Raw genomic sequence first — 44,489 nt, forward strand, 5'->3', positions numbered from 1 at the left:
TCCTCACAACAATTGTCTCTTTTTCGCTTGGCTTTTGTTCAGTTTTCAAAGAGCTTTTTTCACATCGCTCTCAAGCGACTTTTAATAATATACCATGTTCATTTATACACGTCAAATCTTTTTTTAAAAAATTATAATCTATTTTCTTTCAACAAAGGCAAATAAAACCACATTGCTTCAACTCATTTAAATAGCCAATTGAAGAGTTTAACCTTATTTGATTATTTCAGAGCACCAAATACTTCACTTTTTCCCCTTTAACATCCAATCAATTATTATCAATTAATTCAGCAATAAACAGAGAATGATTCTGTACTAGATTAATAATTTCACCTGATGGTAGTTTAACTAATGGTCTAGTAGGATGCTGTTCATCGAAGAAAATAATTTGCGCCTCTTCTCCATTAGAAAGTCTAACGCGGTTTCCATAAGAAATATAATTAATACTTTGCATCAACGCTTGAGTGACGTTATAGTCAAATTTACCAAACTGCCCCATAGAAATTTCTTCTAGCACTTGGAAAGGAGAACGTTTCCTTCGATAGTGACGTTCAGATGTCATAGCATGATACACATCAGCAACCGCTACAATTTGACCGAAACGGTGAATTTTATCTTCTTTTATTCCTAATGGATAACCACTACCATCATTACGCTCATGATGCTGTAGCACAGCCAATGTTATTAAATCTGTTATTCCAGTCTGTCCTTTAATCATATTATAACTATAGACAGGGTGCTTTTTTATTTCTTCATATTCTTGACTATTTAAGGATTCATCTTTGTGCAATAATCTCGGTGTCATCTTCGCCATTCCAATATCAGCTAAAGTACCAGCTAAACCAATTTGCACACATTCCGCATGAGGATAATTTAACTTATACGCTAAATAATAGGAAAGTATCCCAACATAAATACCATGATGATATAAATAATGGTCCTTCGTGCTATAGTGATGCAAATAAACTAATTTATAATGTTCCTTTTTTACTTGGTCCAATAAAGGAAGCAGAACAGCTCTCACTTTGTATAACTCTACTTTTTGTCCTGCTTGCCATGTTTGAAACAAAGATTCATAGTTCTTTACAGCATTTAAATACATAGATACAAAATCAACTGACTCTTCATGCTTATGATCTTCTATTTTGTCGGGTAAAAATCGTTCACCGTTTGATTTTATTGATTTCACATGGATGGTCTCCACCATAAAGGCTTCTAGAACTGTAAGTAATTCAACGGTCAGGGTTGTATTTTCTTTCACCAATGGTAGCTTAGTTAACCCTTTCACATCTTTACTTGTAATACAACCTGGCTCTACTTGGCTTAATTTCACTTCCATAACCCACACCCTCCCCATACAAACAGTATTCTAATGAAGAACTCCATCTCATTTAGTTACCAATAAATAGTGTGAAAAAAGCTTACTAACTGATGAGGGCATTGAAAAAGGTGAAAAGGAACCTTTTCCATTGCCCTTTTGATTGGCACAACCTTTATTGTCTGCCAATGAATACAAACGAATTATGATTCGTCGTTTTCAATTTCATTTGAATCAATTTCATCTTCAATCGAATCGTCAGCATCCTCATCATCAATATTCACACGCGCAACAGTCGCTACCTCTTCCCCTTCATTCACACGGATTAAAGTAACCCCTTGTGTGTTACGTCCTGTCACTGAGATGCCTTCTACATTCGTTCTAATAACAACACCACTTACCGTAATAATCATAACATCGTGATGATTAGAAACCACCTTTAGAGCAACAACGGAACCATTTTTCTCAGTAATATTACATGTTTTAATTCCTTTTCCTCCACGATTTTGGATACGGTATTCTTCAATCGGTGTTCTTTTTCCGTAGCCCTTTTCTGTTACGATAAGAACATCATGATCCTCTTCAACAATATCCATCCCTACAACACAATCATCGTCCCCAAGTGTAATCCCTTTTACACCTGCAGCAGTACGTCCCATTAAACGGACATCATTCTCTGGGAAACGAATCGACATTCCTTGTTTCGTCCCGATCATGATCTCACGACTACCGTTCGTCAATCGAACACCATGTAATTCATCGTGCTCTCGAAGAGTTATAGCAAAAAGTCCACCTTTACGGATGTTAGCAAAATGCGAAAGCTCTGTACGCTTAGTTACACCATGCTTTGTTGCAAAGAACAAGTATGCATCTTCAGTAAACTCCTCAATCGGTATAACTGTACTAATCGACTCGCCTTGTTCAATTTGTAGCAAGTTAATAATTGGAATCCCTTTTGCTGTTCTTCCTAATTCAGGAATCTCATATCCCTTTAAACGATAGACCTTCCCTTTATTCGTGAAGAATAGAATGGTATGGTGGGAATTTGTCGTAAATAGATGCTGAACAAAATCATTATCATTCGTCCCCATCCCTTGAATTCCTTTTCCTCCACGTTTTTGGTTCCGATAAGTTGAAATAGGCATACGCTTAATATAGCCGTGATGCGAAATCGTAATGACGACATTTTGACGTGGGATTAAATCTTCATCTTCGAGGTGATCCTCACTCATCGAAATAATCGTTCGACGACTATCGTTGTATTTTTCTTTAACTTCTAATAGCTCTTCACGAATGATTTCAAGTACTTTCTCCTCATCCGCTAAAATAGCCTTAAGCTCAGCAATTCTGGCAATTAACTCTTTATATTCATTTTCAATCTTGTCACGTTCTAAACCAGTAAGTCGTTGCAATCTCATATCTAGAATCGCTTGCGCTTGCTCATAGCTTAATTCAAAGCGTTCCATTAAACCATTTCGTGCTAATTCTGTTGTTTGAGAAGCACGAATTAATTCAATAACCTCATCAAGATGGTCTAACGCTATACGAAGACCTTCTAAAATGTGGGCGCGCGCTTCGGCTTTTTTCAATTCAAAAGCAGTTCTTCTTCTAATAACAACAATTTGGTGATCGAGGTAATGCTCTAAACACTCCTTCAAATTAAGGACCTTTGGTTGTCCTTGAACAAGTGCTAACAAATTAATTCCAAAGCTTGTTTGTAAAGCTGTTTGCTTAAATAGGTTGTTCAACAATACATTGGCATTCACATCTCGTCGCATTTCAATGACAATACGCATACCAGTACGATCGGATTCGTCACGCAGATCCGTAATACCATCAATTTTTTTATCACGAACAAGCTCAGCAATCTTCTCAATTAATCGTGCTTTATTCACTTGATAAGGAATCTCTGTCACAATAATTCGTTGCTTCCCGTTGTGCTCTTCAATAGACGTTTGCGCACGTAATGTGATAGAACCCTTCCCTGTTTGGTAAGCTTTTCTAATTCCCGATCGCCCTAATATCTCTGCGCCTGTTGGAAAATCGGGACCAGGAATATGCTCCATTAAGTCCTCGATCGTTAACTCTCGATCACGTGAAAGAGCAAGTACACCATCGATCACTTCTCCTAATTGGTGAGGGGGGATATTCGTCGCCATCCCAACTGCAATTCCAGAAGCACCGTTCACAAGTAAATTCGGAAAACGAGCAGGTAGAACGATAGGTTCTCGCTCTGAGCCATCATAGTTATCTTGATAATCAATCGTATCCTTATTAATATCTCGAACAAGTTCCATTGAAATCTTGGACATTTTTGCTTCCGTATAACGCATGGCAGCTGCTGAATCACCATCAACTGAACCAAAGTTCCCATGTCCATCAACCAACATATAACGATAACTAAAATCTTGTGCCATCCGAACCATTGTTTCATATACAGCTGAATCACCATGAGGATGGTACTTACCAATAACTTCTCCAACGATACGTGCTGATTTTTTGTATGCTTTGTCTGGAGTCATTCCAAGCTCATTCATCGCATATAGAATACGGCGATGAACCGGTTTTAACCCATCTCTTGCATCAGGTAAGGCCCGACTCACAATAACACTCATCGCGTAATCCATAAACGACGATTTCATTTCCTGACTTATGTTACGTTCTTTAACTCTAGATTGATCTTGCTCAGCCATTAATTATAAACCTCCATCTTAAGCCTAAATATCAAGATTTTCTACATATTGAGCATTTTCTTGAATGAAGTCCCGACGAGGCTCAACTCGATCTCCCATAAGCACTTCAAAAATTTCATCGGCTTTCATCGCATCTTCTAATGTTACTTGTAATACCGTTCGGTGTTCAGGGTCCATTGTTGTTTCCCATAATTGAGTAGGATTCATCTCTCCTAGACCTTTGTAGCGCTGAATTCCAACTTTGCTCTTATCTGTCAAATCCTTCAGTGCTTCGTCCAACTCTTTATCACTGTATACGTAAGACACTTCACGCCCTTTTGCTAACTTATACAATGGCGGTTGGGCAATATATACATAGCCTTTCTCAATTAAAGGTCTCATATATCGATAGAAGAATGTCAAAATCAACGTCCGAATATGAGCACCATCAACATCAGCATCTGTCATAATAATAATCTTATGATAACGTGCTTTTTCAATATCAAAATCATCACCAATGCCGGTTCCAAACGCCGTGATCATTGCCCGAATTTCATTATTGGCTAAGATCTTATCTAACCTTGCTTTTTCCACGTTGATAATTTTACCTCTTAGTGGAAGAATCGCTTGGAAATGGCGATCACGCCCTTGTTTAGCAGAACCACCTGCCGAATCCCCCTCAACGATATAAATTTCACTAATCGATGCATCCTTCGATGAACAATCAGCTAATTTACCAGGTAAGGAGCTTACTTCAAGTGCACTCTTTCTTCTCGTTAATTCTCTTGCTTTCTTCGCTGCTTCACGCGCTCGCGAGGCCATAAGTCCTTTCTCAACAATTCGTTTCGCTACTTGAGGATTTTCAACGAGAAAACGCGAAAAACGTTCGCTAAATAGTGAATCAGTAATCGTACGAGCCTCACTATTACCTAGCTTCGTCTTCGTTTGCCCTTCAAATTGAGGGTCAGGGATTTTCACGGAGATAATCGCTGTTAATCCTTCACGAACATCTTCACCTGTCAAATTAGGATCTGCCTCTTTAAATAAGTTATTTTTCCGTGCATAATCATTGATCACTCGTGTTAAACCAGTTTTAAAGCCTGACTCATGTGTTCCACCTTCATGAGTATTAATATTATTTGCAAAAGAATAAATGTTACTAGCAAAGCTATCATTGTATTGAACCGCTACTTCAACCGTGATTCCATCTTTTTCTCCTTCAATATGAATCGGTTCTTCATGAAGCACTTCACGCTTGCGATTTAAATGCTCAACAAATGATGCGATTCCACCTTCATAAAAGTAGGTGTTGCGATTACTTTCTTCTTCTCTTAAATCTTCAATATGAATCGTTAAGCCTTTATTTAAGAACGCTAATTCTCTTAAGCGGCTTGCAAGAATATCGTACTCATAAGCAATCGTCTCTTGGAAAATCTCTGGGTCTGGCTTAAATTGAATGATTGTCCCAGTTTTGTCTGTTTCGCCGACGACCTTCAAATCTGCTGAAGGCACTCCTCGTTCATATTTCTGATAATAAACTTGTCCATCGCGATGGACATTCACTTCTAAAGACGTCGATAACGCATTTACAACTGATGCACCTACGCCATGTAAACCACCGGAAACTTTATAGCCACCGCCACCAAATTTACCACCTGCATGGAGAACGGTCATAATGACTTCAACAGCAGGCCGCCCCATTTTCTCGTGAATTCCAACTGGGATCCCACGTCCATTATCTTCAACGCGAATACTATTATCTGCTTCAATTGAAACGGTAATGGTATTACAATGACCAGCCATCGCTTCATCTATACTATTATCAACAATTTCCCAAACTAAATGGTGTAAGCCACGAGAGCTCGTTGAACCAATATACATTCCTGGTCGTTTTCGAACAGCTTCAAGACCTTCTAGTACTTGAATTTGACTTTCATCATATGATTGTTGTCCTGTCACTTCATTCACCCTCATTCTCATTGATCAAATTCGCTTTTTGTCTTACGAATCTATCTCTTCTTTATCTAATTGAATCTCCATATGTCCTTGTGCTCTTCGATTAAGAGTTAACGAAGAAACAGGTGAGTAGTAGATTTCTTTATTTGTTAAAACAATTGACTTAATATAATCAGACGAAATAACTGTTGTCTGTTTCGACTTCTCCTCTTGCTTTAAGAAATCAGCTGTTATAGCTTGTTCCTTCGCATCATGGTTCAATATTGCAATAATCTCTTTTGAACGAACCATAATATCTCCGCCTAAATGGATAAACATCCTTTCACCGCCTCTGATTTATCGTTCCTTCTACTACATCATATACGACTGAATCTGATAATATTGCATGATCTATTCCATCAATGTTCGTTGTTGTGACAAATGTCTGAACCTTTTTGCGTATCGTTTGTAATAAATGTGATTGTCTGTAATCATCTAATTCTGATAACACATCATCTAAGAGCAAAATAGGATATTCACCAATCTCTGCATAAATCAATTCAATTTCGGCTAATTTAACAGCTAGAGCCGTTGTTCGCTGTTGTCCTTGCGAGCCAAACGTTTGAATGTTGCGTCCATTCACAAAAAAGCCGAGGTCATCTCGATGTGGCCCAAACAGAGTAACCCCTCTACGTATTTCTTGTTCTTTTTTCTCTTTATACGTTGCATGAAATTCTTCTCTTAGTTTCGACAAATCCATAGTGTCTAATACGTTTGACGAAGGAAGGTAACGAATTTCTAATTGTTCTTTCCCTCTACTAATATCATGATGGATTGATTCTGCCCATTCTTGCAATTGCTTCACAAAAGCAAATCGGCGATACGTCACCTCTGCAGCTAACACAATCAATTGCTCTGTCAGCACATCTAGCATTTCCTTCGAACCAGCTTGAGCTTGCAACGACTTTAACAAATGATTACGTTGAACCAACACCTTATGGTAAAGAGCAAGATGATGAAGGTACACTTGACTAATTTGCCCTAGCTCCATGTCAAGAAATTTCCTTCTTACTTGAGGACTGCCTTTTACTAAGTTCAAATCTTCTGGGGCAAACATCACAACATTAGCTGCTCCAATGTATTCACTTAGCTTTTTTTGCTCTAAGCCGTTTACTTTGCCTTTTTTTCCTTTGTTCGACAAAATTAATTCTAAGCTCATCGGACCATTTCGCTTTTTAAAATGTCCTTCAATTCTTGCAAAATCCTCATCCCACGCTATCAATTCTTTATCCTTTGAAGTCCGATGGGATTTAGCTAGTGCTAATACATAGATCGCTTCTAATACATTTGTTTTCCCTTGAGCATTCTCACCAATAAAAATAGTAATGGACGGATCAAAGTTCAATTCTACCCGTTGATAATTACGGTATTGACGAATAGTAAGGTCGGTTATTTCCAAAAGGGATTCCCCCTAATTTGCAGTAATTTCAACTCGTGATCCATCCTCTAATAGAATTTCATCACCAGGAACAAGCTTCTTCCCCCGACGGTTTTCTTCTTCCCCATTTACATAGACTGCATATTCTGATAAATACCATTTAGCCATACCGCCTGTATCAATGACCCCTATTTCCTTTAAGGCTTGTCCTAATGTTATGTAAGCTGTTGAAATGACGATTTTTTCCATATGATCACAACTTTCTTTTCTAGATAGAGATTAGAAGCCCATCTTACTTTAGCAAAGCAAGACAGCAAATCATGTGAAGTGAAATGCTGTCTTGTACTAAACGTTACATTTATCTTTCTTACTATTGTACTAAACCTCGCTCAGATAGCCAAGTCATTTTATTAGCTTTGATGATGAACTCACTTTAATACGTTCGAACCGGGGAAAATAAATGCAAATAATGATCTTCGTCAACGGGACGAATAACAAAAGGACTCATAGCTCCTGTAAATGTTATGAGAATATCTTCACTATCAATAACTTTTAATGCATCAATAATATTTTTCCCATTAAAGGATATTCTCATTTCTTCCCCTGTTATTTCAGTAGATTGTACACGTTCAACCACTTTTCCAATTTCCGGTGAAATGGATGTAATTTCAATTTCATTATCTTCAATTGTTTTAAGAGTTACTACATTATTTTTCCCCTCTCTTGATAGCAAGAGAGCACGCTCAAGAGTATGCAGAAACGGTTTTGTTTTCAACGTGATCGACGTTTTTGATTGGTTAGGAATCATTCCTTTTGTAACAGGGTATTTCCCTTCAAGCAATCTAGAGAAAAAGAGCATATGCTTGATCTTAAATAGAATTTGACTCTCAGTCACGACAAATTCTATGTACTCATTGGAGTCGTCTATAATTTTATTTAATTCATTTAAGCTTCGACCAGGTATGACTATATTGGATAGTTGCAATGATTGGTCATTCATTTCTATCGTTGCCTTTCTTTGGGCTAACCTATGACTATCTGTTGCAGTACAGAGTAGCACACCTTCTTCCAGTTCTAAGTTTACACCTGTCAACACCGGACGTGTTTCCTGAGTGGACACCGCGAAAACCGTTTGTCGAATAATGTTTTTAAACATATTTTGTGGCAGTTTAAAAACTTGGTCTTCTTGAATTTGAGGAAGCCTCGGATATTCTTCAGGGTCTAATCCATTTAAATTAAAAACAGAAGATGCTGAACGAATGGTTGCTGTTAATGGGTCTTGGACTTGAACTTCAACTTCGTCACCAGGTAATTTTTTGATAATTTCAGCGAAAAATTTCGCTTGCAATACGATACTTCCTTGTTCTTCAATACGAACGATCTCAGTTCCTTCTTCTTCATTTGGGATAAAAGTTTCGATAGTAATATCTGAATCACTTCCTGTTAAAGTGATTCCATCATGTTTAGCTACAATTTTAATTCCGGTTAAAATAGGCATGGTTGTTCTTGATGAAACAGCTTTTGCGACATGCTGTACATCATGAACAAAACGATCACGATTAATGAAAAAACGCATAGTAAATAGACTCCTTATATATATTAGTTTTTTTAAAAAAAGTAGAAGTAATAGTAATAGGCGCTGTTAGTTTGTGGATAAGTAGCAACTACATACGAAAAACTAGCTATCCACATGTGGGTAAAATGTTGATAGGCGGATTTTATTATACACAATGTTAACAGCTATGGATTTCTTAGTAGATCAATTAACTCTTGAATCTTTGTTTGTAGCTCTTGGTCTGAATCGAGCATTGTCGTAATTTTTTCATGAGCATGGATAACTGTCGTATGATCACGTCCTCCAAATTCGCTTCCGATTTTAGGTAATGAAGAATCGGTTAATTCGCGTGAGAGGTACATCGCAATTTGACGAGGGAAAGCGACAGATTTTGTCCGTTTCTTTGCTTTGAAATCCTCTAACTTGACATTGTAATGCTCTCCTACTAATCGTTGGATATCGGTAATGGTCAATACTTTTGGCTTTGAATTTGGAATAATATCTTTCAATGCCTCTGCTGCTAAATCTGCATTCATATCTTGATTAATTAGGGAAGAATAGGCAACAACTCGGATAAGAGCTCCTTCTAATTCTCGAATATTTGTGTCAATTTGATTAGCAATATACAGCATGACTTCATTTGGGATATCAAGGTTTTCAGCCTTCGCCTTTTTCCGTAATATCGCAATACGTGTTTCTAAGTCTGGTGGTGTAATATCTGTAATGAGCCCCCATTCAAACCGGGAGCGTAATCGATCTTCTAATGTCGGAATTTCCTTGGGTGGTCGATCACTCGAAATGACAATTTGCTTTGATTCCTCGTGTAGTGCATTAAAAGTATGGAAAAATTCCTCTTGTGTTTGTTCTTTTCCTGCTAGAAATTGAATATCATCAATTAATAGAACGTCTACATTGCGATATTTATTACGAAAGTGAACAGCTTTATTATCTCGGATCGAATTAATAAATTCATTTGTAAATTTCTCTGAAGACAAATAGACAACTTTTGCGTTTGGATTGTGATCAATAACGTAATGCCCAATAGCATGCATTAAATGTGTTTTCCCTAAACCGACGCCTCCGTATATAAAAAGTGGATTATAAGCTTTAGCAGGCGCTTCTGCTACTGCTAATGACGCAGCATGGGCAAAACGATTGCCCGATCCAATAACGAATGTGTTAAACGAATACTTATCATTTAGCATCGTTTTTGTTGCAGCTGGGGATGAATCGTTTTCCTCAACCTTATTTGTCTTTTTAGCTATCGGTTCTGGGACGAACTCTTCATTTGAATCATGCTGCGGAATGACAAATTTCGGAGTAAGCCTTGTTCCAGTAATATCTTCAATCGTATCTGATGTAAGCTCAGCGTAATGATCTTCTAACCAATCGCGAGCAAATTCATTTGGTGCTGTAATGATAATCATTTCATCATGAATATCATTTGCTTTTGTTTGTTTCAACCAAGTTTCGAAGCTTGGCTTACTAACTTTTTTTTCGATCTCTGCAAGAGCTTTATCCCACAAATCATGAATATTCTCCAAAAACTTACCCTCCTAACTAAAAAATAATCAATTCAAGAGACAAAAAAATGTCGTGCAAAGCATAGATTAGGGGAATGAATAATTATGCATACACAACGATATTCACGGTTTATAATAATATAGTAGAAAAACGTTAAAAGAAGGGTTCTGAACAACCTGTGGACAAGTAATATTGACAGTATAGAACAGATGTCCACAACATTACCCACAACCTGTGGATATATTAAAGTGGTTGTTGCATTATCCACGAGTGAAAACATAATAATCATAGCAAAAAAAAGACATAGGATCAATGGTTTGTTCAATCTATCCACAAATACCTGTATATAGTAGTGTGGTAATATCCACAACACTATATATGTGTATTTCTTGTTTGTAAGGATGGTGATAATAATGAAACTCATAAAAGATTATCCACAAGTGGGAAACGGTCGATGTAATAGAGTGATATTAAAAAAAGTGGAATATGTTGAAATAGATTTGAATTAGAGAGGTTGAAAGAATAAGGCTATTGAGATGGTAGAAGTTATTGAAGGATAGTCAAACGAGGTGTAATGATAGGTTAGTGGTGAGGGAGAGGGTTAAAAGCGCTAATGAAGACAACGTAGTTCTGTGAAACTTATAAATGGAATCTGTTTGTTATTAGGAATTGAGTGTAAAAAGGTGATGCAGCTTAAAAGTAGTGAAGGGGGTTTAAATTATAACCTTGACAACACCCTGTTCCTTTCCTTATAATTTACAAGAATGTCTAAGGAATAGTTTAATCCTCAGGGAGGTGTAATAAATGGGAAAACCAACGTTTCAACCTAATAATAGAAAGCGTAAGAAGGTACATGGATTTCGTGCGCGTATGAGCACAAAGAACGGCCGTAAGGTACTAGCTCGTCGTCGTCGTAAAGGAAGAAAAGTATTATCTGCATAGGCCACTGTTGACAGTGGTCTTTTTCTAAATAGTAAGAGCAAAATAAGGAGGACGTTCAAATTGAGAAGTGAACAGCGGATAAAAAAGAGTCAAGAATTTTCAATTGTATTTAAAAGTGGTCAATCCGTTGCGAACCGTCAATTTGTCCTCTATACATTACCGAAGGAGGATCAGCTGTTTTTTAGGTTAGGTCTTTCAGTAAGTAAAAAAGTAGGTAATGCAGTTACACGGAATCGAATTAAACGTTATATACGTGAATGTTTTCGCATGGAGCAGGATCAGATTAAAGGTCGTTTTGACTTTATTGTTATTGCGAGACAACCGACTGCAGAGATGAGTTTTCATGAAGTTGAGAAAAGTTTAATGCACGTTTTAAGAAAAGCGAAAGTGCTACATAAGTATAACTCATCTAAAAAGAGTAGTAGGCTCGTTTGACGATAGATGGTTTAAATGTTCAGAGAAACAAGGAGGAACTTACGTGATTAAGAAGTTTGGATTGGTTGCGATGATTATAGGGCTGCTTCTTGTCATGACCGGCTGTTTTAACATCGAAGAACCAATTAATAGTAGTAGTGAAGGGTTTTGGGATTCGTATTTTGTTTATCCGTTATCCTGGGTCATTCTTTTTGTAGCGGATATTTTTGGAGAGCAATCAGGTCATGGTTGGGCGATTGTCATCGTAACGATTCTTTTACGTATTTTAATTTTGCCATTAATGATTAAACAAACGAAAAGCGCAAAAGCGATGCAAGCTGTACAGCCTGAAATGGCCAAGCTTCGAGAGAAATACAGTGCGAAAGACCAAAAGACACAACAACAATTACAACAAGAGATGATGAAGCTATTCCAAGAAAAAGGAGTAAATCCTCTTGCGGGTTGTTTGCCACTCTTTATTCAAATGCCGATTTTACTTGCGTTCTACCATGCGATTATGCGTACGGAGGAAATTGGTGGACACCAGTTTATGTGGTTTGCGTTAGATGCGCCAGATCCATTTTTTATCTTACCTGTTGTAGCTGGAATTACAACATTTGTTCAACAGAAGATGATGATGGTGACAGATAATCCACAAATGAAAATGCTTCTATATATTATGCCGGTTATGATTTTTGTGTTTGCGATTTTCTTCCCGACAGCATTAACGTTATACTGGGTAGTAGGGAACCTCTTTATGATAGCACAAACATACTTTATTACTGGTCCGAATGTTGGTAAGAATAAAACAGCTGAAGCGACAGGAGGTAAAAAGAAGTGAAACGTGTGACGGTTTCAGGGAAAACGATTGAAGATGCGATTGCAAAGGCGGTAGTTGAATTACAAACGACACAAGAGAAAGTAGACTATAACGTTGTGGAACAGCCACAAAAGGGTCTTTTTGGATTGTTTGGTTCAAAACCAGCTGTTGTGGATGTATTTGTTCTACCTGATCCGGTTGAGAAAGCTCATTCCTTTTTACAGGGCACGTTAGATCACCTAGGTATAGAGGCAACGATTGAGAAGGAAGAAACGGATCGGGCGTTGTGTTTTAACCTTTCTGCTAATGAAGGGACGGGACGAATTATTGGCAAAAGGGGACAAACATTAGAGTCGCTGGAATTCTTAACGAATCTTGTTGCAAATCGTGAAGCAGACGTATATACACGGATTGAATTAGACACAGAGAATTATCGGCAAAGACGACGAGAGGTGCTTGAAAATCTAGCTCTTAAGTTGGCGAAGAAGGCGAAAATGACTCGACAGAAAGTCTCATTAGAGCCGATGAATGCTGCTGAGAGGAAAATGATTCATACAACACTTCAATCCTATGATGGAATTGAGACAGTCTCTGAAGGGAAAGGGATTAATCGCCACATTGTGATTCTACCGAAAGAAAACAAATTCTCTTCCTCACTCTAAAAGTGTTGGTTCTATATTATGTAGAAGGTGACTTAAACCTATTTAAGTCACCTTCCTTTCGTGGAGGGCACAAAAAAAGTTAAAAACCAAACTTTTTCAGTGCCCTTTTCGTGTAAATGGAGTTCTATAACAAGCATTCAATACAAATTAATGGGGAAAAATAGTACAATGATCATATTGTTGGAGGTGATCGGAATGGAAATGGATACAATTGCAGCGATTTCTACAGCTCTTGGTGAAGGGGCGATTGGGATTGTGCGTTTAAGTGGTGAAGATGCGATAGCAATAGCTGATCAAATGTATAGAGGGAAGCAATCGCTCGAACAAGTGGCTTCCCATACGATCGTATACGGCTTCATTGAAGATCCGCGTACGAAGGAACGAATAGAAGAAGCGATGGTTACGGTAATGCGGGCACCAAAGACATTCACTTGTGAAGATGTTATCGAAATTAATTGTCATGGCGGAATTATGTCAGTGAACCGTGTTCTCCAGCTTGCGTTAAGACTTGGTGCACGTTTAGCGGATCCCGGTGAATTTACGAAACGTGCTTTTTTAAATGGGCGGATCGACCTTTCACAAGCAGAAGCTGTGATGGATTTGATTCGTGCCAAAACAGACCGCGCCATGGATGTCGCCCTTCATCAAGTCGAAGGAAGATTATCAAAGCATATTCAAGCATTACGGCAAGCGTTACTTGAAACGGTTGCTCATGTGGAAGTGAATATTGATTATCCTGAATATGATGCTGAAGAGATGACTCATGATTTATTGCGTGAGAAAGCAGATTATGTCAAAAAGGAAATAAATAAATTGTTAGTCACAGCTTCACAAGGTAAAGTATTAAGAGAAGGAATTTCTACAGCGATTATTGGAAGACCAAACGTAGGAAAATCGTCGTTAATGAATAGTCTTGTGCATGATAGCAAGGCAATCGTCACAGATATTCCTGGGACGACAAGAGATGTGATTGAAGAATATGTGAATGTTCGTGGCGTGCCGCTACGGTTAATTGATACAGCTGGAATTCGAGAAACGGAAGATATTGTTGAACGAATTGGAGTGGAACGATCGCGCCAAGTGTTGAAAGAGGCCGATCTTATTTTACTCGTGTTAAATTATGGAGAAGAGCTTTCGAAAGAAGATGTCGCTCTTTTCGAAGCAATTCGTAACATGAATGTGATTGTCATTGTAAATAAGACGGATATTGACCAGAAAATAGATCTTACTGAAGTGAAGCAATTGGCCGAAGGGAGACCTGTTTTGACAACATCGCTTCTACATGATAAAGGAATTGATGAGTTAGAAGAAGCGATTGCGTCTTTGTTTTTTGAAGGGAATATTGATCACGATGATATGACGTATGTATCGAATACTCGTCACATTGCTTTATTAGAGCAAGCGAAGGGAACGATTGAAGATGCATTAGGAGCGATTGAGATGGGCGTACCAATTGACCTTGTTCAAATCGATATTACTCGAGCATGGGAGCTATTGGGGGAAATCATCGGTGACAGTGTACAGGAAAGTTTAATTGATCAATTATTTGCACAGTTTTGTTTAGGGAAATAAATAATGAAAAAAGGAGGTTCCTACCATGAATTACGAAGCTGGTGAGTTTGATGTCATTGTTATTGGGGCAGGACATGCTGGTGTTGAAGCAGGATTAGCTGCTGCACGTATGGGAGCTAATACGTTAATGTTAACATTGAATTTAGATGCAGTTGCGTATATGCCTTGTAACCCATCAGTCGGTGGCCCGGCAAAAGGAATTGTTGTTCGTGAAATTGATGCACTTGGCGGTGAAATGGCACGAAATATTGATAAAACTCATATTCAAATGAGAATGTTAAATACAGGTAAAGGTCCAGCTGTTCGAGCTTTACGTGCGCAGGCGGATAAATTTATGTATCAGCACGAGATGAAGAAAACGATTGAAGAAACAGAAAATTTACTATTAAGACAAGGTATGGTAGATAAGTTAATCGTTGAAGATGGTGTGTGTCAAGGAGTTGTAACGAATACTGGGGCCGAATATCGCTCGAAAACGGTCGTTGTGACAACTGGAACTTATTTAAGAGGAAAGATTATTTTAGGTGAATTATCGTATGAGAGTGGTCCGAATAACATGAAGGCTTCGGTCAAACTGGCTGACCACTTAAAGGAACTCGGATTTGATATTGTCAGATTTAAAACAGGGACTCCACCACGAGTCAATGCGAGTACGATTGATTATTCACAAACTGAAATTCAACCAGGTGATGAGAAGCCACGGGCATTTTCATTTGAAACGGTTAAATATATTACCGACCAACTTCCTTGTTGGCTAACGTATACAGGTCAAGAGACACATGAATTAATTACGAATAATTTAAATCGCTCACCAATGTATTCTGGGATGATTGAAGGGACCGGACCTCGTTATTGTCCATCGATTGAAGATAAAATTGTGCGCTTTAATGATAAGCCGCGTCATCAAATTTTCCTAGAACCAGAAGGGCGTAATACGTCTGAAGTGTATGTTCAAGGGTTATCAACGAGTTTACCTGAGGAGGTACAACTACAAATTTTAAAATCGATTCCTGGGTTGCAAAATGTTCGAATGATGCGTCCTGGTTATGCGATCGAGTATGATGCCATTGTGCCAACTCAATTATGGCCTACGCTGGAAACGAAACGAATTGAAGGCTTATTTACCGCGGGGCAAATTAACGGGACTTCTGGCTATGAAGAAGCGGCTGGTCAAGGGTTAATGGCTGGTATTAATGCGGCTCGAAAAGCATTAGGTGAAGAGAGTCTTGTACTTGATCGTTCAGATGCTTACATTGGTGTTCTAATTGATGATTTAGTAACGAAGGGGACGAATGAGCCGTATCGTTTGCTTACTTCAAGAGCTGAATATCGTCTATTATTGCGTCATGATAATGCTGATTTAAGATTGACAGAAATTGGATATAGTATCGGTCTTATTAAAGAAGATCGTTATCAGCGATTTATTGATAAAAAGGAAAACATTAGACAAGAAAAGAAACGATTAGACAAAATTATCGTTAAGCCGAATGAGCAAGTAGCAAGTATGTTAGAAGAGGTTGGTTCTGCACCATTACAAGAAGCGGTGAAAGCAACGATGCTACTAAAGCGACCAGAGGTGACGTATGAACATGTTGCGAAAGTCATTGAAGGTCCTGATGTTGAAGTAGATGAAGATATAGCTGAGCAGGTTGAAATTCAAGTGAAATATGAAGGTTACATTGAAAAGCAGCTGCAGCAAGTAGAGAGATCCAAAAAAATGGAAAACAAGAAAATTCCAGAAGATCTAGATTATTTTTCGATTAATGGTTTAGCGACGGAGGCGAGACAAAAGCTTAGTCAAGTACGACCCCTTTCTGTCGGTCAAGCATCGCGTGTATCTGGAGTAAACCCTGCTGATATTTCCATTCTACTTGTTTATTTAGAACAAGGGAGATTAGCTAAGATCAAATAATGTTATAAGAAAAGTGTGGAGATTTGATATGTTCAAAGAGACTTTTTCATCACAATTAACCGAACAAGGAATTTCGATATCTGCTCACCAGCTACATCAATTTAATTTGTATTACAAGTTGTTAGTTGAGTGGAATGAAAAGATGAACTTAACAGCTATAACCGAAGAGAATGATGTCTATTTAAAGCATTTCTATGATTCGGTTAGTGCAGCGTTTTATTATTCTTTTGAAGATGAACTACATTTAATTGATGTTGGAGCAGGAGCAGGGTTTCCTAGTATTCCACTTAAGATTCTCTTTCCGCAATTGAATGTTAGTATTGTTGATTCGCTAAAAAAGCGAATTGGATTTTTAGAGCATCTCGTCTCAACATTAGGCTTGCAACAAGTATCGTTGCACCATGACCGTGCGGAGACGTTCGGTCAGAATAAACGTTTTCGTGAATCCTTTGATATTGTTACTGCAAGAGCTGTTGCGAGACTTTCTGTTTTATCCGAATTATGCTTACCACTCATAAAAGAAGGTGGAGACTTTCTAGCGATGAAAGCATCTGGTGGAACAATAGAGCTAAGTGATGCTAAGAAGGGAATTGCGATATTGGGAGGGGAGATTAAAGGGGATTATTCCTTTAATCTTCCTATAGAGGAAAGTGAACGACATATCATTCATATTACGAAGGTGAAGAAAACGCCTAAGAAGTATCCTCGAAAGCCTGGAACACCAAATAAAACACCGTTATAAACAAATGTTTCACGTGAAACATTTGTTGTAGAAACAAGTTTGGTACAAGTGAATTAGCGGATGGTATCCGCTTCGTGCGTTACACGTTAAATCTGAAAGAAAGTTACGTTCAGGTCAACTTAAAATTATTGTAACGACTCTGTTCGACGCAATTTAGATAAGACGCTACTGCATTTTTCATATCTTTTACTTGACGCTTGATCGTTTCAAGGATATAAATGAGGTAGGAAAATAGAAGGAATTATGCGATCAGCGTCGAAATGAGATAAGATGGGTTACAATCAAAAGGTGGTGTCATGGCGATGAAGCAACCGTTTTCGCGCCTTTTTGGCTTGGGGGATAAGCAAGCTGGAGAAGAGCAGATGGGGAACGAAGAAATAGAAGAGATAAAGGAATTGGAACAACACGATTACGAGGAAGTAAGAGAAATTCCTATTAAGGATATTGTCCCGAATCGTTTTCAACCTCGTACTATTTTTGATGAAGAGCGGATCGCTGAATTAGCGCAAACAATACGGACGCATGGGATTATCCAACCGATTGTTGTACGTGGTTATGATGAAAAATATGAAATTATTGCAGGTGAAAGACGTTGGCGAGCTGTCACATCGTTAGGGTGGGAAACGATACCTGCACTTGTGAAAGAATTTAACGATTCACAGACAGCTTCCGTTGCTTTAATTGAAAATTTGCAAAGAGAAGGCTTAACATCGATTGAAGAAGCGATTGCTTACGCAAAATTAATTGAATTACATGGACTGACACAAGAAAGTCTTGCACAACGATTAGGGAAGGGGCAATCAACGATTGCGAACAAAATCCGTTTGTTACATCTTCCAGAAAAAGTCCAACAAGCGATTATGGAACGGCATATAACAGAAAGACATGCTAGAGCATTATTAATTTTAAAGAATAATGAATTACAAGAAAAAATATTAGAAGAAGTGCTTGAAAAGCATTTAAATGTCAAGCAAACAGAAGAGCGTGTTCGAGCTATTTTAGAAAAGCAAAATGGTGAAAAGAAGAAGACACCAAGACGAAAAGCATACTCTAAGGACATGAGGATTGCGATGAATACGATCCGGCAATCGGTGGATATGGTCGTGAAAAGTGGCCTAACCGTCGATGCAGATGAAGAGGAGCACGAGGACTTCTATCAATTTACGATACGGATTCCGAAAAAATAATCTATCGAACGAGATAGATTATTTTTTTCGCGAAATGACAAATTGCTTAAAATGTAAGAAAACTTTATAAAAACGTGAAACAAAAAGTGTGTTAAAATAAAAGACGAACTGTAGGATGGAAAGAAGGTGACAGTGTTGGGGAAAATCATCTCCATTGCAAATCAAAAAGGTGGTGTCGGTAAGACGACAACCGCTGTAAACTTAAGTGCATGCTTAGCGCATTTAGGGAAAAAAGTATTGATTGTTGATATAGATCCACAAGGAAATGCGACGAGTGGAATTGGAATAGAAAAAGGCGATATAGATGAGTGTGTGTATGATGTGTTAGTAGAAGATCTCAATCCGAAAGAGGTTATTTGCTCTTCTGCCATTGAGCGTTTGGATGTCATCCCTTCTACTATTCAACTGTCAGGGGCTGAAATTGAGCTAGTACCGACCATTTCAAGAGAGGTACGCTTGAAAAGGGCTTTGGCTCCCATTTCTGAAGAGTATGATTTTATCTTTATTGATTGTCCTCCTTCACTTGGCCTATTGACTATTAATTCACTAACGGCATCAGATTCAGTTTTAATCCCTGTGCAATGTGAGTATTATGCATTAGAAGGATTAAGCCAATTATTAAATACAGTTAGGCTTGTACAGAAGCATCTAAATACTGATCTGGCTATTGAAGGTGTATTATTAACAATGTTAGATGCGCGAACGAACTTAGGGATACAAGTCATTGAAGAAGTTAAGAAATACTTTAGAGAAAAAGTATTTGAAACGATTATACCGAGGAATGTTCGATTAGGTGAAGCACCGAGTCATGGGAAGCCGATTATTACATATGATTCGAAATCTCGTGGTGCAGAAGTGTATTTAGACTTAGCGAAGGAAGTGATTGCGAGTGGCGAAAGGGTTAGGTAAAGGACTACAGGCGTTTTTTCCCGATCATTCAGAGGAAATAGATGAGAAAGTAGAGCAAGTTTCACTTTCAGATTTAAGAGCCAATCCGTATCAACCGCGTAAATCATTTTCAGATGAGGCTATTTCTGAATTAGCCGATTCGATTCGAGAGCATGGGATTTTGCAGCCAATCATTGCTAGGAAATCTATTAAAGGCTACGAAATAGTCGTAGGAGAAAGAAGGTTTCGAGCAGCGAAGGAAGCTGGCTTGAAAGAAGTACCTGTTGTTGTAAAAGAGCTTGATGAACAAAAAATGATGGAGCTCGCATTAATTGAGAATTTACAACGTGAAGACCTAAATCCAATTGAAGAAGCATTGGCTTATGAAAAGCTTATGAAGCATTTGAATGTGACACAGGATCAGCTTTCTCAGAGAGTAGGGAAAAGTAGACCGCATATTGCTAATCATCTAAGACTGTTGCAATTACCAAACGTTGTTCAACAATTCATTTCAGATGGCAAGCTGTCGATGGGGCATGGCCGAGCTTTATTAGGCTTAAAAGATAAGAAAAAGTTATCTCCTTTACTTGAGAAAGTATTACAAGAAAAATTAAGCGTTCGTGAAGTGGAGTCACTCGTCAATGAAATGAATTCGTATGTTCCACGTGAAACAAAAAAGAAAAAAGTATCACTCCCTCCTATTTTGCTAGAGAAACAGGAAGTGTTACAAGCACGATTAGGAACGTCTGTCATGATTAAGCCAGGAAAGAAAAAAGGTAAAATTGAAATTGATTATTTTTCTGACGATGACTTAGAGCGTATTATTCAATTATTAGAATCGAATCATGCATAATATTAATAGAATATTCCTTTGGTCGTTTGGTGGAACTTCATCGAACGGCTTTTTTCTTAAACGTTAATCAAGTAGGAAGAAGGCGGATTCGCAGGTGCCGTCGGCCTCGTTTGTTACACGCTTTATGAAAGAACGCATTTTCATAAACGCTCAACCCTTTGTAACGACTCGGTATGACGGAAAAAAACTGCTGCACAGCTTTTCTTAGGAATATAGGAACAACCATAGTAGAAAGGGTGAACGAAATGATTTATTTCGACCATGCTGCTTCATCATACCCAAAGCCGAGGAAAGTCGCAGAGGCGATGTCAGAAGCGGTTCTTACATATAGTGCGAATCCAGGGAGAGGTGGACACCGATTAGCAGAGCAAGCTCGCCTAGCCGTTGAAGGAGCGCGGAAGAAAGTGGCGCAATTGTTCTCCGCACCTAGTAGCAAGAATGTTTGGTTTTATCAAAATGCAACGATGGCTATTAATCAAGCAATCTTAGGGTTTCCGTTTAAAAAAGGAGATCATGTGATTACAACGAAGTTTGAGCATAATTCAGTCATTCGTCCACTTAAACAATTAATGAAAGAAAAAGAAATAGATGTGTCTTTTATCGAACCAAATGCTTCAGGACTTATAGTAGCTGAAGACGTGGTAGAAGAGATGACGAACCGCACGGTCTTAATTGCGGTTACCCATGCTTCAAATGTAACAGGAGCTGTTGTTCCGATACGTGAAATTTCAAATTATGTGAAGGAAAAGAAGATTGTCTTGTTTGTTGATGCTTCACAAACGGCGGGGACACTCCCTCTTTCGATGGAGGAGGACCATATTGACCTTCTTGCCTTTGCTGGACATAAATCATTGCTTGGTCCTCAAGGTACAGGTGTATTAATTAGTAAAAACGATTATGGATTAATCCCATTGATTGTCGGTGGTACAGGTAGCTATTCAGAGATGCCTCATCAGCCACAATCATGGCCTGATCGCTATGAGGCAGGTACGTTGAATACTCCAGGGATTGTTGGTTTAGCAGCAGGGATTGATGAAATTAACGGTAGAGGACTAGATGAAATTTATGAACATGAGCAATCGCTGCTCAAGCACTTCGTTTCAGAAAGTGAGAAGGTTGAAGGTTTGAAGCTAGTTGGTCCAACCGATTTAACAAAAAGGGTTGCTGTTGCTTCGTTTACAATGGATGGATTAGATAGTCATGAGGTAGCGATGATTTTGGATGAGCATTATCATATTGCCGTTCGCGCTGGATTACACTGTGCACCCATTATTCATCAAGCGCTAGGGACAGTTGATACAGGACTAATCCGAGCTAGCTTTGGTCCATATAACAAATTAGAAGAAATAGATACGCTTATTCAAGCATTACAAGATATAAGTGAAGCGTTTTAATAGTGAGGAGAAGAAAAAATGGTGTTGCTAGGTACAATTGTAAATGGGCTTGCGATCGTTGTAGCCTCTTTAATGGGATTATTAATTAGAAGGATTCCAGATAAAATGAGGGAAACGATTATGATAGCCATTGCATTAGCTGTCGTTGTGTTAGGGCTTGATATGGCATTAAAGAGCGAACAGTTTTTAATTGTTATTGCTAGTTTAGTCGTTGGGGCGATTGTTGGCGAGATTCTAGATCTTGAAGGAGGATTAAATAAAGTAGGGGCGTGGATTGAACAACGACTTGGCGCAGCTGAAGAAGGTTCGATTGCAAAGGCATTTGTAACGACAACGCTTATTTATGTCGTAGGAGCGATGGCTATTCTAGGAGCATTAGATAGTGGTTTACGAGGAGATCATTCTGTTTTGTATACGAAATCAATGCTCGATGGTTTTACGGCCATGTTGTTTACATCGACGCTCGGGATAGGTGTGATCTTTTCCGCTATTCCGGTTGTTTTGTATCAAGGGGGAATTGCTTTGTTAGCGACGCAAATTTATGAATATGTTCCTCAAGCATTGATGAATCAATTTATTGTCGAGATGACGGCGACAGGTGGGGTTATGATTATGGCGATTGGTTTAAATATTTCTGGGTTATTGAAGATTAGGGTGGCCAATCTATTACCAGGAATTGTCGTAGTTGCTGTAATTGTCACAGTTTTGCATATGATATAAGAGGTTGTTGTATGACCTTTTTTGGTGTTTTTGAACATGCTCTATAAGTAATTTTTGAATGGCTTTGCTGAAAGAGTGATGCCGACACTACTTGTGTAATTAAACTTCGAAGTTAAAAGAGCACTTGCACAGCTCGTTATGTTTCCTTGGAAACAATAAAACGGCTGAGCACAGTGCTTTTATTAAGATAGAGCTGATTTTCCCTTTCGCTTCAAAGCTTCAAAGAATGTAGGAATCCGTTCTTGATTTGGAAGCATTTGATCGGCTTTTACAATTCCATTTGCCATTGAATCGGCCATTTCCATCACCGTATGAAGACGAGTGTTTTGTAACACAAAAAACTCCATCATTCCACCAACATTAACAATGCCTGTCATATGCATATCCCCAATTGGCGGTAGCTTCTTCGAAACGGCAGCTCCTGGCTGTACGGGTCCGTGGGCAATCGTCATATAGCCAACACTAGAGAGCTGTCCTAAACAAGCATCGATGGCAATAATGAAGGGACGCCAATGATCTCTCTTAATCTTCTCTAGCCGTTCTTCCATATTAACGGCATGGAAAGGATGTTCCAATGTTCCATATACATGAAACCTGCGTAATGAAGCTGCTTTAAGCTTTGATCCAATAAGTGGTCCCAAGGAGTCACCTGTTGAACGATCAGTGCCAATACAAATAATAATGAGATCTCTTTTTGTAAAGAAAGCAGTCATTTCATGAAGGGTATTAGCCATTTGATTAATCGCATGTGGATCATCATAGTGAAAACGCGCTTGTTCTTCTTTTTTTATGAATAGACGATGGTTTGTACTCATAACATCGCCTCCTTTGCCATAGTAGTAACAGTATACGGTGCATTTTTCCTTTCTATACATAGAGAGTGAAGAAAGAGGAAAAAAGAGAGGGATGACGGCTATGTGGGCGAATGGATTTAAGTGGATGTTTTTAATCATAGGAACAATGATTGGGGCTGGATATGCTTCGGGGAGGGAGCTTTGGGAGTTTTTTGGTGCAGAAAGTGGACTAGCGATCATGTTGTTTTCTTTTTTATTTGCTAGTTCATGCTTTATCATTCTATCGATAAGTGCAAAGCAGCAATCATCTCATTATTTGCCGGTTCTCCAAGAGATTATGGGGAAAAGGTTAGCGAGAATGTATGATTGTATGATCCTAATCTATTTGTTTTCTGTAACGGTTATTATGCTTGCTGGTGGGGGAGCTACGTTAGAGGTTATTCATGTTCCATATTGGCTAGGAACTGTTTTTATTGGAGGAATGGTTGTCATTCTCTTTCTTTGGGATACACGTGGAATGACATCGATGAACGCCCTTATCATTCCTGTATTGATTCTCTTTCTATTAGGTGTCCTTATTGCCTTTCAATCATTACTAGGGTTTCCGATTCAATTTCGAGTTGAACAGCAGCACAATTGGCCGTCAGCCTTAACATTTACAGCTTTAAATATTTTACCGTTAATCGCGGTCTTAAGTGCGGTCGGCAAAGAGATTAACCGTAAAGGTGAGATCTGGATCGCAAGTATAGGGAGTGGTGTTATTTTAGGAGGGATTTCGTATCTTTACAATGAATCGCTCTTGCAAGTATCTGGTGATATTATGCTCTATGAAATCCCATTGTTTGCGATTTTAAAGCATTATCCTTATTTTATGGTGCTCGTTATGTCTGGGCTATTATGGTTGGCCATTTATACGACTGCAGCAGCGGGGGTATTTGGTCTTCTTTCACGTATGCGAGAATGGTTGAAGGGTCCTGCATGGCTCATTGCTCTACTTATTGTGAGTATCATGGCACCATTAACGACCATTGGCTTTTCGACGCTAATTTCGATTTTATATCCATTATACGGTGTGTTGAACTTGTATGTATTGGCGGCGATTCTGCTATATCCAATCTTACATCATCGTTCCATCGTGAAATGATTCATTTTCGCGACTAATTGATGTATAATAAAGAGGATTATAGAAGAAGGAGGGTCATGGCATGTCAGATAAGGAATTTGCTTTGCATGATGTAGTTGAAATGAAGAAGCAGCATCCTTGTGGTGAAAACCGTTGGCAAATTATTCGGATGGGGATGGATATTCGGATTAAGTGTCTTGGCTGTCAGCATAGTGTCATGCTACCTCGTAAAGAATTTTTGAAGAAAATGAAACGAGTGCTAGAACGCGCTTCAACTTAAAACGGTGTGAAGGCATTATAGAAGAGGTCAATTCTTCTATGATGCCTTTTCCTATAGGAATGTATCTGATCGTTTCATTTAAAGATTTAGCATCGCTGCTGTACGTTCCCGTATAGAGCATTGCAAAAGCAATCTTTTTCAATCGTCTATGACAATAGGTTGTATTTTTCATCCAAACTCACTATAATTGGAATGATTATGATCGATAAATGAAGTAATGAAGTGGATGTTGAAATAGAAAGGGAAGTGACCGAATGGCTTTAACGACAGGAATTGTAGGGTTACCGAATGTCGGGAAATCAACGTTATTTAACGCAATTACACAAGCGGGAGCTGAATCAGCGAATTATCCGTTCTGTACGATTGATCCGAATGTCGGTATTGTTGAAGTACCAGATGTACGTTTGCAAAAGCTAACAGAGCTTGTAACACCGAAGAAAACGATCCCAACCGCATTTGAGTTTACTGATATTGCTGGTATTGTCGAAGGAGCAAGTAAAGGAGAAGGGTTAGGAAATAAGTTTCTTTCGCACATTCGCCAAGTCGATGCAATCTCGCATGTCGTTCGTTGTTTTGCAGATGAGAATATTACGCACGTTTCCGGTGGGGTAGATCCGCTTCGTGATATCCAGGTGATTAATTTAGAGTTAATTCTTGCGGACTTTGAAACGATTGATAAGCGCTTTACTAGAGTGGCGAAGCTAGCGAAGACAAAAGATAAGGAAGCTGTTGCTGAGCTTGAAGTATTAGAAATGCTTAAGGCGGCTTTTGAAGAAGAGAAGCCTGCAAGAAGCATTGATTTTACGGATGAACAACTGGCTATCGTGAAGCAGTTTCATTTGCTAACGATTAAGCCTGTTTTATATGTAGCAAATGTGAGCGAGGATGACCTACTAGCTCCAGATGATAATGAGTATGTACAAAAGGTTAAAGAGTTTGCTCATGCAGAAAATAGTGAAGTCATTGTTGTTTGTGCAAAAATCGAATCAGAAATTGCTGAGCTTGAAGGTGAAGAAAAGGATATGTTCCTTGAAGAACTCGGTATTGAGGAGTCAGGATTAGATCAATTGATCCGCGCAGCCTATCAGTTATTAGGCTTACAAACATACTTCACAGCTGGTGTACAAGAGGTGCGTGCATGGACATTCCGAAAAGGGACGAAAGCGCCACAAGCGGCAGGAATTATTCATACTGATTTTGAAAAAGGCTTCATCCGTGCTGAAACGGTATCGTATGATGATTTAATGGAAGCAGGCTCGATGAATGCAGCAAAGGAAAAAGGGAAAGTTCGTTTAGAAGGAAAAGAGTATATCGTCCAAGATGGCGATGTTATCCATTTTAGATTTAATGTATAAAATGTGAAACCGAATCTATGTCCTTTCCTCGGAAAGCTTATGAACTCCGATAGTCTGTAACACTATCGGAGTTCACCTTTTTATGTGGTCTCTGAAACAGTGTTTTTACTAGAGCGTTTACTCTGAGTGAATCTTATTTTAAGGTGAAATAGCATTGCGGTACAGCGAACGATCTGTTATAATATTGGAATGTGAGTAAAATGACTTATTTTGATGAGTTTTGCTCCTTGCTCCGTTAGTGGAGCCGTTAGACCAAAAGGAGGTGGATCGGAATGCGTAAGTACGAAATTATGTACATCATCGCTCCAAACCTAGACGAGGCAGCAACTAAAGAAGTATTGAACGTTTTAACAATGTTCTTACAACGAATGGTGCTGAAATCGAAAAGGTGAATGAAATGGGTAAGCGTCGTTTAGCATATGAAATCAATGATTTCCGCGAGGGTTTCTATGTATTGCTAAATGTACAATCTAACTCAGAAGCGATTGCAGAATTTAACCGTCTTATTAAGATCAACGAAAGCGTTATTCGTGTTCTTATTACAAAAGACGAAGAATAATGAATGGAAAATGGGAGGGGTATGAATGCTTAACCGAGTCGTGCTAGTTGGACGTTTAACGCGTGATCCTGAACTGCGTTACACACCAAATGGAGTTGCTGTTGCAAACTTTACGCTTGCTGTGAATCGAACGTTTTCGAATCGGCAAGGAGAGCGTGAGGCTGACTTCATTAATTGTGTCGTCTGGCAGAAGCAAGCTGAAAATGTCGCAAACTATTTGAAAAAGGGTAGTTTAGCGGGAGTGGATGGCCGTATACAAACACGTAGCTATGACAACAATGAAGGCCGTAGAGTCTTTATCACAGAAGTCGTTGCAGAAAGTGTACAATTTCTTGAGCCTCGTAATAGTGGAGGGGCAGGGAATGAATCATTTGGCGGACCTCCAAGTTCAGCAGGGAACAATGACTTTGGTAAGCAGCCAAATCGTTCATCTGGTTTTGATGATCCGTTTGCAAATGATGGCAAGCCAATTGATATTTCAGATGATGATTTACCGTTTTAATTACCTCTCACCTTTAATGAATGGTTATGTGAATAGAATCCAATTTAAAAGGAAAGGAGTGCTGTCAAATGGCTCGTCGTGGTCGTCCAAAGCGTCGTAAGGTTTGTTTCTTTACAGTGAACAAAATTACGAAAATCGATTACAAAGATACGGATCTTCTTAAGCGTTTCATTTCAGAGCGTGGTAAAATCTTACCTCGCCGTGTAACTGGAACATCAGCGAAGTATCAACGTCAATTAACAATTGCCATTAAGCGTGCTCGTCAAATCGCTTTATTGCCATATGTGAATGATGTAAACTAATATGAATGAGACACAGTGTTTATCACTGTGTCTTTTTTTATTATGATAAAATTTTAAATATTAAATAAGAAAGTAAAGGGGTGTGTAGGGGCCGATGAGTTATTCATCACTGTCTTTACTAACTCGGGAATAAAAGTTTTTTCATGTTGAAACAGGTAAAGGGGTATGCTCTTTGAAAGTAAAAAAGGTCCTCTCTCCAAATGGAAAGAAATCCGTGGTATTAGTTGATGATGTCTAAAAAATTATTGAAGAAGTATCAATGTATTTAAAATACCTTGAGTAAAAAGAGTTCTCACTTGGTAGAGGGCAGGTCGTTCGACCCCTGTAGCCTGTGTCAGATCGGTGTACGACACGCCTTCGTAACCTTTCCGTCAAAATACGCAAAGCGCCGCATCCAGTGCTTGATCCACATCGAATTCGCGTTTACGTCCCATCTGTTAAATCTCCTTCCTTAAATATTTCTCATATTATCATAACACACGTTACAAATATATTACTACTCATTGAAAACTAATGTAGGGACTAAAATTCCGTAATGAACATTATGTTATTGACATTATTTACATGGATGTGTAACATAACATTATGTAACGATCGTTACGATATTGCGCAGAACATCTACGACGGACTATTCTGCGAAAAATTCTTTTAAGGAGGTTAGATATGCAACAATTTTTGAAAGGAAAGGTTGTTCTTATTACTGGTGGTTCGCGTGGACTTGGTGCCACTATGGCTGAAACGTTTGCCGATTATGGAGCGGATGTTGCCATCAGTTATTCAGCATCGGTTGACCAAGCAGAGGCTGTCGTGGAAAAACTGAAGTCCAGAGGGGTTCGCTCGTTGGCGATCAAAAGTGACCAAGCAGAGCTTTCTTCTGCTAAATCTCTAGTGAATTCAGTAGTGACCGAGTTCGGAAAGCTCGATGTTCTCGTAAATAATGCTGGCATTACAAAGCAAGGTACGATGGTAGATGATCCCGGATTAGACGAAGAACAATACAATCGTCAGTGGCAAGTAAATGTGATGGGATCGATCGCTAATACTCGTGCGTCGGCAGCAAAATTAGCAGATGGAGGGCGCATTATTTTTATCGGTTCTCGACTTGCTGATTACGTCCCTTTTAGAGGAGTCGCCGATTACGCTGGAACAAAGGCGGCGCTTGTTGGATATTCGAAAGGTATTGCACGTGACCTAGGTCCTCGTAATATCACTGTCAATGTAGTGCAGCCAGGCGTCATGCCTACAGATATGAACAAAGACGTGTCCGATCATCTTCCCCCGGTTGAAACTTTCTTAGATATGCACCCGATCCGTCGTTTTGCAACCTTAGAAGAAGCATCAGAAGCTGTGTGTTTTCTCGCCGGACCACATGGGAGTTACATTACTGGAGAAGTTCTCAATATATCTGGCGGTGTTGGAATCTAAGTCAAATTTGGCTGAAATAAACATTTAAAGGAGAAAAGATATGACTAAAAAATTTAATGCAAAATCAACTGCGGATCAAGTGCTTTCCGGTGTTGATCTCAAAGGGAAACGAATTTTTATTACGGGTGTATCCTCGGGTATCGGTCTCGAAACCGCCCGATCACTAATCTCACACGGAGCCAGTGTCGTTGGTACGGTCAGGGATCTCGCTAAAGCTGAAGAAGAAATTACACCGATCTTAAATGCTGAGAAGCAAAATGGCGGGAGCTATGAATTGATGGAACTCGATCTCGCCTCCTTACAAAGCGTTCGAACTTGCGCTGATACACTATTGGACAAAGGTCAACGATTCGAAGTCATCATTGCTAACGCAGGTATTATGGCAACCCCGTTCGGTCGGACGGTTGACGGATTCGAAGTTCAATTCGGAACGAATTATGTTGGTCATTTCGTTTTAATAAATCGGATCGAGCCACTGCTCGTCGATCATGGACGGTTGGTGGTATTGTCCTCTCAAGCGCACCGTGCTGCCGATATTAATCTAGACGATCTTAATTTTGAGCGACAAGAATATGATCCATTTGTCGCCTATGGTCGATCCAAAACGGCCACTACTCTCTTTGCAGTGGAATTTGATAAAAGGCATCGCATCGTGGAGTCCGAGCAACCTCAGTGATGCCTGGGAATAGTCCCACGAATCTCCCGCGTCATTTCTCCCAGGAACAATTGCAGGGTCTTATTGAGAACATTGGCAAAGCTCGTGCCGACTCAGGCCTACCGCCAGTGGAGTTTAAAGAAGTTGCTCAGGCAACTGCAACGCCAGTTTGGGCTGCAATCGTGGCTGACAAAGACGAAATCGGAGGACAGTATCTCGAAGATTGTGCGATCGCTCCGATCGATAATACGCCAAATCCATTTGCCGATGGTGTAATGTCGTATGCGCTCGATGCTGACAAAGCCGAAAAGCTATGGGTAAAAACCGAGGAATTACTTAACGCAAAAGGTGTGTACACATGGCAGTAATCGGTATCATTGGTGCGGGTGAAGTCGGCAGTCAGCTCGCACGTGCTGCGACAGCGGCGGGAGCTGCTGAGGCCGGAGACTTCGTTATTATCGCTGTTCCCCTTAAGCTGGTTAACAATATGCCTGTGAAGGAACTTGCGGGCAAGATTGTACTCGATACGAACAACTATATGGCTTGGCGTGACGGTCATTATCCAATGATCGAGTCAGGTGAAAAGACAGTACATCAGCTCCGACAAGAGCATCTTCCTCATTCAAAGGTGGCGCAGGCCTTCACCCACATTCAAGCACCTCGTATTTTCATTTCGAGTAGGCCAGCTGGTGATCCCAATCGTCATGCGTTGTCGGTCTCGAGTAATTTTCCTGAAGCAGTTGAGCTTGTTACGCGGCTGTACGACGAGTTCGGATTCGATACGGTTGACAACAGCCCACTGAGCGAGTCGTGGCGATGCGGTCCTGGTCAGCCGGCTTGGATTGCACATGAACACCAGACCCGTGCTGAATTGGCTAGGAATCTCACTAAGGCACGACGGAACAACTTAGCGTAAATGAATTTGGGGGTTAGTATGTGAAGACAATTGCTGTAACTGGGGCTGGACCGGGACTTGGTTTTTCATTGGCAAAAACTTATGGAAGACACGGATTTCGTATTGCTATGGTTTCCAAAACACAAGAAAAGTTAGATTAAAATGCGGAAGAATTAAGAAACTTAGGTATTGAAGCTAAAGGATTTGCTGCGGATATAACAAACAAAGATCAGAGTACTGCAGGACTCATCATTCCAGAGATGATTGAACGAGGCGAAGGGTCACTTCTATTTACAAGTGACCTCTCCTGTATGGGGTCAAGCCGCATGTTTGGAAATTCAGGCATTGTCATGTCAGCCCTGCGAAACTATGTGCTTAATTTACACAAACACTTGCAACCATATGGAATATTTGTTGGACATTTATCTATCAGTACATTGATTAAGAAAGGTAGAGGTATTGATCGAGATCAAGTGGCTGACGCCTGGTATAACTTATATGAGCAACAAGATACGGTAGAAGATACTTTTCCTAAGGGTATTACGCAATTTTTAAACTAGAATAGATTGATCGATCTCCTTAAACACAGTTTGTTTGAAAAAGCCAGCTGTGTTTTTTTTTGCCGTGCATGGCGATTTACTAAGTGAGGAAGGTCTGTAGCTGACAATCTAGAAAGTTTCAGTTTTTCACTCTGCTTTTTGCCTTCAAATTAATGCTGTGCTACATTTACATTAGATACTATAAAACATATTCGAAGGGAGAATGGATATGCCTAATGAATTGGAAGAAACGCACATCTCAAATATTGTTGATTTAAAGGATACCGGCTTTGGTTACACATTGTCCGTCATCGGTGGAAAATATAAAATCATTATTCTATATTGGCTTTTAGAAAATGAGGTGATGCGATTTAATGAGTTAAAGCGCAGCATCTTGAATATTTCTTTCAAGACATTAAGTGTGACATTGAAAGAAATGGAAGCTGACGGGATTGTCATACGCAAAGAATTTCCGCAAATTCCTCCCAAAGTGGAATATTCGCTAACCGATCGGGGGCGCTCTCTCATTTCCGTTATAGACACGATTTGTGAATGGGGCGAAATGAATTCACAACGATAAACTCATTTTTCTGACGCACTTCATCCTTGATAGATGCGATGCATGTGTCCGGATTCTGAGGGAGTTTAAGGAACAAAGATATGGTAAGCTTGAAATCCTGTCAATGCGAGCAGGTTTTTTGCATCTTAAAGTGAAAAAGGTAGAAAGATATTCGCCACTGCCATTGGCGGATAGGAAAGCAAAAAGCCACAGTCACTGGCGGTTCCGAAACAACCGTCAATGAGAGTGGCTAATGACACCTTATCAATTCTGAATGGTTTTCTCTTCTAACGTGGGATAGTCCGTATAACCATGACTGTCTCCACCATAAAAAGTATCTCGGTCTGGTTCATTCAATGGAGCATTAATCTTCAATCGTTCTACTAGATCGGGATTTGCTAAAGCCCATGCGCCAACAGGGGAAATGTCAGCAAGTCCTGCATCAATGTCGACGGCGATATCTTCTAACGGACGACCTGCTCGGTTCACCAATAAGGCATTCGGCCATGCTGAACGAATTTCTCTAAGCAGCTCTTCGTTCCCGACATGTAACATATGAATGTAGGCTAAATCCAACTTTGCCAGCTCTGGAACGAGGTAATGGTATACGTCGATAGCACTATCTCCCTCATCAACACCACCAAGCGGAACTCCTGGCGAGATACGGATTCCAGTGCGCTCTGCCCCTATTTCATCTATAACTGCTTTTGCGACTTCTAAGGTAAATCGAGCACGATTCTCAATAGAATCTCCGTATTCATCTGTGCGATGATTAGAATGTTCACTAATAAATTGATGAAGAAGGAAACCATTTGCACCATGAATTTCCACCCCATCAGCACCGGCTTTAATTGCTGATGCAGCTGCTTTTCTAAAATCATCGATCGTTTCATTTATATCTTCCTGACTCAGTTCTCTAGGAACTGGGATATCCAACATTCCATTGGTAGTGAACATCTGGATGCTAGGTGCAATAGCTGATGGTGCAACAGGTTGACGATGATGAGGGGTATTATCTGGGTGAGACATCCTTCCAGCATGCATTAACTGAATGAATAAGTGACCACCAGAAGCGTGTACTTGATCTGCAATCTTTCGCCATCCTTCTACATGTTTATCCGTGTATATTCCAGGGGTCATCAAATATCCTTGCGCATCATCAGATACTTGAGTACCTTCACTGATGAGTAAACTCAGGGAGGCACGCTGCCCATAATACTCTGCACTTAGAATTCCTGGTGTTCCATCAGGAAGCGCACGGTTTCGAGTCATCGGGGCCATCGCTAAACGATGAGGTAATTTTAAATTTCCAATAGTTACTGAACTCCATAATTTAGTCATTTTGCAACACTCCTTTAAATAGTTAAAGATTTCTTAAAAACGTTAAATAGTTTTTCATGTTATGTTCTAATTCTTTATTCGAGGGATCTTCACCGTAAAATGCATGAATCGAACGATAATCCGCCTTGCAATATAAAAAGGTTGTTTCAAATGGAATAAGCATTTGCTCTAAGGTATGACCGTATCTTCCATCTATACTGTAGTCATCCGCAGTGCTCCCTGCCGAAACAGCTAATGCAATTTTTTTGTTTTTTAATTTGTCACCTCCATTAGGTCCATGAGCCCATCCTTCAAGAAAAACTTCGTCCAGCCATTTCTTTAGAAGTGGTGGACTACTGAACCAATAGACAGGAAATTGCAGTACCAGATGATCGTGAGAATCAATGAGCTCTTGTTCGTGTTTTATGTCAAACGGTTCTGTAGGATATACCTTATACAATTCATGTATAGTGAATTCTTCAGGTGCTTTTTTTAACTCTTCTATCCAGTACTTATTTACGATGGACGAGTCTATGTCGGGGTGTGCTATCACAATAAGTGTTTTCATTTCATGGATCCTCCCTTATAATTTGTTGCAGTATGAGTATAGAATAAGCAATTAGAATATGTAAGTACGCACTTTTAAATCAGGTACTTACGAAGAGGAAAGTATCACAAAAATACTTGCACTCCAAATAAATATCTGTTAATGTGTAATTGATCAATCACTAACAACGAAATATATTAGGAGGTTGCGCACATGGCTAAGCCGAATCGCAAAGAAGAAATCCTTGAGGCAGGGCTAGAAGTGTTCGCCAAACGAGGCTACTATAATACGACTACCGCTCATATAGCAGAAAAAGCTGGGATTTCCCAGCCATATGTGTTTCGTTTTTTTGAGACGAAGGAAGAATTATTCATTGCGGCTCTAGAGCGAGCGTATGAAAGAATATTGCAAAGCTTCAAAAATGTTAAGGCAAGTCCTGAAGAACTTGGGATGAAGATGGTGCAAGCGTATGAAGAGTTATCGAATTCTCACCCTAATGAAATTGCCTTGCAAGTAGTAGGAATTTCTGTGAAGGAAGAGCCTATTCAAAAGTGTACGAGAGAATGGTTATCTCGAATTAGAAGCTACGTCTTGGATCGATTTAAAGAAGCGAATCTCGAAAATGCTGAACAAATGGTTACGACATTCATTGCTGTGGGGATTTTATGCAATATCGCTTATTTTATTGATCTGCCTGAACTGATTGGTAAATGAGACGAATAATGCGATGAAATTTACGACTTAACATAAGTCGATTCGCAATAAATGACTGTAATAGTGATAAGTCCATTTTATAAAATAGTAATTGATCAATCAATAATAAACTATTCCGGAGGTGGGAAAATGAAACCAAAAGTAAAAGAAACAGTAACATAACACGTAAACAGTGAATAAACGAGAATGAATAAATGTAAGAAGTGATTTTTTTAAATTTTAGTAATTGATCAATCAATAAAAAAAGTAGGAGAGTGGTTTAAATGAGTAAAGTTAAACATCAGCAAACAATTTCAAATGAGCGCAGTTCAAATCGTTGGTTAGCACTTATATTTCTAGCTTTGGCACAATTTCTTGTAGTATTGGATTCGTCGATCATTAATATCGCATTACCTTCGATTGGTGAAGATCTGCTTCTAGGTACAGATACGTTAAGTTGGGTCATTACAGCTTTTATCGTTCCATTCGGTGGCTTACTTCTATTAGGTGGCCGTTTGGCCGATCGCTTTGGACATCGGACAATTTTTATGTTGGGAGTGATTGGTTTTATACTGGGGTCAGCTTTGGCTAGTTTATCGAACTCCATTGAATTTCTTTTAGCTGCACGTACCATTCAAGGAATTTCAGCTGCCTTTTTAGCCCCTTCTGCATTGGCACTTGTTACTGTGCTTTTTACAGAACCGAGTGAACGTGCGAAAGCTTTAGGGTTATGGGGGATCGTTGCAGGGCTTGGTAGTGGAGCAGGTGTTTTATTAGGTGGAATTTTGACATCCATGTTTGGATGGACAGCGATCTTTTTTATTAATATTCCTGTCGGTGTGCTCGTTGTTATCGCTTTACCTATGCTGGTTACGAAGGATACAAAAGCTCAAAATAAGAAAACAGATGTGCTTGGCGCTGTAACTGTTACAGCAGGCTTAGTATCGCTAGTTACCTCTCTGACAGCAGCGAACCAAGTTCATATCATGACTACAGTGACTCTCTTTGTTTTAGGAATCGTACTTTTGGTATCATTTATTTTCATTGAAAAAAAAGCGAAGGAACCCCTTGTACCTTTCAGTATTTTTCGCAATCCTTCGGTAGTTAAAGGTAACTTATCCATGCTATTTATTGGTGGAGCGATGATCGGATTATTCTTCGGACTATCGGTGTATATGCAAATGGTGTTGGAATATGATGCACTTACAACAGGACTTACTCAGCTTCCGCTTGTGGTTGCATTAATGCTCGGCGCTGGAATCGTCCCAGAATTCATGAATCGAGTAGGTACAGAACGAACACTCGTATTCACACTTTTCCTGTTTGCTGCTGGTTTAGTTTGGCTGTCATTTGCACCAAGCGATGCCTCATTCGTGAGCCACCTACTCGGTCCAACCATTGTTCTCGGAGCAGGAGCTGGAGGCGCACTTGTATCTAGTACTGCACTTGCTGTTAGCGGAGTAGCCAAAAGAGAAGAAGGCTTGGCAGGCGGTCTTATGAATTCGAGTCAACAAATTGGAGGAGCCTTTGGGATCACGATCCTAGTCATCGTTTCTGCTATGAGAACAGATGCTCTTACTTCTGCAAACTTTGATATGGCAGATGCATTAACTGGTGGTTTTAGTTGGGTGTTTCGTGGAGCAGCCATATTCGCAATCATTAGCGCACTGTTAGTCATTTTTGTTCAACGAAAAAAAGTTAATACAACTGTGAAGCAAGGCAGCTTAAATCAATCGAGGTAATGGCTTTATTTTTACAAGAAATGATTGATCAATCAATAAAAAGTGAAATTAAAGGAGGAATAAACCCATGAACAAAGCTATCGTTATAGGAGCAGCAGGTGGCACGGGTCAGGTTATCGTTTCGGAATTATTATCAAAAGATGTTGAAGTGATTGCATATGGGCGTACAGAGGAGAAATTAAAGAAATTAGTAGAAGACAATTATCACCATCATTTACTATCCTACAAAGTAGGTGACCTCTATGACTTCTCGACGATTGTTGAGGCAGCAAAGGATGTAGAAGTCATGTTCTTATGTACGGGTGTGAGTTATCATGCCAATGAAGAGGAGGTACTTCGATTTGGCAAAAAGATGATGGATTTAGCGGATTTTTTAGGAATCAAAATCGTTTTTGTAGACGGAATATACGTTTATGGATATCAGGTCGCCAAGGGTGACGAGAATCACCCTATGGAGCCGCATACGAGGAAAGGGAAATTAAAGGTGAAGTTAGAACGGCTTATATTCAGTGGTCAATGGACGAGAGCTAAAGCACTCATTGTGAGACTTCCCGATTATTATGGTATCAGCTCTCAAAATGCTTACTTGCAGCCTACTTTAGAAGGGATCGCCGCTAATAAGCCAACGATTTTTATGGGTAATTTGAAAACACCACGCGAATATGTTTATTTGCCAGACGCAGCTAAAATGATTGTGAATATAGCAGAAAAAGAAGAGTCATACGGTGAAAAATGGAACATTCCTGGTGTTGGATTAATTTCAGGTAAAGAAATTATCAGGATTGCTCGTGAAGTAACAGGAAATCGAAAAGCGGTTATTCCTTTAACTAAATTCTCTATTCGCTTGATTGGGTTATTCGATGCATTCATGAAGGAAGTCGTCGAGATTATGTATTTGACAGAGAAGGGGTTTGTATTAAGTGGTGACAAATATGAGAAACGCATTGGTCCCATACCCGCAACTCCTTATAAGGAAGGTCTTGAAGAAACGTTACGAATACTAATGAAAAGTAAAAAGGAAATCTAGGAGGTCAAAAAAAGGTATAATATAGGTATGTTGAATTAGGACTGTCCTTCGCATGCTAGCATGAAAGGACATCCCCTTTTCATTCTGCACTTGCTCTCGCACCCACACTTTCCTATAATGTCCGGATTCCATGAAGAGATTTGTGCCTGCGTCCAAGGTAATACGTTATTGCAGTGAGGGAATTTCTTTTAAAATTTACTTGAAAACCCCTGATCCTTTGTTCGGTAATCGTATTGTGCATTACATCCGGGCATGCTGGTGGTATTCACATAGCCGACGATGATCGCGTTCTGTGCCCTAAGGCAAGTGAAAAAGGTAAAAAACTGATTCGTTCAGTAGCTTGTCCAGTTTTTCTAGACCGATTCCCATCAATAATGATACCCGTACCCAAGTCCCCTGAAAAAGTTTGTATTTAACTTTTTCAGGGGCTTTGAAGTGGCTCTGAGCGTTACAAAAGCTTATGCGATTCTGAAAGTGAAACGTAACGATCTTCGTCAGATCTTTTATGGAATCGTCATTCCTCTATTTTCGTCATAAAGCCTTTATGAGGCTGTTATAGCATCCTCATTCCGCTATTCACCGATTTTTCCTCCTTTCCTTTCTGATTTTGTCAGAATAGAGGAATGAGGATACCGCTTCTTGCATCATTACACGCATTACACGCAAATAGAGGAATGAGGGACCATTTGATCACGGACTTCTTGCTGAACATGAGGAGCGTCGGAGGTTATGGGCTAATGTTCAAGCTATATCGACATGCTGTTGTTCTCCACCAGACAGTTTCAAAACGTTGTGATCTGTTGTTTCTCTATCAAAGCCCACTTTTTCCAAAAAGGTGTAAAGCCTTCAAACGTATGAAATGATGCCAATATCTATGGTATTTTATAAAGAAACATCACATGTAATAGGATGTTCACCTTTGGATGCTTTAACTTTCCTGTTAATTACGGTAAAATATAAAGGAATATCTAGAAAGATATAAAAGATCGGAAAAATGAGGTGTATTTGTGAGAGATACAAAAACGATGACAGAAGGAGCCATATTGGCTGCTATCGTTACGATCCTATTACTTCTCACTCTTTATGTCCCACTAATCAATACGATTATGATGTGGCGTTGCCATTGCCTTTTGTCGTGTTCACATTTCGTCGAGGGCTGAAGGCCGGGACGGTATTATTACTTGTTTCCTCCTTTTTAGGCTTTATTCTAGGAGGAGGGGTATTAGCAATTATTCCGGCTATTATGTTTGGAACAGCTGGTATGGTGATTGGTGAGATTCACCGTCGAGGCTTAAGCGGCTTTGCTGTCTTGCTTGGTGCATCTTTGGCATATATCGTACATATTTTGCTCCTGTTCGTCGGTATGACTCTGTTAGTTGGACAAAGTCCTATGCAGCTAGCAGCTGATTTAACACGTGACCAAATGGAGCTTGTCGAGCGTACATTAGGTGGAATGGGACAAATGAATACCGAGATGCTTGATGAAGCATTGGATACCCTACTGTTCTTAGCACCTGTAGCCATTGTTTTCTCAGGAATTCTATTAGCCATTATTACGGTGCTCCTTAGTTATTTTGTTTTAAAAAGACTAGGACATGATGTGAAGAAATTGCCTCCCTTCCGGCATTGGGCGTTTCCGAAAAGCTTCTTATGGTATTATTTAGTCGTCTTAATTGTTGCTTTAATCGGTGTAGAAGAAGGAACCGTGATGTTTACGGTTGTTCAAAACTTGATGATGTTATTAGGGTTTGTTTTGACAATTCAAGGCTTTGCCTTTATTTTCTTTTATTGTCATCATAAAAAGGTTTCGATTGCCCTCCCTATTATCATTGTCGTAGCATCCTTCATCCTTCTACCACTCATTGAGGTTATTCGTATAGTAGGAATTATTGATTTAGGCTTTGATTTGCGTAAACGCATTGCGGGCCAGGATAATAGGAGCTGACGATATGCCAAACTTTTTATTAAATCGCTGGCACGGGTATCATGTCATTGCTCTCTTTATCGTTGCAACTGGATTTGTTACGTTTGTTGCATGGTACAATTGGAAAGTAGGAGTCATTGGTTTCCTCTTATTAGGGATCTTACTTGTTTTCTCGATTCAAGCAAGAATGGCATTCGAACGCGATTTAGTCAATTATATTTCAACTCTATCTTCACGAGTATCGAAAGCAGGGGAAGAAGCGGTTAAGAGAATGCCCGTAGGTATTCTCTTATACAATGAAGAACATACGATTCAATGGAGTAATCCGTACATGACTACGACCTTTGATGAGAAGCTCATTGATCGTCCTTTAAGTGTAATTAGTGAAGAGCTTGAAAAATGGTTAGAAGAGGAAACAACGGAAGGGCTTTTACGTATAGATGAGTCTATATACCAAGTAACAATTGAGCCTCAAGAACGATTGCTCTATATGATTGATGTGACGGAGCAAGAGCAGGCTCTAGAGCAATTTCATCAGTCAAAAACCGTGCTAGCGATGCTTTATTTAGATAATTATGATGAAGTTATGCAGGGAATTGATGATCAAGTTCGCGGACGGATGATGAGTATTGTTACGAAGACGTTAAATGAATGGGCTGACTATTACGGAATCTATTTACGGAGAACGTCGGCGGATCGATTTATTGCGGTTATGCATGCTTACTCACTTAAAGAAATGGAAGAAAGTCGTTTTGAAATTATTGATGATATTCGTGAGCGAACGGCTAAAGAGAAATTACCGATTACGCTTAGTATTGGCGTAGGGACGGATGAAGATGATTTGCGTGAATTAGGAAAAATCGCGCAATCAAGCTTAGATCTTGCACTTGGGCGCGGTGGTGACCAAGTGGCTATAAAGCGCACAAACGGTCGTGTTCGTTTCTATGGTGGGAAATCGAACGCGATGGAGAAGCGAACGCGTGTAAGAGCGCGAGTCATTTCTCATGCGTTGCGTGACTTTGTGACAGAAAGTGATAAAGTCCTCATAATGGGTCATAAAAATCCCGATATGGATGCAATTGGTGCTGCAATTGGGGTTCAAAAGCTAGCTGAGGTCAACGATAAGGAAGGCTTCATCGTTTTAGACCCGAATGATATAAATTACACGGTTCAAAAGCTGATGGAGGAAATAGAGGAGCATGATTATTTATGGTCGCACTTTATTACTCCTGAAGAAGCAAAGGATCAAATCACACCAGAAACGCTTTTAATTATCGTAGATACGCATAAGCCATCATTAGTAATCGAACCAGAATTATTAAATAGAGTTGAGCGTATCATCGTCCTAGATCACCATCGTCGTGGTGAAGAGTTTATAGAGGATCCAGTGCTTGTCTATATGGAGCCATATGCGTCATCGACGGCAGAGCTTGTTACAGAGCTGCTTGAATATCAGCCTAAGCGTCTACAGATGGACCGACTAGAAGCAACAGCATTACTTGCTGGGATTATTGTTGATACGAAAAGCTTTGCTGTCCGAACAGGAGCGAGAACGTTTGATGCGGCATCCTTCCTTCGCTCAAATGGTGCCGATACAACGCTCGTTCAAAAGCTTTTGAAGGAAGATTTAGGTCAATATGTGGAACGCTCGAAGCTGGTGAAAAGTGCAGAAACATATCGTGATGGTTTTGCGATTGCTACAGCAAGCGAAACGAAATTATATAATCAAATTATTATTGCTCAAGCTGCGGATACGTTATTGTCAATGAAGGATGTTGTTGCTTCTTTTGTCATTTCCAAGCGAGAGGATGGCTATGTAAGCATTAGTGCTCGTTCGTTAGGTGATGTGAACGTTCAAATTATTATGGAATCACTTGATGGTGGCGGGCACCTATCGAATGCAGCGACTCAATTGACAGATATAACGGTCTTGGAAGCAAAAGAAAAGCTACAGGAAGCAATTGATCAATATATCGAAGGAGGTCAATAATTAATGAAAGTGATTTTCTTAGAAGATGTAAAAGGAAAAGGGAAAAAAGGCGAAACAAAAAATGTTTCAGAAGGTTATGCTCGCAATTATTTGTTACCGAATAACTTGGCCGTTGAGGCGACACAAGGTAACATGAAGAATTTAGAAGCACAAAAGAAAAGTAAGCAAAAGAAGGAAGACGAAGAATTAAAGGCGGCTCAGGATTATAAGGCGGAGCTAGAGGCTTTAACAGTTGAAATAAAAGCAAAAGCAGGAGAAGGGGGCCGTTTATTCGGAGCTGTTTCCACAAAGCAAATTGCTGAAACATTAAAGAAAATGAAGAAGAAGGTAGACAAGCGTAAGATTATGTTAGATGATCCGATTCGTGCACTTGGCTATACGAATGTACCAATTAAAATACATCCAGATGTCATTGCCACTGTTAAAGTGCACGTTGTAGAGGAATAGAAAATAGCGGAGGGTGTCGCAAAAGGGAAATGCGATACCCTCTTTAAAAAGATAAATATTAGAAAGGCGGGACAGGCATGAGTGATTTATTTGCAGATCGTACACCACCACAAAATATCGAAGCAGAGCAAGCGGTCATAGGGGCTGTTTTTCTATCTGCTGATGCTCTTGTCACCGCTTCTGAGCGTCTTACTCCAGAGGATTTCTATCGAGCTTCACATCAGCGGATCTATGAGGTGATGCTCGATTTGTCGGAGAAGGACGAGCCAGTAGATTTAGTAACAGTAACTTCAGAGTTACAGAATCGAAAGTGGCTTGATGATATTGGTGGTATTGCATATTTAAGTGACCTTTCTAATGCTGTACCGACAGCAGCAAATGTGGAATATTATACAAAAATTGTCGAAGAGAAGTCGATTTTGCGAAGGTTAATTAAAGTTTCAACATCAATAGCGGCTGACGGCTATGCAAGTGAAGAAGAAGTCGATACAATCTTGTCAGAAGCAGAGAAGACGATCTTAGATGTAGCGCAGCGTAAAAACACGAGTGCCTTTATTTCGATTAAAGATGTCTTAGTTGAGACATATGAAAAGATTGAAATGCTGCAAAATCAACAAGGGGAAATTACAGGAATTCCAACAGGCTTCCAAGAGCTTGATCGAATGACTGCTGGCTTTCAACGTAATGACTTAATTATTGTCGCAGCACGACCTTCTGTCGGTAAGACAGCTTTCGCGTTAAATATTTCGCAAAATGTAGCAACGGCTGCTGGGGAAAATGTGGCGATTTTCAGTTTAGAGATGGGAGCAAGCCAGCTTGTCCAACGGATGCTTTGTGCAGAGGGCAATATTGATGCACAACGGATGAGAACAGGTGCGTTAAACGCTGAAGATTGGCAGAAGCTGGCGATGGCGATGGGAAGCTTGGCGAAAGCGGGTATTTACATTGATGACACTCCTGGTGTGAAGGTGAATGACATCCGAGCGAAATGTCGGCGATTGAAGCAGGAGCAAGGGCTTGGTATGATTATGATTGATTACTTACAGCTTATTCAAGGGAACGGCAAGAGTGGTGAAAACAGACAACAAGAGGTATCAGAAATTTCTCGTACATTAAAACAAATTGCTCGTGAGCTTGAAGTACCTGTTATTGCTTTATCTCAGCTTTCTCGTGGTGTTGAGTCGAGACAAGATAAGAGGCCGATGATGTCTGATATTCGTGAATCGGGAAGTATTGAGCAGGATGCTGATATTGTTGCCTTTCTTTATCGCGATGATTATTATGATAAAGAATCGGAAAATCAAAATATTATTGAGATCATTATAGCTAAGCAACGTAACGGTCCAGTTGGAACGGTGGAGCTAGCGTTTGTGAAGGAATATAATAAATTTGTTAACTTAGATCGTAGACATGATGAAAGTAATATGCCACCAGGTGCATAAATAGAGCGGCCAATAAAGAAATTTCTCTTTTTTGGTCGCTTTTTTGCTGTTTCTTACTCAAAAAACGAATTACAGTCGAACGAAATTGAACACAAAATATACAAATGTTCGTGTTTACATTGACGGTATCGGGAGGAGTTGGTATACTAATCAGTGGCTTTGGAAAACTATACTTACTAAAGGCTAATGCGGAGGTGCATGTCATGTCATCAGTTGTTGTTGTAGGAACACAATGGGGTGATGAAGGGAAAGGGAAGATTACCGATTACCTTTCAGAGCGAGCAGAGGTTGTTGCCCGTTATCAAGGGGGGAACAACGCAGGTCATACGATCGTGTTTAACGGTGTGAAGTATAAGCTACATTTAATTCCTTCTGGTATTTTTTATAAAGACAAGGTTTGTGTGATTGGTAATGGAATGGTGATAGATCCGAAAGCGATCGTGGAGGAAATTGCTTATTTGCATGAACGTCAAGTTGATACGAGCAATTTACGAATTAGTAATCGTGCCCATGTGATTCTTCCTTATCATTTGAAGCTTGATATCGTTGAAGAGGAGCGTAAAGGTGCCAATAAAATTGGAACAACAAAAAAGGGCATAGGGCCTGCTTATATGGACAAGGCTGCACGAATTGGAATCCGTATTGCCGATTTATTAGATAAAGAAGTGTTTGAGGAAAAGTTAGAACGTATTCTAGAAGAAAAGAATCGTTTATTTGAGAAGTATTATGAGGTAGAAGGATTTACGAAAGAGGAGATCCTTGATGAGTACTATGAATATGGCCAACAAATTGCACAATATGTCTGTGATACATCTGTTGTGTTAAACGATGCATTAGACGAAGGGCGTCGTGTCTTATTTGAAGGTGCTCAAGGTGTTATGTTAGATATTGATCAAGGGACATATCCGTTTGTCACGTCGTCGAATCCAATTGCTGGGGGTGTCACGATTGGTTCTGGTGTCGGGCCAGCGAAGATTACAAAAGCTGTTGGTGTTTCAAAGGCTTATACAACTCGTGTAGGCGATGGGCCATTCCCTACTGAGCTTCATGATGAGATTGGAGATCGAATTCGTGAAGTAGGTAATGAATATGGGACAACAACTGGTCGCCCACGTCGTGTCGGATGGTTTGATAGTGTCGTTGTTCGCCATGCTCGTCGAGTGAGTGGGTTAACCGATCTTTCATTAAATTCAATCGATGTATTAACAGGGATTAAAACATTGAAGATTTGCACAGCCTATAAGTATCGTGGGACAATCATTGAAGAGTTCCCGGCAAGTTTGAAGACGTTGGCTGAGTGTGAGCCTGTTTATGAGGAACTACCTGGGTGGGATGAGGATATTACAGGGGTGAAGTCGTTAGATGAGCTACCGGTTAATGCTCGTCATTATATTGAACGTGTTTCACAGCTTACAGGTATTCCATTAACGATCTTCTCTGTAGGTCCAGATCGTGATCAAACGAATTTAGTACGTGGCGTATTTGCGTAATTGAAATAGGAGAAGCAAGTGCATACGTTTTTTTGTATGTACTTGCTTCTCTCAAAGTTAACGTATATTTTTTGAAAAAAGTAGTTGCACGTCGTTTTTTTGTATGCTATTATAAATCTTGTCGTCAAGAGTACAGGCTCTTGAATTAAGCAAAACAAGAGCCATTAGCTCAGTTGGTAGAGCATCTGACTTTTAATCAGAGGGTCGAAGGTTCGAGTCCTTCATGGCTCACCATTTTTTGATAAAGTGGCCCGTTGGTCAAGCGGTTAAGACACCGCCCTTTCACGGCGGTAACACGGGTTCGAATCCCGTACGGGTCACCACTTTATTC

The 44,489-nt window shown here is 39.6% G+C and carries 43 protein-coding genes, 2 tRNA genes and 1 pseudogene; 35 read left to right on the forward strand and 11 right to left on the reverse strand.

What is annotated here, in order from left to right; all coding sequences use genetic code 11:
• Positions 1-268 precede the first annotated feature (268 nt).
• From JCM9152_RS17310 to dnaA, 8 genes are all read right to left on the reverse strand, one after another.
• Entirely contained in the window at positions 269-1,339 is a 1,071-nt protein-coding gene (locus JCM9152_RS17310) for an HD-GYP domain-containing protein (RefSeq protein WP_052016093.1), read from the reverse strand.
• A gap of 182 nt (positions 1,340-1,521) precedes the next feature.
• The gene (gene gyrA, locus JCM9152_RS17315) at positions 1,522-4,011 is read right to left on the reverse strand and encodes a DNA gyrase subunit A (protein WP_035346601.1); all 2,490 of its coding nucleotides are present in this window, start codon (positions 4,009-4,011) and stop codon (positions 1,522-1,524) included.
• Between the two features lie 24 nt (positions 4,012-4,035).
• A complete protein-coding gene (gyrB, locus tag JCM9152_RS17320; RefSeq protein ID WP_035346629.1) occupies positions 4,036-5,964 on the reverse strand; it encodes a DNA topoisomerase (ATP-hydrolyzing) subunit B in 1,929 nt (642 codons plus the stop codon).
• Positions 5,965-5,991: 27 nt separating this feature from the next.
• Positions 5,992-6,264, reverse strand: a complete 273-nt coding sequence (gene remB / locus JCM9152_RS17325) for an extracellular matrix regulator RemB (protein WP_035346602.1) — start codon at positions 6,262-6,264, stop codon at positions 5,992-5,994.
• 4 nt (positions 6,265-6,268) lie between these two features.
• The gene (recF, locus tag JCM9152_RS17330) at positions 6,269-7,384 is read right to left on the reverse strand and encodes a DNA replication/repair protein RecF (RefSeq protein ID WP_035346603.1); all 1,116 of its coding nucleotides are present in this window, start codon (positions 7,382-7,384) and stop codon (positions 6,269-6,271) included.
• A 12-nt stretch (positions 7,385-7,396) separates the two neighbouring features.
• A complete protein-coding gene (yaaA, locus tag JCM9152_RS17335) occupies positions 7,397-7,612 on the reverse strand; it encodes a S4 domain-containing protein YaaA (RefSeq protein WP_035346604.1) in 216 nt (71 codons plus the stop codon).
• Between the two features lie 184 nt (positions 7,613-7,796).
• Complete coding sequence (gene dnaN / locus JCM9152_RS17340; RefSeq protein ID WP_035346605.1) at positions 7,797-8,939, reverse strand: DNA polymerase III subunit beta; 1,143 nt, start codon at positions 8,937-8,939, stop codon at positions 7,797-7,799.
• A 164-nt stretch (positions 8,940-9,103) separates the two neighbouring features.
• Positions 9,104-10,462, reverse strand: coding sequence for a chromosomal replication initiator protein DnaA (gene dnaA, locus JCM9152_RS17345; protein WP_035346606.1), 1,359 nt, complete (start codon positions 10,460-10,462; stop codon positions 9,104-9,106).
• A gap of 784 nt (positions 10,463-11,246) precedes the next feature.
• On the opposite strand from dnaA, the gene rpmH reads away from it, so the two are divergent.
• The 12 genes from rpmH (at position 11,247) to JCM9152_RS17405 (ending at position 22,548) form a co-directional block, all read left to right on the forward strand.
• Positions 11,247-11,384 (forward strand): 50S ribosomal protein L34, encoded by a 138-nt coding sequence (gene rpmH, locus JCM9152_RS17350; protein ID WP_003323480.1) that lies wholly within the window; start codon positions 11,247-11,249, stop codon positions 11,382-11,384.
• 60 nt (positions 11,385-11,444) lie between these two features.
• A complete protein-coding gene (gene rnpA / locus JCM9152_RS17355; RefSeq protein ID WP_035346607.1) occupies positions 11,445-11,819 on the forward strand; it encodes a ribonuclease P protein component in 375 nt (124 codons plus the stop codon).
• 43 nt (positions 11,820-11,862) lie between these two features.
• Positions 11,863-12,639: a YidC family membrane integrase SpoIIIJ gene (gene spoIIIJ / locus JCM9152_RS17360; RefSeq protein ID WP_035346608.1), complete on the forward strand. Its 777-nt coding sequence runs from the start codon at positions 11,863-11,865 to the stop codon at positions 12,637-12,639.
• Positions 12,636-13,280 carry an RNA-binding cell elongation regulator Jag/EloR gene (jag, locus tag JCM9152_RS17365; RefSeq protein ID WP_035346609.1) on the forward strand — a complete coding sequence of 215 codons (645 nt, stop codon included), beginning with the start codon at positions 12,636-12,638 and terminating at the stop codon, positions 13,278-13,280. Before spoIIIJ ends, jag begins: the two co-directional genes overlap by 4 nt.
• 195 nt (positions 13,281-13,475) lie before the next feature.
• Positions 13,476-14,852 carry a tRNA uridine-5-carboxymethylaminomethyl(34) synthesis GTPase MnmE gene (gene mnmE / locus JCM9152_RS17370; protein WP_035346610.1) on the forward strand — a complete coding sequence of 459 codons (1,377 nt, stop codon included), beginning with the start codon at positions 13,476-13,478 and terminating at the stop codon, positions 14,850-14,852.
• A 25-nt stretch (positions 14,853-14,877) separates the two neighbouring features.
• Positions 14,878-16,764, forward strand: coding sequence for a tRNA uridine-5-carboxymethylaminomethyl(34) synthesis enzyme MnmG (gene mnmG / locus JCM9152_RS17375; protein WP_035346611.1), 1,887 nt, complete (start codon positions 14,878-14,880; stop codon positions 16,762-16,764).
• Between the two features lie 28 nt (positions 16,765-16,792).
• Positions 16,793-17,506, forward strand: a complete 714-nt coding sequence (gene rsmG, locus JCM9152_RS17380; protein ID WP_035346612.1) for a 16S rRNA (guanine(527)-N(7))-methyltransferase RsmG — start codon at positions 16,793-16,795, stop codon at positions 17,504-17,506.
• A 302-nt stretch (positions 17,507-17,808) separates the two neighbouring features.
• Positions 17,809-18,693 (forward strand): nucleoid occlusion protein, encoded by an 885-nt coding sequence (noc, locus tag JCM9152_RS17385; RefSeq protein ID WP_035346630.1) that lies wholly within the window; start codon positions 17,809-17,811, stop codon positions 18,691-18,693.
• A gap of 135 nt (positions 18,694-18,828) precedes the next feature.
• Complete coding sequence (locus JCM9152_RS17390) at positions 18,829-19,602, forward strand: ParA family protein (protein ID WP_035346631.1); 774 nt, start codon at positions 18,829-18,831, stop codon at positions 19,600-19,602.
• Positions 19,583-20,434, forward strand: coding sequence for a ParB/RepB/Spo0J family partition protein (locus JCM9152_RS17395; protein ID WP_035346613.1), 852 nt, complete (start codon positions 19,583-19,585; stop codon positions 20,432-20,434). Before JCM9152_RS17390 ends, JCM9152_RS17395 begins: the two co-directional genes overlap by 20 nt.
• Positions 20,435-20,679: 245 nt before the next feature.
• Positions 20,680-21,828: an aminotransferase class V-fold PLP-dependent enzyme gene (locus JCM9152_RS17400; RefSeq protein ID WP_035346614.1), complete on the forward strand. Its 1,149-nt coding sequence runs from the start codon at positions 20,680-20,682 to the stop codon at positions 21,826-21,828.
• An 18-nt stretch (positions 21,829-21,846) separates the two neighbouring features.
• Positions 21,847-22,548, forward strand: coding sequence for a DUF554 domain-containing protein (locus JCM9152_RS17405; RefSeq protein WP_035346615.1), 702 nt, complete (start codon positions 21,847-21,849; stop codon positions 22,546-22,548).
• 182 nt (positions 22,549-22,730) lie between these two features.
• Here the strand turns inward: JCM9152_RS17405 and yyaC are convergent, their stop codons facing one another.
• Entirely contained in the window at positions 22,731-23,363 is a 633-nt protein-coding gene (gene yyaC / locus JCM9152_RS17410) for a spore protease YyaC (protein WP_052016095.1), read from the reverse strand.
• 100 nt (positions 23,364-23,463) lie between these two features.
• Here yyaC and JCM9152_RS17415 point away from each other — a divergent pair, with 100 nt between their 5' ends.
• From JCM9152_RS17415 to JCM9152_RS17465, 13 genes and pseudogenes are all read left to right on the forward strand, one after another.
• Positions 23,464-24,486, forward strand: coding sequence for a YkvI family membrane protein (locus tag JCM9152_RS17415; RefSeq protein WP_035346633.1), 1,023 nt, complete (start codon positions 23,464-23,466; stop codon positions 24,484-24,486).
• Positions 24,487-24,547: 61 nt separating this feature from the next.
• On the forward strand, positions 24,548-24,745 hold the full coding sequence (locus JCM9152_RS17420; RefSeq protein WP_035346616.1) for a DUF951 domain-containing protein: 198 nt from the start codon (positions 24,548-24,550) through the stop codon (positions 24,743-24,745).
• 254 nt (positions 24,746-24,999) lie between these two features.
• A complete protein-coding gene (gene ychF, locus JCM9152_RS17425) occupies positions 25,000-26,100 on the forward strand; it encodes a redox-regulated ATPase YchF (RefSeq protein WP_035346617.1) in 1,101 nt (366 codons plus the stop codon).
• Positions 26,101-26,372: 272 nt separating this feature from the next.
• Positions 26,373-26,659, forward strand: a pseudogene (gene rpsF, locus JCM9152_RS17430) (30S ribosomal protein S6).
• Positions 26,660-26,684: 25 nt separating this feature from the next.
• Positions 26,685-27,161 carry a single-stranded DNA-binding protein gene (gene ssb / locus JCM9152_RS17435; protein ID WP_035346618.1) on the forward strand — a complete coding sequence of 159 codons (477 nt, stop codon included), beginning with the start codon at positions 26,685-26,687 and terminating at the stop codon, positions 27,159-27,161.
• Positions 27,162-27,229: 68 nt separating this feature from the next.
• Entirely contained in the window at positions 27,230-27,463 is a 234-nt protein-coding gene (gene rpsR, locus JCM9152_RS17440) for a 30S ribosomal protein S18 (RefSeq protein ID WP_034628907.1), read from the forward strand.
• A gap of 663 nt (positions 27,464-28,126) precedes the next feature.
• Positions 28,127-28,888 (forward strand): SDR family NAD(P)-dependent oxidoreductase, encoded by a 762-nt coding sequence (locus JCM9152_RS17445; protein WP_035346619.1) that lies wholly within the window; start codon positions 28,127-28,129, stop codon positions 28,886-28,888.
• Positions 28,889-28,928: 40 nt separating this feature from the next.
• A complete protein-coding gene (locus tag JCM9152_RS22985) occupies positions 28,929-29,564 on the forward strand; it encodes an SDR family NAD(P)-dependent oxidoreductase (RefSeq protein WP_201768799.1) in 636 nt (211 codons plus the stop codon).
• 107 nt (positions 29,565-29,671) lie between these two features.
• On the forward strand, positions 29,672-29,911 hold the full coding sequence (locus JCM9152_RS22990) for an SDR family NAD(P)-dependent oxidoreductase (protein WP_201768800.1): 240 nt from the start codon (positions 29,672-29,674) through the stop codon (positions 29,909-29,911).
• Entirely contained in the window at positions 29,902-30,459 is a 558-nt protein-coding gene (locus JCM9152_RS17455) for an NADPH-dependent F420 reductase (protein WP_035346620.1), read from the forward strand. Before JCM9152_RS22990 ends, JCM9152_RS17455 begins: the two co-directional genes overlap by 10 nt.
• Positions 30,460-30,479: 20 nt before the next feature.
• Complete coding sequence (locus tag JCM9152_RS24195) at positions 30,480-30,599, forward strand: SDR family NAD(P)-dependent oxidoreductase (RefSeq protein ID WP_369384582.1); 120 nt, start codon at positions 30,480-30,482, stop codon at positions 30,597-30,599.
• A gap of 99 nt (positions 30,600-30,698) precedes the next feature.
• Positions 30,699-30,998: a Rossmann-fold NAD(P)-binding domain-containing protein gene (locus tag JCM9152_RS23490; RefSeq protein ID WP_235715750.1), complete on the forward strand. Its 300-nt coding sequence runs from the start codon at positions 30,699-30,701 to the stop codon at positions 30,996-30,998.
• A gap of 208 nt (positions 30,999-31,206) precedes the next feature.
• The gene (locus tag JCM9152_RS17465) at positions 31,207-31,557 is read left to right on the forward strand and encodes a winged helix-turn-helix transcriptional regulator (protein WP_439644216.1); all 351 of its coding nucleotides are present in this window, start codon (positions 31,207-31,209) and stop codon (positions 31,555-31,557) included.
• A 243-nt stretch (positions 31,558-31,800) separates the two neighbouring features.
• Here the strand turns inward: JCM9152_RS17465 and JCM9152_RS17470 are convergent, their stop codons facing one another.
• Positions 31,801-32,877, reverse strand: coding sequence for an alkene reductase (locus tag JCM9152_RS17470; RefSeq protein WP_035346621.1), 1,077 nt, complete (start codon positions 32,875-32,877; stop codon positions 31,801-31,803).
• A gap of 22 nt (positions 32,878-32,899) precedes the next feature.
• On the reverse strand, positions 32,900-33,424 hold the full coding sequence (locus tag JCM9152_RS17475) for an NAD(P)H-dependent oxidoreductase (protein ID WP_035346622.1): 525 nt from the start codon (positions 33,422-33,424) through the stop codon (positions 32,900-32,902).
• 192 nt (positions 33,425-33,616) lie between these two features.
• On the opposite strand from JCM9152_RS17475, the gene JCM9152_RS17480 reads away from it, so the two are divergent.
• From JCM9152_RS17480 to JCM9152_RS17525, 10 genes are all read left to right on the forward strand, one after another.
• The gene (locus JCM9152_RS17480; protein ID WP_035346623.1) at positions 33,617-34,117 is read left to right on the forward strand and encodes a TetR/AcrR family transcriptional regulator; all 501 of its coding nucleotides are present in this window, start codon (positions 33,617-33,619) and stop codon (positions 34,115-34,117) included.
• A gap of 263 nt (positions 34,118-34,380) precedes the next feature.
• A complete protein-coding gene (locus tag JCM9152_RS17485; RefSeq protein WP_081728095.1) occupies positions 34,381-35,838 on the forward strand; it encodes an MFS transporter in 1,458 nt (485 codons plus the stop codon).
• Between the two features lie 67 nt (positions 35,839-35,905).
• Positions 35,906-36,865, forward strand: coding sequence for an SDR family NAD(P)-dependent oxidoreductase (locus tag JCM9152_RS17490; protein ID WP_035346624.1), 960 nt, complete (start codon positions 35,906-35,908; stop codon positions 36,863-36,865).
• A gap of 1,123 nt (positions 36,866-37,988) precedes the next feature.
• Positions 37,989-38,810: a YybS family protein gene (locus JCM9152_RS17495; RefSeq protein WP_052016096.1), complete on the forward strand. Its 822-nt coding sequence runs from the start codon at positions 37,989-37,991 to the stop codon at positions 38,808-38,810.
• Between the two features lie 4 nt (positions 38,811-38,814).
• A complete protein-coding gene (locus JCM9152_RS17500; RefSeq protein ID WP_035346625.1) occupies positions 38,815-40,779 on the forward strand; it encodes a DHH family phosphoesterase in 1,965 nt (654 codons plus the stop codon).
• 3 nt (positions 40,780-40,782) lie between these two features.
• The gene (rplI, locus tag JCM9152_RS17505; protein WP_035346626.1) at positions 40,783-41,226 is read left to right on the forward strand and encodes a 50S ribosomal protein L9; all 444 of its coding nucleotides are present in this window, start codon (positions 40,783-40,785) and stop codon (positions 41,224-41,226) included.
• Between the two features lie 77 nt (positions 41,227-41,303).
• The gene (gene dnaB, locus JCM9152_RS17510) at positions 41,304-42,668 is read left to right on the forward strand and encodes a replicative DNA helicase (RefSeq protein WP_035346627.1); all 1,365 of its coding nucleotides are present in this window, start codon (positions 41,304-41,306) and stop codon (positions 42,666-42,668) included.
• 203 nt (positions 42,669-42,871) lie between these two features.
• Complete coding sequence (locus JCM9152_RS17515) at positions 42,872-44,158, forward strand: adenylosuccinate synthase (protein ID WP_035346628.1); 1,287 nt, start codon at positions 42,872-42,874, stop codon at positions 44,156-44,158.
• A 158-nt stretch (positions 44,159-44,316) separates the two neighbouring features.
• Positions 44,317-44,392 (forward strand) — tRNA-Lys (locus JCM9152_RS17520).
• Between the two features lie 14 nt (positions 44,393-44,406).
• Positions 44,407-44,481, forward strand: a tRNA-Glu gene (locus JCM9152_RS17525).
• Positions 44,482-44,489 lie beyond the last annotated feature (8 nt).

The organism is Halalkalibacter hemicellulosilyticusJCM 9152 (assembly GCF_000513115.1).
Taxonomy (GTDB): Bacteria; Bacillota; Bacilli; order Bacillales; family Bacillaceae_D; genus Halalkalibacter; species Halalkalibacter hemicellulosilyticus.

What these genes read in the sequence shown, in the direction of transcription:
- JCM9152_RS17415 (WP_035346633.1), top strand. Translation starts at nt 23,464, where the DNA reads ATGTGGGCGAATGGATTTAAGTGGATGTTTTTAATCATAGGAACAATG.
- dnaB (WP_035346627.1), top strand. Translation starts at nt 41,304, where the DNA reads ATGAGTGATTTATTTGCAGATCGTACACCACCACAAAATATCGAAGCA.
- JCM9152_RS17515 (WP_035346628.1), top strand. Translation starts at nt 42,872, where the DNA reads ATGTCATCAGTTGTTGTTGTAGGAACACAATGGGGTGATGAAGGGAAA.
- JCM9152_RS17485 (WP_081728095.1), top strand. Translation starts at nt 34,381, where the DNA reads ATGAGTAAAGTTAAACATCAGCAAACAATTTCAAATGAGCGCAGTTCA.
- JCM9152_RS17470 (WP_035346621.1), bottom strand. Translation starts at nt 32,877, where the DNA reads ATGACTAAATTATGGAGTTCAGTAACTATTGGAAATTTAAAATTACCT.
- mnmG (WP_035346611.1), top strand. Translation starts at nt 14,878, where the DNA reads ATGAATTACGAAGCTGGTGAGTTTGATGTCATTGTTATTGGGGCAGGA.
- gyrA (WP_035346601.1), bottom strand. Translation starts at nt 4,011, where the DNA reads ATGGCTGAGCAAGATCAATCTAGAGTTAAAGAACGTAACATAAGTCAG.
- JCM9152_RS17400 (WP_035346614.1), top strand. Translation starts at nt 20,680, where the DNA reads ATGATTTATTTCGACCATGCTGCTTCATCATACCCAAAGCCGAGGAAA.
- JCM9152_RS17500 (WP_035346625.1), top strand. Translation starts at nt 38,815, where the DNA reads ATGCCAAACTTTTTATTAAATCGCTGGCACGGGTATCATGTCATTGCT.
- JCM9152_RS23490 (WP_235715750.1), top strand. Translation starts at nt 30,699, where the DNA reads ATGATTGAACGAGGCGAAGGGTCACTTCTATTTACAAGTGACCTCTCC.
- rsmG (WP_035346612.1), top strand. Translation starts at nt 16,793, where the DNA reads ATGTTCAAAGAGACTTTTTCATCACAATTAACCGAACAAGGAATTTCG.
- ssb (WP_035346618.1), top strand. Translation starts at nt 26,685, where the DNA reads ATGCTTAACCGAGTCGTGCTAGTTGGACGTTTAACGCGTGATCCTGAA.
- rpmH (WP_003323480.1), top strand. Translation starts at nt 11,247, where the DNA reads ATGGGAAAACCAACGTTTCAACCTAATAATAGAAAGCGTAAGAAGGTA.
- dnaN (WP_035346605.1), bottom strand. Translation starts at nt 8,939, where the DNA reads ATGCGTTTTTTCATTAATCGTGATCGTTTTGTTCATGATGTACAGCAT.
- yaaA (WP_035346604.1), bottom strand. Translation starts at nt 7,612, where the DNA reads ATGGAAAAAATCGTCATTTCAACAGCTTACATAACATTAGGACAAGCC.
- rpsR (WP_034628907.1), top strand. Translation starts at nt 27,230, where the DNA reads ATGGCTCGTCGTGGTCGTCCAAAGCGTCGTAAGGTTTGTTTCTTTACA.
- JCM9152_RS17420 (WP_035346616.1), top strand. Translation starts at nt 24,548, where the DNA reads ATGTCAGATAAGGAATTTGCTTTGCATGATGTAGTTGAAATGAAGAAG.
- remB (WP_035346602.1), bottom strand. Translation starts at nt 6,264, where the DNA reads ATGTTTATCCATTTAGGCGGAGATATTATGGTTCGTTCAAAAGAGATT.
- noc (WP_035346630.1), top strand. Translation starts at nt 17,809, where the DNA reads ATGAAGCAACCGTTTTCGCGCCTTTTTGGCTTGGGGGATAAGCAAGCT.
- JCM9152_RS17310 (WP_052016093.1), bottom strand. Translation starts at nt 1,339, where the DNA reads ATGGAAGTGAAATTAAGCCAAGTAGAGCCAGGTTGTATTACAAGTAAA.
- yyaC (WP_052016095.1), bottom strand. Translation starts at nt 23,363, where the DNA reads ATGAGTACAAACCATCGTCTATTCATAAAAAAAGAAGAACAAGCGCGT.
- JCM9152_RS17405 (WP_035346615.1), top strand. Translation starts at nt 21,847, where the DNA reads ATGGTGTTGCTAGGTACAATTGTAAATGGGCTTGCGATCGTTGTAGCC.
- JCM9152_RS17480 (WP_035346623.1), top strand. Translation starts at nt 33,617, where the DNA reads ATGGCTAAGCCGAATCGCAAAGAAGAAATCCTTGAGGCAGGGCTAGAA.
- JCM9152_RS17475 (WP_035346622.1), bottom strand. Translation starts at nt 33,424, where the DNA reads ATGAAAACACTTATTGTGATAGCACACCCCGACATAGACTCGTCCATC.
- ychF (WP_035346617.1), top strand. Translation starts at nt 25,000, where the DNA reads ATGGCTTTAACGACAGGAATTGTAGGGTTACCGAATGTCGGGAAATCA.
- JCM9152_RS17490 (WP_035346624.1), top strand. Translation starts at nt 35,906, where the DNA reads ATGAACAAAGCTATCGTTATAGGAGCAGCAGGTGGCACGGGTCAGGTT.
- JCM9152_RS22985 (WP_201768799.1), top strand. Translation starts at nt 28,929, where the DNA reads ATGACTAAAAAATTTAATGCAAAATCAACTGCGGATCAAGTGCTTTCC.
- JCM9152_RS17455 (WP_035346620.1), top strand. Translation starts at nt 29,902, where the DNA reads ATGGCAGTAATCGGTATCATTGGTGCGGGTGAAGTCGGCAGTCAGCTC.
- mnmE (WP_035346610.1), top strand. Translation starts at nt 13,476, where the DNA reads ATGGAAATGGATACAATTGCAGCGATTTCTACAGCTCTTGGTGAAGGG.
- JCM9152_RS17445 (WP_035346619.1), top strand. Translation starts at nt 28,127, where the DNA reads ATGCAACAATTTTTGAAAGGAAAGGTTGTTCTTATTACTGGTGGTTCG.
- JCM9152_RS17465 (WP_439644216.1), top strand. Translation starts at nt 31,207, where the DNA reads ATGCCTAATGAATTGGAAGAAACGCACATCTCAAATATTGTTGATTTA.
- gyrB (WP_035346629.1), bottom strand. Translation starts at nt 5,964, where the DNA reads ATGAGGGTGAATGAAGTGACAGGACAACAATCATATGATGAAAGTCAA.
- rplI (WP_035346626.1), top strand. Translation starts at nt 40,783, where the DNA reads ATGAAAGTGATTTTCTTAGAAGATGTAAAAGGAAAAGGGAAAAAAGGC.